Annotated in this window: 65 protein-coding genes and 1 tRNA gene (2 of these 66 only partly in view); 15 read left to right on the top strand and 51 right to left on the bottom strand. The window is 60.0% G+C overall.

Annotated elements, in window-relative coordinates; genetic code table 11:
* The 4 genes from parC to CUJ91_RS04905 form a co-directional block, all read right to left on the bottom strand.
* Positions 1–1189 carry the 5' portion of a DNA topoisomerase IV subunit A gene (gene parC / locus CUJ91_RS04920; protein WP_006048395.1) on the bottom strand. Its footprint begins 1136 nt before the window's first position, so 1189 of the gene's 2325 nt are visible here — the first part of the coding sequence; its start codon is at positions 1187–1189; its stop codon lies beyond the left edge, outside the window.
* Positions 1190–1247: 58 nt separating this feature from the next.
* Positions 1248–3233, bottom strand: a complete 1986-nt coding sequence (locus tag CUJ91_RS04915; RefSeq protein ID WP_006048396.1) for a DNA topoisomerase IV subunit B — start codon at positions 3231–3233, stop codon at positions 1248–1250.
* A gap of 394 nt (positions 3234–3627) precedes the next feature.
* The gene (locus CUJ91_RS04910; RefSeq protein WP_114155949.1) at positions 3628–5622 is read right to left on the bottom strand and encodes an ATP-binding cassette domain-containing protein; all 1995 of its coding nucleotides are present in this window, start codon (positions 5620–5622) and stop codon (positions 3628–3630) included.
* Positions 5623–5883: 261 nt separating this feature from the next.
* On the bottom strand, positions 5884–6285 hold the full coding sequence (locus CUJ91_RS04905) for a DUF4399 domain-containing protein (protein ID WP_114155948.1): 402 nt from the start codon (positions 6283–6285) through the stop codon (positions 5884–5886).
* Positions 6286–6502: 217 nt separating this feature from the next.
* On the opposite strand from CUJ91_RS04905, the gene CUJ91_RS04900 reads away from it, so the two are divergent.
* The 4 genes from CUJ91_RS04900 (at position 6503) to CUJ91_RS04880 (ending at position 9409) form a co-directional block, all read left to right on the top strand.
* The gene (locus CUJ91_RS04900) at positions 6503–6694 is read left to right on the top strand and encodes a rubredoxin (protein WP_114155947.1); all 192 of its coding nucleotides are present in this window, start codon (positions 6503–6505) and stop codon (positions 6692–6694) included.
* Between the two features lie 140 nt (positions 6695–6834).
* Positions 6835–6909 (top strand) — tRNA-Arg (locus CUJ91_RS04895).
* Between the two features lie 172 nt (positions 6910–7081).
* Positions 7082–8284: a tyrosine-type recombinase/integrase gene (locus CUJ91_RS04890; RefSeq protein WP_114155946.1), complete on the top strand. Its 1203-nt coding sequence runs from the start codon at positions 7082–7084 to the stop codon at positions 8282–8284.
* Between the two features lie 318 nt (positions 8285–8602).
* A complete protein-coding gene (locus CUJ91_RS04880) occupies positions 8603–9409 on the top strand; it encodes a hypothetical protein (RefSeq protein WP_114155944.1) in 807 nt (268 codons plus the stop codon).
* On the opposite strand, the gene CUJ91_RS04875 is transcribed toward CUJ91_RS04880, so the two are convergent.
* From CUJ91_RS04875 to CUJ91_RS04745, 28 genes are all read right to left on the bottom strand, one after another.
* Positions 9345–9854 carry a hypothetical protein gene (locus CUJ91_RS04875; protein ID WP_114155943.1) on the bottom strand — a complete coding sequence of 170 codons (510 nt, stop codon included), beginning with the start codon at positions 9852–9854 and terminating at the stop codon, positions 9345–9347. The two genes, CUJ91_RS04880 and CUJ91_RS04875, sit on opposite strands and share 65 nt — an antisense overlap.
* Positions 9855–9943: 89 nt before the next feature.
* Positions 9944–11287: a phosphoribosylglycinamide synthetase C domain-containing protein gene (locus CUJ91_RS04870; protein WP_114155942.1), complete on the bottom strand. Its 1344-nt coding sequence runs from the start codon at positions 11285–11287 to the stop codon at positions 9944–9946.
* Positions 11284–13251, bottom strand: a complete 1968-nt coding sequence (locus CUJ91_RS04865) for a hypothetical protein (RefSeq protein ID WP_114155941.1) — start codon at positions 13249–13251, stop codon at positions 11284–11286. The genes CUJ91_RS04870 and CUJ91_RS04865 overlap by 4 nt, the downstream gene beginning before the upstream one ends.
* On the bottom strand, positions 13252–14745 hold the full coding sequence (locus CUJ91_RS04860; RefSeq protein WP_208716149.1) for a hypothetical protein: 1494 nt from the start codon (positions 14743–14745) through the stop codon (positions 13252–13254).
* Between the two features lie 9 nt (positions 14746–14754).
* Positions 14755–15807, bottom strand: coding sequence for a hypothetical protein (locus tag CUJ91_RS04855; RefSeq protein WP_153067623.1), 1053 nt, complete (start codon positions 15805–15807; stop codon positions 14755–14757).
* A gap of 3 nt (positions 15808–15810) precedes the next feature.
* Positions 15811–16140, bottom strand: a complete 330-nt coding sequence (locus tag CUJ91_RS04850; RefSeq protein ID WP_153067622.1) for a hypothetical protein — start codon at positions 16138–16140, stop codon at positions 15811–15813.
* A gap of 8 nt (positions 16141–16148) precedes the next feature.
* Positions 16149–16712, bottom strand: coding sequence for an aspartyl/asparaginyl beta-hydroxylase domain-containing protein (locus CUJ91_RS04845; RefSeq protein ID WP_114155937.1), 564 nt, complete (start codon positions 16710–16712; stop codon positions 16149–16151).
* Positions 16709–17116 carry a 3TM-type holin gene (locus tag CUJ91_RS04840; RefSeq protein WP_114155936.1) on the bottom strand — a complete coding sequence of 136 codons (408 nt, stop codon included), beginning with the start codon at positions 17114–17116 and terminating at the stop codon, positions 16709–16711. Before CUJ91_RS04840 ends, CUJ91_RS04845 begins: the two co-directional genes overlap by 4 nt.
* Positions 17113–17595, bottom strand: a complete 483-nt coding sequence (locus tag CUJ91_RS04835) for a glycoside hydrolase family 108 protein (protein WP_114155935.1) — start codon at positions 17593–17595, stop codon at positions 17113–17115. The genes CUJ91_RS04840 and CUJ91_RS04835 overlap by 4 nt, the downstream gene beginning before the upstream one ends.
* A complete protein-coding gene (locus CUJ91_RS04830; protein ID WP_114155934.1) occupies positions 17592–17804 on the bottom strand; it encodes a hypothetical protein in 213 nt (70 codons plus the stop codon). Before CUJ91_RS04830 ends, CUJ91_RS04835 begins: the two co-directional genes overlap by 4 nt.
* Positions 17805–17815: 11 nt before the next feature.
* Complete coding sequence (locus CUJ91_RS04825) at positions 17816–18007, bottom strand: hypothetical protein (protein ID WP_114155933.1); 192 nt, start codon at positions 18005–18007, stop codon at positions 17816–17818.
* A 23-nt stretch (positions 18008–18030) separates the two neighbouring features.
* Complete coding sequence (locus tag CUJ91_RS04820) at positions 18031–18222, bottom strand: hypothetical protein (protein WP_114155932.1); 192 nt, start codon at positions 18220–18222, stop codon at positions 18031–18033.
* Positions 18200–18499 carry a hypothetical protein gene (locus CUJ91_RS04815; protein ID WP_114155931.1) on the bottom strand — a complete coding sequence of 100 codons (300 nt, stop codon included), beginning with the start codon at positions 18497–18499 and terminating at the stop codon, positions 18200–18202. Before CUJ91_RS04815 ends, CUJ91_RS04820 begins: the two co-directional genes overlap by 23 nt.
* Positions 18496–19026 carry a hypothetical protein gene (locus CUJ91_RS04810; RefSeq protein ID WP_153067621.1) on the bottom strand — a complete coding sequence of 177 codons (531 nt, stop codon included), beginning with the start codon at positions 19024–19026 and terminating at the stop codon, positions 18496–18498. Before CUJ91_RS04810 ends, CUJ91_RS04815 begins: the two co-directional genes overlap by 4 nt.
* 3 nt (positions 19027–19029) lie before the next feature.
* Complete coding sequence (locus tag CUJ91_RS04805) at positions 19030–20649, bottom strand: hypothetical protein (protein WP_114155929.1); 1620 nt, start codon at positions 20647–20649, stop codon at positions 19030–19032.
* Between the two features lie 8 nt (positions 20650–20657).
* Entirely contained in the window at positions 20658–21362 is a 705-nt protein-coding gene (locus tag CUJ91_RS04800; RefSeq protein ID WP_114155928.1) for a hypothetical protein, read from the bottom strand.
* Positions 21362–21754 (bottom strand): hypothetical protein, encoded by a 393-nt coding sequence (locus tag CUJ91_RS04795; protein ID WP_114155927.1) that lies wholly within the window; start codon positions 21752–21754, stop codon positions 21362–21364. Before CUJ91_RS04795 ends, CUJ91_RS04800 begins: the two co-directional genes overlap by 1 nt.
* A gap of 8 nt (positions 21755–21762) precedes the next feature.
* Positions 21763–22254 (bottom strand): hypothetical protein, encoded by a 492-nt coding sequence (locus tag CUJ91_RS04790; RefSeq protein ID WP_114155926.1) that lies wholly within the window; start codon positions 22252–22254, stop codon positions 21763–21765.
* Between the two features lie 10 nt (positions 22255–22264).
* Positions 22265–23674 carry a N4-gp56 family major capsid protein gene (locus tag CUJ91_RS04785; protein WP_114155925.1) on the bottom strand — a complete coding sequence of 470 codons (1410 nt, stop codon included), beginning with the start codon at positions 23672–23674 and terminating at the stop codon, positions 22265–22267.
* 20 nt (positions 23675–23694) lie between these two features.
* A complete protein-coding gene (locus tag CUJ91_RS04780) occupies positions 23695–24429 on the bottom strand; it encodes a hypothetical protein (protein ID WP_114155924.1) in 735 nt (244 codons plus the stop codon).
* Positions 24430–24438: 9 nt separating this feature from the next.
* Complete coding sequence (locus CUJ91_RS04775; protein ID WP_153067620.1) at positions 24439–24951, bottom strand: hypothetical protein; 513 nt, start codon at positions 24949–24951, stop codon at positions 24439–24441.
* Between the two features lie 59 nt (positions 24952–25010).
* Complete coding sequence (locus CUJ91_RS04770; RefSeq protein ID WP_114155922.1) at positions 25011–26600, bottom strand: beta strand repeat-containing protein; 1590 nt, start codon at positions 26598–26600, stop codon at positions 25011–25013.
* Positions 26593–26937 (bottom strand): M48 family metalloprotease, encoded by a 345-nt coding sequence (locus tag CUJ91_RS04765; RefSeq protein ID WP_114155921.1) that lies wholly within the window; start codon positions 26935–26937, stop codon positions 26593–26595. The genes CUJ91_RS04770 and CUJ91_RS04765 overlap by 8 nt, the downstream gene beginning before the upstream one ends.
* Complete coding sequence (locus CUJ91_RS04760; protein ID WP_114155920.1) at positions 26934–29117, bottom strand: collagen-like triple helix repeat-containing protein; 2184 nt, start codon at positions 29115–29117, stop codon at positions 26934–26936. Before CUJ91_RS04760 ends, CUJ91_RS04765 begins: the two co-directional genes overlap by 4 nt.
* Positions 29117–29305, bottom strand: a complete 189-nt coding sequence (locus CUJ91_RS04755; RefSeq protein WP_114155919.1) for a hypothetical protein — start codon at positions 29303–29305, stop codon at positions 29117–29119. The genes CUJ91_RS04760 and CUJ91_RS04755 overlap by 1 nt, the downstream gene beginning before the upstream one ends.
* A gap of 2 nt (positions 29306–29307) precedes the next feature.
* A complete protein-coding gene (locus CUJ91_RS34120) occupies positions 29308–29469 on the bottom strand; it encodes a hypothetical protein (protein ID WP_161966564.1) in 162 nt (53 codons plus the stop codon).
* A 2-nt stretch (positions 29470–29471) separates the two neighbouring features.
* A complete protein-coding gene (locus CUJ91_RS04750; protein ID WP_114155918.1) occupies positions 29472–31472 on the bottom strand; it encodes a hypothetical protein in 2001 nt (666 codons plus the stop codon).
* An 88-nt stretch (positions 31473–31560) separates the two neighbouring features.
* On the bottom strand, positions 31561–32103 hold the full coding sequence (locus tag CUJ91_RS04745) for a hypothetical protein (RefSeq protein ID WP_114155917.1): 543 nt from the start codon (positions 32101–32103) through the stop codon (positions 31561–31563).
* An 808-nt stretch (positions 32104–32911) separates the two neighbouring features.
* On the opposite strand from CUJ91_RS04745, the gene CUJ91_RS04740 reads away from it, so the two are divergent.
* The gene (locus tag CUJ91_RS04740; RefSeq protein WP_114155916.1) at positions 32912–33184 is read left to right on the top strand and encodes a hypothetical protein; all 273 of its coding nucleotides are present in this window, start codon (positions 32912–32914) and stop codon (positions 33182–33184) included.
* A gap of 15 nt (positions 33185–33199) precedes the next feature.
* Here CUJ91_RS04740 and CUJ91_RS04735 read toward each other — a convergent pair whose 3' ends face one another.
* Positions 33200–33382, bottom strand: a complete 183-nt coding sequence (locus tag CUJ91_RS04735) for a beta-lactoglobulin I (RefSeq protein ID WP_114155915.1) — start codon at positions 33380–33382, stop codon at positions 33200–33202.
* 578 nt (positions 33383–33960) lie between these two features.
* Between CUJ91_RS04735 and CUJ91_RS04730 the strand changes: the two genes are divergently transcribed.
* Both CUJ91_RS04730 and CUJ91_RS04725 read left to right on the top strand, forming a co-directional pair.
* Positions 33961–34155, top strand: a complete 195-nt coding sequence (locus tag CUJ91_RS04730) for a hypothetical protein (protein ID WP_153067619.1) — start codon at positions 33961–33963, stop codon at positions 34153–34155.
* 60 nt (positions 34156–34215) lie between these two features.
* A complete protein-coding gene (locus CUJ91_RS04725; protein ID WP_114155913.1) occupies positions 34216–34431 on the top strand; it encodes a hypothetical protein in 216 nt (71 codons plus the stop codon).
* A 365-nt stretch (positions 34432–34796) separates the two neighbouring features.
* On the opposite strand, the gene CUJ91_RS04720 is transcribed toward CUJ91_RS04725, so the two are convergent.
* The 9 genes from CUJ91_RS04720 to CUJ91_RS04675 form a co-directional block, all read right to left on the bottom strand.
* Positions 34797–35141, bottom strand: a complete 345-nt coding sequence (locus CUJ91_RS04720; RefSeq protein ID WP_114155912.1) for a hypothetical protein — start codon at positions 35139–35141, stop codon at positions 34797–34799.
* Complete coding sequence (locus CUJ91_RS04715) at positions 35138–35725, bottom strand: PDDEXK family nuclease (protein WP_153067618.1); 588 nt, start codon at positions 35723–35725, stop codon at positions 35138–35140. Before CUJ91_RS04715 ends, CUJ91_RS04720 begins: the two co-directional genes overlap by 4 nt.
* A complete protein-coding gene (locus tag CUJ91_RS04710; protein ID WP_114155910.1) occupies positions 35722–37458 on the bottom strand; it encodes a DnaB-like helicase C-terminal domain-containing protein in 1737 nt (578 codons plus the stop codon). The genes CUJ91_RS04715 and CUJ91_RS04710 overlap by 4 nt, the downstream gene beginning before the upstream one ends.
* A gap of 2 nt (positions 37459–37460) precedes the next feature.
* Positions 37461–38141 carry a helix-turn-helix domain-containing protein gene (locus tag CUJ91_RS04705; RefSeq protein WP_114155909.1) on the bottom strand — a complete coding sequence of 227 codons (681 nt, stop codon included), beginning with the start codon at positions 38139–38141 and terminating at the stop codon, positions 37461–37463.
* The gene (locus tag CUJ91_RS04700) at positions 38138–38422 is read right to left on the bottom strand and encodes a hypothetical protein (RefSeq protein WP_114155908.1); all 285 of its coding nucleotides are present in this window, start codon (positions 38420–38422) and stop codon (positions 38138–38140) included. The genes CUJ91_RS04705 and CUJ91_RS04700 overlap by 4 nt, the downstream gene beginning before the upstream one ends.
* Positions 38423–38430: 8 nt before the next feature.
* Positions 38431–38679 carry a helix-turn-helix transcriptional regulator gene (locus tag CUJ91_RS04695; protein WP_114155907.1) on the bottom strand — a complete coding sequence of 83 codons (249 nt, stop codon included), beginning with the start codon at positions 38677–38679 and terminating at the stop codon, positions 38431–38433.
* 100 nt (positions 38680–38779) lie between these two features.
* The gene (locus CUJ91_RS04690) at positions 38780–39676 is read right to left on the bottom strand and encodes a hypothetical protein (RefSeq protein ID WP_153067617.1); all 897 of its coding nucleotides are present in this window, start codon (positions 39674–39676) and stop codon (positions 38780–38782) included.
* A 338-nt stretch (positions 39677–40014) separates the two neighbouring features.
* Positions 40015–40281 carry a hypothetical protein gene (locus tag CUJ91_RS04680; RefSeq protein ID WP_153067616.1) on the bottom strand — a complete coding sequence of 89 codons (267 nt, stop codon included), beginning with the start codon at positions 40279–40281 and terminating at the stop codon, positions 40015–40017.
* Positions 40274–40783, bottom strand: coding sequence for a hypothetical protein (locus tag CUJ91_RS04675; RefSeq protein WP_114155903.1), 510 nt, complete (start codon positions 40781–40783; stop codon positions 40274–40276). Before CUJ91_RS04675 ends, CUJ91_RS04680 begins: the two co-directional genes overlap by 8 nt.
* Before the next feature lie 348 nt (positions 40784–41131).
* On the opposite strand from CUJ91_RS04675, the gene CUJ91_RS04670 reads away from it, so the two are divergent.
* Positions 41132–41473, top strand: a complete 342-nt coding sequence (locus CUJ91_RS04670; protein ID WP_244230970.1) for an excisionase family DNA-binding protein — start codon at positions 41132–41134, stop codon at positions 41471–41473.
* 60 nt (positions 41474–41533) lie between these two features.
* Here CUJ91_RS04670 and CUJ91_RS04665 read toward each other — a convergent pair whose 3' ends face one another.
* Positions 41534–41809 (bottom strand): pyocin activator PrtN family protein, encoded by a 276-nt coding sequence (locus CUJ91_RS04665; protein WP_114155902.1) that lies wholly within the window; start codon positions 41807–41809, stop codon positions 41534–41536.
* Between the two features lie 111 nt (positions 41810–41920).
* On the opposite strand from CUJ91_RS04665, the gene CUJ91_RS34310 reads away from it, so the two are divergent.
* Positions 41921–42265 (top strand): hypothetical protein, encoded by a 345-nt coding sequence (locus CUJ91_RS34310; RefSeq protein ID WP_114155901.1) that lies wholly within the window; start codon positions 41921–41923, stop codon positions 42263–42265.
* A gap of 244 nt (positions 42266–42509) precedes the next feature.
* On the top strand, positions 42510–42788 hold the full coding sequence (locus CUJ91_RS04655; RefSeq protein WP_114155900.1) for a hypothetical protein: 279 nt from the start codon (positions 42510–42512) through the stop codon (positions 42786–42788).
* 44 nt (positions 42789–42832) lie between these two features.
* Here the strand turns inward: CUJ91_RS04655 and CUJ91_RS33975 are convergent, their stop codons facing one another.
* Complete coding sequence (locus tag CUJ91_RS33975; protein ID WP_153067615.1) at positions 42833–43087, bottom strand: hypothetical protein; 255 nt, start codon at positions 43085–43087, stop codon at positions 42833–42835.
* A gap of 524 nt (positions 43088–43611) precedes the next feature.
* Between CUJ91_RS33975 and CUJ91_RS04645 the strand changes: the two genes are divergently transcribed.
* Entirely contained in the window at positions 43612–43875 is a 264-nt protein-coding gene (locus tag CUJ91_RS04645; protein ID WP_114155898.1) for a hypothetical protein, read from the top strand.
* Between the two features lie 29 nt (positions 43876–43904).
* On the opposite strand, the gene CUJ91_RS04640 is transcribed toward CUJ91_RS04645, so the two are convergent.
* On the bottom strand, positions 43905–44396 hold the full coding sequence (locus CUJ91_RS04640) for a hypothetical protein (protein ID WP_114155897.1): 492 nt from the start codon (positions 44394–44396) through the stop codon (positions 43905–43907).
* A gap of 250 nt (positions 44397–44646) precedes the next feature.
* Complete coding sequence (locus CUJ91_RS04635; protein ID WP_153067614.1) at positions 44647–45060, bottom strand: hypothetical protein; 414 nt, start codon at positions 45058–45060, stop codon at positions 44647–44649.
* 1025 nt (positions 45061–46085) lie between these two features.
* Between CUJ91_RS04635 and CUJ91_RS04630 the strand changes: the two genes are divergently transcribed.
* Positions 46086–46358 carry a hypothetical protein gene (locus CUJ91_RS04630; RefSeq protein ID WP_029970008.1) on the top strand — a complete coding sequence of 91 codons (273 nt, stop codon included), beginning with the start codon at positions 46086–46088 and terminating at the stop codon, positions 46356–46358.
* Between the two features lie 465 nt (positions 46359–46823).
* Here CUJ91_RS04630 and CUJ91_RS04620 read toward each other — a convergent pair whose 3' ends face one another.
* From CUJ91_RS04620 to CUJ91_RS04610, 3 genes are all read right to left on the bottom strand, one after another.
* Positions 46824–47528 carry a glutathione S-transferase N-terminal domain-containing protein gene (locus CUJ91_RS04620; protein WP_114155894.1) on the bottom strand — a complete coding sequence of 235 codons (705 nt, stop codon included), beginning with the start codon at positions 47526–47528 and terminating at the stop codon, positions 46824–46826.
* Positions 47529–47759: 231 nt separating this feature from the next.
* A complete protein-coding gene (locus tag CUJ91_RS04615; RefSeq protein ID WP_006048403.1) occupies positions 47760–47981 on the bottom strand; it encodes a hypothetical protein in 222 nt (73 codons plus the stop codon).
* A 155-nt stretch (positions 47982–48136) separates the two neighbouring features.
* Positions 48137–48337 (bottom strand): CsbD family protein, encoded by a 201-nt coding sequence (locus CUJ91_RS04610; RefSeq protein WP_006048404.1) that lies wholly within the window; start codon positions 48335–48337, stop codon positions 48137–48139.
* Positions 48338–48538: 201 nt separating this feature from the next.
* Here CUJ91_RS04610 and CUJ91_RS04605 point away from each other — a divergent pair, with 201 nt between their 5' ends.
* Together CUJ91_RS04605 and dcm are read left to right on the top strand one after the other, a co-directional pair.
* The gene (locus tag CUJ91_RS04605; protein ID WP_006048405.1) at positions 48539–48865 is read left to right on the top strand and encodes a hypothetical protein; all 327 of its coding nucleotides are present in this window, start codon (positions 48539–48541) and stop codon (positions 48863–48865) included.
* A gap of 311 nt (positions 48866–49176) precedes the next feature.
* A complete protein-coding gene (gene dcm / locus CUJ91_RS04600; RefSeq protein WP_114156680.1) occupies positions 49177–50463 on the top strand; it encodes a DNA (cytosine-5-)-methyltransferase in 1287 nt (428 codons plus the stop codon).
* 75 nt (positions 50464–50538) lie between these two features.
* Here the strand turns inward: dcm and CUJ91_RS04595 are convergent, their stop codons facing one another.
* Entirely contained in the window at positions 50539–51234 is a 696-nt protein-coding gene (locus CUJ91_RS04595) for an alpha/beta hydrolase (RefSeq protein WP_114155893.1), read from the bottom strand.
* Positions 51235–51382: 148 nt separating this feature from the next.
* Positions 51383–52309 (bottom strand): LysR substrate-binding domain-containing protein, encoded by a 927-nt coding sequence (locus CUJ91_RS04590; RefSeq protein WP_006048408.1) that lies wholly within the window; start codon positions 52307–52309, stop codon positions 51383–51385.
* Between the two features lie 165 nt (positions 52310–52474).
* Between CUJ91_RS04590 and CUJ91_RS04585 the strand changes: the two genes are divergently transcribed.
* Positions 52475–53311, top strand: the 5' portion of a protein-coding gene (locus tag CUJ91_RS04585; protein ID WP_208716147.1) for a hypothetical protein. It continues 486 nt past the right edge of the window; 837 of the gene's 1323 nt are visible here — the first part of the coding sequence; the start codon lies at positions 52475–52477; its stop codon lies off the right edge, out of view.

Here is a 53311-nt window from a genome sequence, read left to right as displayed (position 1 = left end):
TGCGGCGCGTGACGGTGGCGAAACGGAACGCGATCCACTCGTGCAGGATTTCGCTCAAGCCCTTCTGACGCGGCCGGCCGTCGCCGCCCACCATCACCATATTCAGCGACGCGTTCGACTCAAGACTCGTATGCGCGAGCAGCGTGTTGACGAACTCCGTCTGATCGATGCGGCTCGACTTCGGCTCGAATACGAGGCGCACGGGCGCGTCCTTGCCCGACTCGTCGCGCACGGCGTCGAGCAGGCCGAGCATGGTCTGTTTGCCCTGCAACTGTTCCGGCGTGAGCGCCTTCTTGCCGAGCTTGATCTTGGGATTGGTCTGCTCCTCGATTTCCTCGAGCACCTTCTGCGCGGCCGTGTTCGGCGGCAATTCGGTGATGACCAGTTGCCACTGGCCGCGCGCGAGGTCCTCGATCTTCCAGCGGGCGCGCACCTTCAGACTGCCGCGGCCGGTTTCATAGGCCGCCGAGATTTCTGCTTCGCTCGAAATGATCTGGCCGCCGCCTGGGAAGTCCGGCCCCGGCACATGCTCCATCAACTCCGCGTGCGTGATCTTCGGATTGCGGATCATCGCGACCGTGGCAGCCGCGACTTCGCGCAGATTGTGCGACGGAATTTCGGTCGCGAGACCGACCGCGATGCCCGACGCGCCGTTCAGCAAAACGAACGGCAGACGCGCGGGCAAGAGCCGCGGCTCGTCGAACTCGCCGTCGTAGTTCTTCATGAAGTCGACGGTGCCCTGGTCGATTTCGGCGAGCAGCAGCTTCGCGATCGGCGTCAGGCGCGCTTCCGTGTACCGCATCGCCGCCGCGCCGTCGCCGTCGCGAGAGCCGAAGTTGCCTTGGCCGTCGATCAGCGGATAGCGCATCGAAAAATCCTGCGCGAGACGCACGAGCGCGTCGTACGCCGACTGGTCGCCGTGCGGGTGATACTTACCGAGCACGTCGCCGACCACGCGCGCCGACTTCACCGGCTTGGCGTTGTCGGACAGACCCATGTCGTTCATCGCGAACAGGATGCGGCGCTGCACCGGCTTCTGGCCGTCGCAGACATCCGGCAGCGCGCGGCCCTTGACCACGCTCACCGCATAGTCGAGATACGCGCGCTCCGCGTAGTTGCCGAGCGTCAGGAAGTCGCCTTCGGGCGGCGGCGGCTCGGTGAAAAGGTCGAGAGTGTTATCGTCGTCCATCTAGAATCCGTATCGTGTTTGGCGTGAGGTTTCGTGCGGGAGCGCTGGCTTGCACCGCTCAGATATCCGCTTCGACTTCATTGCCCTTTTCTTCGAGCCAGTTGCGGCGCGACGCCGCTTCGCCCTTGCCCATCAGCATGGTCATGCGCGCGACCGTGGCGTCGTAGTCGAGCTCGCCGAGCGCCACCGGCGTGAGACGCCGCGTGTCCGGGTTCATCGTCGTATCCCATAGTTGTTCGGCGCTCATTTCACCCAGCCCCTTGAAGCGGCTGATCGACCATTGCGTGTCGCGCACGCCGTCCTTGCGCAGCTTGTCGAGAATCGCCTCGAGCTCGCCTTGGTCGAGTGCGTACAGCTTCTGCGCGGGCTTCTTGCCGCGCGCGGGTGCGTCAACGCGAAAGAGCGGCGGACGCGCGATGCACACATGACCGCGTTCGATCAGTTGCGGGAAGTGCTTGAAGAACAGCGTGAGCAGCAACACCTGGATGTGCGAGCCGTCCACGTCCGCGTCCGACAGAATGCAGATCTTGCCGTAGCGCAGATTCGACAGATCGATCTTGTCGTCGGGGCTGTGCGGATCGACGCCGATCGCCACCGAAATGTCGTGCACTTCGTTGTTCGCAAAGAGACGGTCGCGCTCGGTTTCCCACGTGTTCAGCACCTTGCCGCGCAGCGGCAGGATCGCCTGGAATTCCTTGTCGCGGCCCATTTTCGCGGAGCCGCCCGCCGAATCGCCCTCGACGAGGAACAACTCGTTGCGGCCGATTTCCGTCGATTCGCAATCGGTCAGCTTGCCGGGCAGCACGGCCACGCCCGAGCTCTTGCGCTTCTCGACCTTTTGCCCGGCACGCGTGCGCGCCTGCGCCTGCTTGATGACGAGGTCCGCGAGCTTCTTGCCGTGCTCGACGTGCTGGTTGAGCCACAATTCGAGCGCCGGACGCGCGAACGACGACACGAGCTTCACCGCGTCGCGGCTATTCAGGCGTTCCTTGATTTGCCCCTGGAACTGCGGGTCCAACACTTTCGCCGACAGCACGAACGACACGCGCGCGAACACGTCTTCGGCGAGCAGCTTCACGCCCTTCGGCTGCAGGTTGTGCAACTCGACGAAACTCTTGACCGCCTGGAACAAGCCTTCGCGCAAGCCGGATTCGTGCGTGCCGCCCGCGGGCGTCGGAATCAGATTGACGTACGACTCACGCGTGAGCGGCCCTTCCTCGCTCCACGCGACGACCCACGCCGCGCCCTCGCCTTCGGCAAACGTCTCTTCGTTCGCGCGCGAGTTTTCGGCGTAACGCTCGCCTTCGAAAAGCGGAATCAGCAGGTCGCTGCCGCTCATGCCTTCGAGCAGATAGCCGCGCAAGCCGTCTTCGTATTTCCAGCTTTGCTGTTCGCCGGTTCGCTCGTTGACGAGCGTGACTTCGACGCCCGGCAACAAGACCGCTTTCGAGCGCAGCAGACGCTGCAGTTCGCCGAGCGGCAGATTCGGCGAGTCGAAGTACTTCGGATTCGCCCATGCGGTCACGCGCGTGCCCGACTTCTTTTCGCCCCTGGCTGCGGCGCGCACTTCGAGCGGCTTGGCGACGTCGCCGTTGGCGAAGCTGAGCGCGGCGACCTTACCGTCACGCCATACGGTGACGTCGAGGCGCGTGGACAGCGCGTTCGTGACCGACACGCCGACGCCGTGCAGGCCGCCCGAAAACGTGTACGCGCCGCCAGCGGCTTTATCGAATTTGCCGCCCGCGTGCAGGCGCGTGAACACGATTTCGACGACCGGCACGCCTTCTTCCGGATGCAGGCCGAAGGGGATGCCGCGGCCGTCGTCTTCGACCGACACCGAATGATCCGCGTGCAGCGTGACCGTGATTTGCCGGCCGTAGCCGCCGAGGGCTTCGTCCGACGCGTTGTCGATGACTTCCTGAATGATGTGCAGCGGATTCTCGGTGCGGGTGTACATGCCGGGCCGTTGCTTGACCGGCTCGAGACCCTTCAACACCTTGATCGACGCTTCGCTATACGCGGCGTTTGGCTTTTTCGTGGACATGGTTGACTCGGGTGCGTCGGTTCATCGTTGTCCACAGGTCCGGTTGATAAGTCCGTGGACAATGCGTTGAGTTTTCAAAAAAAGCGAAACGAAACAACGTGGTTAGGTGGGATGCCCGCGATGCGGGCAAGCTGTTTGTCGCATGGGTTGCGCTCGTTCGCCGCGTGATGAGCGCGCGGCGTTCGTGCGCATTTACAGCATTCCCCTGATTGGGCGCTGCATCGCGGCCCAGCGCCACCGCTGGTGAAAACGCCGGGGATGCCTTGTTCGCGGGGTATTTTACTGATTTCGAACCTGGCGGCAATTCACGGCGCACACGATTGGCCATTCGGACAAGGCGCGGTCCACACGCAAGCGAAAGCGCCGACGACGAAAGACGCCGGCGCTTGCCGCCTCATTTGCGACGGTTTTCGAGTTCGTCCCAGCGCTCGAGCGCGGCCAGCAGTTCTTCGTCGATGGCGGCATAGCGTTCGGAAAGACGCGTGCCTTCCTGTGGGTCCTTCGCGAAGATCGAGCCTTCTTCAAGCTGGGCGCCGATGGTTTTCTGCTCGGCCTCCAGCGCGGCGATTTTCTGCGGCAATGCCTCGAGTTCGCGCTGCTCCTTGAACGACAGCTTGGCCGCGCGCTGCGGATTGCGGCCGGCTGTGTTGTCGTTGGCGGAGGCGTCTTTGGCTGTGTCTTTATTGGCGTCTTTCGCCGCGTCTTTCGTTGTGTCCTTAGTTGTGTCCTTAGCCGCGTCCCTGCTCGCCTCTTTCTGCGCTTCCTGCGCCAACTGCTGCGAGCGCTCGCTTTGCAACTGCCAGTCGGTGAAGCCGCCCACATACTCGCGCCACTTGCCGCCGCCCTCCGACGCGATCACCGACGTCGCGACGTTATCCAGAAACGCGCGGTCGTGGCTCACGAGCAGCACCGTGCCGTCGTAGTCCGTGAGCAGTTCTTCGAGCAGTTCGAGCGTGGGAATGTCCAGGTCGTTGGTCGGCTCGTCGAGCACCAGCACGTTGGCCGGCCGCGCGAAGAGACGCGCGAGCAGCAGCCGGTTGCGCTCGCCGCCCGACAGCGACTTGACCGGCGAACGCGCTCGCTCCGGCGCGAACAGAAAGTCGCCAAGATAGCTCATGACGTGCTTTTTCTGGCCGTTGACCTCGACCCATTCGCTGCCGGGGCTGATGGTGTCGGCGAGACTTTTGTCCAGGTCCAGTTGCGCGCGCATCTGGTCGAAATACGCGACTTGCAGATTGGTGCCGACGCGCACCGTGCCCTCGTCCGGCTTCAATTCGCCGAGGATGATCTTCAGCAGCGTGGTCTTGCCCGCGCCGTTCGGACCGACAAAGCCGATCTTGTCGCCGCGCATGACGGTCCCGGTGAAGCGGTCGATCACCGTGCGCGAGCCGTAGCGCTTCGTGACATCCGTCAGTTCCGCGACGATCTTGCCCGACTTCTCGCCCTGCCCGACGTCGAGCTTGACGTTGCCTTGGACGTTGCGGCGTTCCGCGCGCTGGTTGCGCATTTCGACGAGCCGCGCGATGCGGCCGACGCTGCGCGTGCGGCGCGCCTCGACGCCCTTGCGAATCCACACTTCTTCCTGTGCGAGCAGCTTGTCGGCCTTTTCGTTTTCGACGCGCTCGATTTCCAGTTGCTGCGCCTTGCGCGTCTGATAAGCCGAAAAGTTGCCCGGATACGACAGCAGACGCCCGCGATCCAGTTCGACGATGCGCGTGGCGACGCGGTCGAGAAACGCGCGGTCGTGGGTGATGAACAAAAGCGCCGCGCGCTGCGACACCAGCAGATCTTCCAACCAGCGGATGCCGTCGAAATCCAGGTGGTTGGTCGGCTCGTCGAGCAGCAGCACGTCCGGCTGCACGACCAGCGCGCGAGCCAGCGCGACGCGCTTTTGCATGCCGCCCGACAGCGAACCCACGCGCGCCTCGCCGTTCAGGCCGATCTGCTGCAGCGTGGTGGCGACGCGCGTGCTCCAGTTCCAGGCGTTCGAGGTGTCCAGCGACGATTGCAGCGTGTTCATGCGCGCCATCAGCGCGTCGTGCTGCGCGCCTTCCGGTTCATCCGCGAGCTGGTTGGCGACCGCGTCGTATTCGTCGAGCAGCGCGCGGGCGTGCGTGAGGCCGGCCGCGACGGCTTCGAAGACGGTGTCGTCGGTATCGAACTGCGGCTCCTGCGGCACGTACACCGTGGTCAGACTCTGCTGACGCGTGACGAGGCCGTCGTCGGGCTTGGCCAGATCGGCGACGATCTTCAGCAGCGACGACTTGCCCGCGCCGTTGCGGCCGATCAGACCGACCCGCTCGCCCGGTTCGAGAGAGAAGTCCGCGTGATCGAGCAACGCGACGTGACCGAACGCCAGTTGCGCTCCGGTAATGGTGTAAAGCGACATGGGAAATTGGAGAAGACAGCGAGGATTCGGAACTGCTCATTGTACCGGGCGCGCGAGCGGGTGCCTGTATGCCGGAAGATATAGGACGAACGCGCCGCGTCGCGATGCCCGGCGTCGACGGTCGGGTCGGGTGGCTTGCGTCGGCTTGCATCGGCTCGCTCTTGTCCGCTTTTATCCGCGTGCGAGCCGTGCGAACGCGAGCATGAAGCGGCTGCCGGGCGATGCCGATGCGCGCCCGGCCATTTGCGATCCGGCGGCGCGCTACTTCACATGCACAGTGATGGTCTTGCTGAGTCCGGGACCATAAGAGCGATGTGCGCCGTCGCCGAATTGCAGCGTCAGTGCATGGTCGCCCGGCGGCAGTGTCAGGTCCGTTTCCGTCTGACCCTTGCCGAAGTGCAGCGATTTGTCGTTGGCGGGAATCACCTCGCCTTTCGGCAGCGGCTTGCCATCCACCAGCAGATGATGATGGCCCGTGCCGTCCGTCATCGTGCCGGCCGGGGCGATCTTCATGCCGTCGACGGCGAATACCACGTGGACGGGATTGCTGACGGTCGCGCCGTCCGTCGGCTGCACGAAGGACACGCTTGCCGCCTGCGCCGCGCCGGACGCCGCCAGCAATCCAGCCAGTGCCGCGCCGGTCAACCATCTGGTTTTGAACATCGTTTTCTCCTTGTTAGAAACGTGAGCCACGCACGATGCGCAGCGCCGCTGCGAGTCAGCAGCATACACGCGGTGCGTGATGGAGCTTGTGCGTGCCTGCGTCAAATCCGATTGCCGATGCCGTTGACGAATTCCGGTAATATTGCGGCTCTCCGCGGATGCCCGAAAAAGGGGCAGACTGCGCGGGATCATTGCATTGAAGAGAGAAGAGTACGTCGTGAGCGAAGTAACGGAAGTGACTGAGTACAAGAGCTGGGTTTGCCTGATTTGCGGCTGGATCTATAACGAAGAAGAAGGTTTGCCCGACGAAGGCATCGCCCCCGGCACCCGCTTTGCCGCGATTCCCGAGGACTGGCGCTGCCCGCTGTGCGACGTCGGCAAGGCGGAGTTCGCGGTGGTGGAGTTTTGAGGTTGGGCGTGACGTCGTTTCCGACGGTTTTGCTATACTCTTGCCCTCGCTTGCATGGCTGAAAACGCAAGCGCTTGCGGCGTCATTTCGGCGCGGCAATCACAGATCAGGGGTCCGGTCCGCCCCGTTGTAGCTATCCGCTCCCTGTAGTTCAATGGATAGAACAAGTGCCTCCTAAGCGCTAGATGCAGGTTCGATTCCTGCCAGGGGGACCAAGCACCTTCCCAGCATTTCCCAAGTTTGCCCAAAAAGCCCCGTCACGCCTTGCGCTGCGGGGCTTTTTGCTGCCATCATTGCCCACAAGCACCCAATACAAACCACATTTCTTGGGGGTATCGACGGGGTATCTGAAATATCCCCCAAAACTCGATACCCCCACTCCGGACCATGCCTAAACAGATCGTACCGCTGACCGAGCTGCAAGTCCGACGAGCCAAAGGTTCTGACCGTCCGTACAAGCTTGCCGACGGCAAGGGCCTCTATCTCCAGGTCATGCCGAACGGGGCACGCTACTGGCGGATGAAGTACCGATTTGACGGCAAAGAGAAAGTCGCCTCATTCGGCGTCTATCCCGAGGTGACTCTGGCCGAGGCTCGTGACGCCTGTCTCGCCGCGCGCAAGCAGTTAAGCACCGGCATCGATCCGTCGGCATACAAACACGAAGCCAAGCGCGTGCGTGCTCTGGTGGCGGCATCAACGTTCGAAATTGTTGCGCGCGAGTGGTACCAGTCGCAGAAGGGAGGCTGGACTGACGTCTATGCCGACAAGGTGATCAAATCACTGGAGGTGGACGCCTTCCCACGAATTGGGGCCAAACCGATCGCGGACATCGAGGCGCCCCACATGTTGGAAATCATCCGTGCGATCGAGGCGCGCGGTGTACGGGAGACGGCCAAGCGGGTCCTGCAACGATCCCGAGCAGTTTTCCAGTACGGAATCATGACTGGACGCTGCTCGCGCAATCCGGCCGCCGACATCGACGTTGAAACAGTTCTCAAGAAAGGTCCTGGCGTGCGGCACATGGCGCGTGTCAAACCGGTCGAGATACCGCAACTCATGCGGGACATCGCAGGCTATCAGGGCGATCTGGTGACCCGGCTGGCTCTTCGCTTCATGGCTCTGACATTCGTGCGCACCACCGAAATGATCAACGCGGAATGGACCGAGATCGATGAAAAAGCGGCCGAATGGCGGATTCCGGCGGAGCGGATGAAGATGCGAGACCCGCACATCGTGCCTCTTTCCAGACAGGCGCTCGAAGTCCTCGGCGAACTGAAAAAGCTGAATGGCGCAGAGAAGCACGTGTTTTTCAGCATTCAGGGTCGAACTCGCGGCCCAATCTCGAACAACACCATGCTGTTTGCCCTATACCGCATGGGATACAAGTCACGCATGACCGGCCACGGCTTCCGCGGACTGGCCGCAACGGTCCTGCGCGAACTCGGCTACAGCCGCGACGTCGTCGATCGACAACTGGCGCATGCCGAGCGCAATCAGGTGACCGCGGCTTATGTGCATGCAGAGTATCTGCCGGAGCGCAGGAAAATGATGCAGCATTGGGCCGATTATCTGACCGCAGCTAGTGCGTAAGGCCACCTAAGGCATATCGATCAGACCGCGCTTCCAATAAATACCCAACCGTTATGAAGGACTACTATGAAAATGATTGCGGTTATCTCGATCTGCCTTTCCCTATCTGCATGTGGAGGAGGTTCAGGAGATGCGTCTACACCTCCCAAGTTCACCACGTCTACCGGACCTCAATTGCGCCCGTGCGAAACGACGGGACCAGGCGCACCGCCGTGCCCAAGCTCCCAGACTACGGGAGGTGCGCTGTGATTTGCCACTTCGACCTGACCATTTTCGCGCTCGCCTGTTTTTTCGTCGCCATCGTGGGTCCCTAATCTGTTGAAGCTCTACGCCACTAGCGACATAGCCTCTTCAATACGCCGCGCGCACCAGGATTTCACGCATGTCCTGGTGAACCGCGGCTACACCACCATCAAGCCCGTGTATTTCCGCAGCAGCAAAATAGCTGATCTGCCGGTCTACCAATGGGCGTGGTGGGATAAGGCGACTGACGGTCAACTGCACCGCTGGCGAGAGCTAGGCGGCATCCTGATTGACCGTTACACGTTCTCCGACAAGGCAGGCGCGGCCGATGTCGTCGTTTTCGTAGAGTGCCCGCTGACAATGAAGCGCATCGAGCGGTCCATCATCAACACCGCAGAATATGCGGTGATCCCCCGGCCGCACACGTGGCGCGTGCACGAGGAATGCATCGAACTGCGCACACCGCCCGCGGATCGCCTGCTTGACCTGTGGAAGATCTGCCGCGGCGCGCGCCTGACAGACGCCGAACTGGCCCAATCCTCGGGCATACCGAAGCAGCACGTCATGTACATGCGCAAGAGTCTGAAGCCGGCGGAAGAGTGGGCCATCAAGCCTCGCCTCGCGCCGGAATTCGCCGGCTTCCTGGACGCGTGGGAATGGATCGGCGCCGGTCGCGTTGTGAGCAGGAAAGACGCGCGCGCCCACAAGGCGGCTATACGGGAAATGGCGCGCCTCGGCCACATAGCGCTTGAGAAGATTCAGCAATACCCGACGGATGAACCGGACTGGCAGAAGCTGGAAAAGAAGCGGGCCGCCGCTATTGCGGATCTGGCCGCAGTTCGATCACTGGTTGAGACACTTCCCGACCATCTTCAAACGTGATCGTCGTCTGACGGACCTGTTTAATGCGCGGCGCGTTCAGGTGATACAGCTGGTTCAGTTCGCTCAACGCGTTTTCTATCTCACGATCGCCAGCAGCAGCCGGCGCGCCGCCGCGCAGCGAGATCGCAGCCTGAAGCTTGACCTTCGCCATCGCGGCGCTTTCCTTCGGGTCCATCGTTGCCAGGCTGTGCAACTCCTCCAGACCAACTACCCGATACGCTCGCGTGAGGTCCGCCAGTTCGCTCTCGAACTGCTCGTTGCTCATGCGTGAGTACGCAGGATCGACCTTGACCTTCTCGACCGCCGCGGCGAATCCCTGAAGCTCAGCGGATGCACGGATATATCGGTCCAGTTCCTGAGCCGTGCAATCGAGCGTGGAGGATGCCAAGAAAATGTCGCCCTTCGCTTCGATGAGCGCTTCCTTGATACTGGCTTCGGAGATCATCCCGGCACGTAAAGAGCGTCGCATCGTCTTTCCTTATGTCACTCCAGCAGTCAAAACAAACTTCACGACCACACAAGCCGCACGCCATGTCAGTACCCCAAGCCTTTCGCGTAGCCCATGCGCTGGAGCTCGGGCAATTGCTTCTGTAGCCGGCCAATGCCGATGTCCGTCCGGTAAAACGGGCTATTGGGAATTTTGATCTTCTTGATGGCGCTGTAGGCGCTGCGGCGAGCGCCCGTGATCGTCTCGCCTGTACCCGTGCAGATCAGCACATAGTCGCCGGCCGTCACCGGGCCCGGCAGTTCCACGACCTTTCCGTTCACCTCGCGCGGCGCTACTCCCATCATCACTTCCGAGTAGTGAATATGATTCATGTCCTCAGCGCCATAGATCGGGATACCGCACAGTTCCTTGTTCGTGATCTTCGAATATGGGAAGTCAGGCAACGCCATCAGCACCGAAACGCAGACCTCATCCATGCGCATTTTCAGCGTGTCGCGGCCGTTCAGCTTGTCCACCATCCATTGAGCAGGGTCACCCTCAATCAGGGCGGTCAGGTTGTGGCGGATCGGCCATCCGTCGCGCATGGTCCACTCAAGCGGAAAGGGGCCCTTGCCGTCGGTCGGAATCATGCAGTTCACGTCCACGTAGCCGACATAGCCGATGCGGTGCAGATGCTCGGTCGCGGGCTTCAGCACCTCCTCGGCCAGCTTGGACTGCTTTACGACCCGTACTGTCGTTCCCATCTCGCCGGTGTTCACGCCGAGATCGCCGTTCATCAGCTTCTTGTTTTCCCAATTCTCGATCCAGCCTTTCGACCAGCCGCCAGGGCCAAAATAGCCACCCACGGCCATCTCAATGCCGTCGATCTTCTCCTGCATGATGAAGCCATCCGCGCGCGCCGCCGCACGGTACTTGTCGATCTTCTTCCAGCGCTGCAGCATGTACACCATATCGGCCGCGCTGCTCGACACGTAGGACATCGCGCGCTCACCGTCGCCGGACGGCTTGGACACGAACGGCTTGCATTCCTTCTTCACATAGGCGATCGCGGAATCGTAGTCGTGGAACGTCTTGCCCGGGATGATGCGCATACCGCACTCTTCCATCACCTTCTGCCCTACTTCCCGATCCAGTTCCCACTCGACGGCCGCGAGGTTGCACCCGAAGATCGGATAGCCGATGCGGCGATACGGCTCGAGCATGTCGAGATAGTGCGTGTTGTCGGGCGTGTAGATCAGGTCGGCCCAGCCGATCCATTTGCGCCGCAGTTCATCGTAATTGCGGATTTTCCGCACGATGCCCTCGCCCGCGTGACGGTCCGAACCGTCCGCACGAGGCTGGTCGTACCACATGACTTCATGGCCCCACTCTTGGCAGCGCATCAACCAGTCGAGGCAGTTAGAGCCGACGTCGATCGCGAGAATTCTCATTGTTGTGGCCCCTGGCTCTGTGCAAACCGGGAGCGCAGCGCGCCGATGGCGGCGTTACGTGCAGCCGGCGTACTGGCAGCGTAAGCGTTTCTCAACAGTTCCCTGCCGGGCTCCGTTAGAAGCGCCCGCGACGCGATGTAGGGCGTAATGACGGAAGCCGCAGCAGCCACCGGATGAGCGAGCGCGATCGCCGCGGTGCCGAGCATATGCCCGGCTGCCGTGGTGCCCGACGGATTGGCGCCGGTTCGATCTCCTGCTCTCGCCATCGTGTCGGTGGCGTCAGCGATCTGTCTTATCTCGCGCGGAGTGAATCCCATCTCCCGCAGCTTCGGCTGCACCTTGTCGAGTTCGCGCCGGAACTTCGCGAACGATATGGGCGCGGCACCTGGCACATCGTTTCGTGCCGACTCCAGACCATTCAGGAGTACAAACGCCTTGGACTGCTGCAGGACATCCGGCGCGTGCCGTCGCAGGATTGTCGTGACGCTCCGCGCTTCGCTGGGCGTCATGTTCAGATAACGTTTAGCGATCGCCTCAGGCGCCTTCGTCGATGCTGTTTGACCGCTGAATGCAGCGTCTGTCACGTCCTCGCCAAGCAGTTTTCCAAGCGCGGAACGCTCGATATAGCTGATCGATTGCGACGCGTTGGCGTAGTTCTGGTTAGCGCGGCGCAGCGCCTGTGAGATCGGCGTGTTGGCGTTGCTTGCCGCGTCGAAATCCTGATTGATTGCACCGAACAGACGGCGGGCCAGCAACTGATTCGCGTTCGGATCGATGTCGGAAAAGACGTTACCCGTTCGGCGCGCGGCATTGCCCCATGCGCGGCGGGTTCTCATCGCGTCATCGACGGTTGCCGTTCCCTGTCCGGCCAGAGCTTCGCGCATCTGCCGAGCCTGCGCAGCTATCCGCGTCGCATCGCCTGCGGGAACGTTCTGGTTTTCCGCGATGATCCGGTCGAGCGTGTTCAGCGTGTTGCTGTAACGGATGACCGGCTGGTTTCCGGCGATGCGCCTGACTTCACCATAATCACGTGCTGCCTGCGCATCACGGGCCGTGTCGATCCGTTGCACGGCATCGTTGTAGGCGGAGCGTAGACGCATGCCGGCCTGCTCCGCGTTCCCCGATGCGCCCTGCACCTGGCCTGCCAATTCGTTCACACGGTTCACAGCGGCCTGTGCCTGCGCAAGTTCGTCGGCGTTAGCCGTGCCGCGGGACGGGAAAAGTTCGCGCAGGCGATTCTCGATCGACGTCAGCGACTTGCTGCCGGTTTCCTGTCCGAGCGTGAGAGGGATTCCAGACGCTTGTGAAGCGCGGCCTGCCTCGCTGGGCGGAGGCGGAATGCTTCGCTCCGCGCCGCCGATCATGCCACCCGCGGCGCCGCCCAGCATTGAGCCCGCAATCTGCCCCAGATAGCCGCCACCCATTTCACGCGCCGCCTGACCGCCGAGACCTGATCCGATGGCGGAACCAATACGCGGCAGCACGCTGGACGTGCCGCCCGGAAGCACAGCCGACGGGCCTGCTTCCAGGCCGGCCGCTGCATAACGCTGAGCGGTTGTGCGGGGCTCAGCACTAGGCCCAATCGATCCAATCTGAGCGAGTTTCTGCTTGATCCAGTCCGACCCGCCAACAGGGGAATCGGTCTGCTTCAGGTGCGCGCCGAACAGATTGGCGATGCCCTTGGTGCCTTCAATCGCGGAGTGAGCCAGATCGACCGGAAGTCCCGCCACGTCAGCCACGCCTTTACTCAGGTTGCCGCCGATGAATCCTGCAATGCTTTGCGGCGGCTCAGCAGGCTTTGATGCAGGCGCAGCAGTGCCGCCCGGCGCTGGAGATGGAGCGCCAGCACCATTCGGTCCGAGGCGCTGTTGCAGGATCAAAAATGCCTGTTCTTTCGTGGCGCCATCGGGACCCTCTACATCGTATGTCTTGCCTTCGGGCGAGGTGAACGTGAACTTGGGCATTTAATGCTCCGTCACGGACCAGCCGGAAGGGATGCCGCCGGCAGACTCGCCGCCCTTTCCTGCCATGCGATCGCGCTGCGATTTTCGAACGTCTTTCGGCGCCTGGAGAGCCGCGTCCATTTCCTTCTGAAGCACCGACATAACCGAACGGTACTGCTCCTGAGTCTGCGCGGTCGAGAGAACCTCCCGAGCATGTTCCTTGTCGTGGACGGTCGGAGTTCCTGTCGGGCTGATCGCGCGCGCATAGGTGTTGATGAACGTATTGTTCGCAGCACCGAATGCCACGATGTTCGGGTCGCCCGTGTTCGTCTGAGCCGCCTGCAATGCCTTGTTGACGGGGACGAACTGCGTGCGCGGAATCTTCTCGGACAGATCGAGCGCAATCTGGCTCGTCTTCTTCGCTTCGTTTGCAGCGAGTTCGACGTTAGCCGCGCGGGTGCCGGCCGTGCGTGCAGCCGCCTTGTCGCCCTGGAACTGGGCGTTGCCGGCAGCGATGTCCGCACCGCCCTCGCCGCGTTCCTTAGCCATACGCGCGACTTCCTTGCGGATCGCAACGATGTTCTGTGCACCCTGAACGCCGCGGCCCAGGTTCTGATAAACAGAGGTGTCCCCTGCCAGCGCCTGTTCGGCCAGAACGCGAACGGTGTCGGGGTCAAGTTTCGCATCAGGGTCGCCAGCGTGCTTCATCTTCGCTTCCTGAACCCGGAAGGCGAACATCTCGCGCTGGAGAGCGACGGAATCCTGATGCGCCTGCATGCGCTCCTGGATGCCGAGCCGGCGATCTTCGGATGCCTGTTTCGCCGCATCGATGCGCGCCTGGAGCGATTCTCTCTGCACGCCGAGTTGCTGCAACTTCATTTCATTGTTGAATTGGGCCTGCAGATGCGCAGCCTGCTGCTTTGCCTGACTGTCGAGCACCGGCTGTAGCTGCTGCAATCCCGCCATCAGATCAGCGCCGCTCAATCCCTGATCCTGCAACACCTTAACCGCGCCCTCAAGCGTGAGAGGACCACCGCCGCCCTGTTGCTGAGGAGCAGGAGACGGCGGAGCCGGAATCGATGCTGGGGACGCCGCCTGCGCAGGAGATGCGCCGGTCGGCATCGGGCGGAACGGCGGGATCCCTTGCTGAGGAATTGATCCGGAGGGAGCGCCAGAAGGCAACGGCGGAATACCGGTTGGTCCAGACATCGGGCTCGACGGCATGGGCGAGCCTTGCGGCTGCATGCCCTGCGGGCTCTGCATAGGCTGAGTCGGTTGCGCCGGCTGCGATGCCTGCCCAGGCGGCGGCGGAATCTGCTGCGATTGCTGTTGGCCTGCAAGCAGACCAGGAAGCGCGTTACCTGCCGCAGCTAGTGCCGCCTGCTGGCGCTGACGGTCCTGTTGCTGCTGCTGGAACGCGGCCATCTGCATCGCCGCCTGCTGCCGCTGGATGGTCTGCTGCTGGGCCTGCTGTTCGTATTGAAGGAAGTAAGGTAGTCCTGAGATTCCTGCCATGTCGGCTCCTTACATGGTGAAGCCGTAGCTATTGCCGCCGCCCGAGTAATACGGGCTGGACGTGAACGCGCCGCTAAAGTCGCCTCCACCGAAGGAACCCGTGGTTCCGCTGCCAAACATGCTGCTCCATCCACCGTTGTTCTGAACGGCGTTCCCGATGCCCTGAATGCCTTGCGACACCAGGCTTCCAGCAGCGCCAGCACCTTGCGCCTGCGTCTGGTACGGGACGGACTGCGCTCCCTGACCGTAATTCATATAAGGGATCGTCTGCGCCTGAATCGACTCTGCGGGCCCGTACACATTCGAATTCAGGTACGAACCGTAAGTGTTGGCGAGTTGCCCCGGGGTTGCCGCGATGGTCTGCGCGGTCTGATACGGAAGTTGCCCCGCCATCAGCTGATAGCCCGGTGCCGCAGCTGCTGCCGCTTGTCCTGATTGTCCGTACTGACCAGCAACGCCGGCCGCCTGGCCGTAGCCCTGCAGTCCCTGTAAAGCACGGGAAAGCTGGTTGTTCTGCCAGTCAATATTGAAGTTCGACATCGCCTGATTAGCGACACCAGCGCCCGCGGCCGAAGAGCCGAGACCGTACATGGAATTCGTCGCGCCGGTCTGATCTTGAAGCTGTTGCGCGGTCCGGTTGTACAGCGCATTCTGAGGATCAAGCCCGAGGTTATAGACGTTCTGACCGGCCGCCAGCAGGGAATTTTGAATACCGAAGTCCTGATTTGCCTGACCGTTGAACAGCCCTACGAGATTTCCATAGCCATTCGCCGCAGCGTTGGCGGCGTTCTGGTACTGAGGACCATACTGGTTCGCAGCATTGATGCCGGCCGTTTCGGAGCCGAGAGCGATCTGATTCTGCGGATTGGCGTTGTCGTAATACGTGCCTTGCAGGCTCTGCAGCAAGCCCTGCCACGTTTTATCCGCGTCTTGCAGCCCCGTCGGGACGTAATAGCTGCTCGGGCCACCGCCGGATCCGCCGGAAGTCGACGGTGACATTGCACTCGACACCGCGGCGCCCGCAACCGATGCTCCAACAGCAGCAGCGACACTCCACGGCATAGGTCACCTCTTGATCAGTACTTCATCGATTTTCTCGGGATTAGCGACTTCAGTCGCATGGACACAAAACCAGACAATGTCCGTAAGTGCCCTGATGCTATGTTTTTTTCCCGCCTTGATCTCGATGACGCACGGCCCGTGATGGACCGACATTTCACCGTCAAGGTCGACGACTACCGATCCCGCTCCGAGGATGCCAAAATGATCGTAGATGTGTTCATGCGTCTCGACTTCCTGCCCCCTGCAAAGGGGGGCTTCGCGCACATAGACGCCCGCCGAGAAGTGGTGTTTGATCGCCGTGGCGGACACGTATGGAGCAAGGGCCTGGATCATAAAGACGCTCACCGCTCGCAACGCAAACAGATAATCAACGTCATCCGGTCGTCTGGTCCGTCGTTCACGACCTCATGCTCCTTCGTGTTATCGAAGTACCAGACCTCGCCCGGCGCCATAGCTACGCGCTCATCCTCAACCCGGTTCACGCATTGCGGGTTCGACTGCAACACGACATAGAGTTTCGTGTTGTAGTAGTTCGCATGCCAGCCGTCATCAACGTGTGGCTCGATTTTCCCGCCCGGCGGAATCTTCGTAATCATCACGCCGCCGAGACGCACGGCGCAGACCCGCGCCATCATCGCGTAGACGATGGGCCGCACGCTGGGTAGAAGGTGCCACTCCGGGTAAAAGATCGCGTCGTGCTCATCGTTAAACCCGGTGTAGTCGCCCTTCTCCTTGAACGGCTTCTCGTCGTTGTACCGAAGCCAGATGTCGGACATTTCCGCGTGAGGGGTTCCGGGCGCTTCCTTGCGCGCGCGATGGCGATTCCAGAGTTTCGGCTGGCGGGCTATTTCGAGCAGGACCGGAGCCGTATCGATGCCAGCAGCAATCTTGACGAGGTGCTTCATTTCGCGGCGCCCTTGATGCGTTCAGCCACATGCAGACCGCCAAGGCCGAGCATGCCGAGCGTGAGCGTGGACAGTTCGCTCATGTCCATTTTCGACAGTACGACAGGATGGCTCATGAACACGGCCGCCGCGCTCAGGATCGGCTCAAGCACGTAGTTCCAGAAGTAGCCGGCGACGCAGACCCATCCGAGGCCGCCACGCCAGTGCTGGAGCGGATCGCTGCTTTGCGCTTCCACCTGGTTGATTTGCATCTGGCCGGTGATCTGCGCGAGTTCGCCGGTCTGCTGAAGCTGGAGAAGCTGGAGCTTCGCAGCGTTCGCCTGAGCCGGGTCCGGCCACAGACGATCGATGATGCCGCCGACGACGTTTGACACTGCGGTGATTGGATCAAGGGCTGCCATCATGCGGCTCCTTTAATGAGGTTCCCGGCAATGCGGTTCACCCAGCCATGACCGAACGATGGCCACGTGGGAAGATTGCCGAGGTATTTGAGTCGATACGCAAGGAAACGCATCACAATCTGTCGCGCGTCCGCCTTGTTCACTGCCGCGATGGTCACTGGACCGATATGCCCGTCTGCGTCGACACCAGCCGCAATCTGCAACCACGTCGCCGGCTTGCCGCCGTTGTACGCTGCATCGAACACCTGGAACGCGACGCGCGGGTCGAACTGGTCGCAGTAGTACGGATCCCAATAGACCATCTTCGCGATCTGCTTCGCGACCGACTGCGGCAATAAGCGCATGTCGCCCATATAGCCGTTCGCGCGCGCCACGCGGGACGTGATGCCCCACATGGTTTCGCCGCCGGGATCAGCGGGATTATTCGAATAGCCGCCTTCGTTACCCATCAAGGCGACGAAGGCGTCATCGAACGAACTCACAACTTGCCCACCGCCTGCAGGATCGCAGTGACCTTTTCGTCGGTGACCTTGGTTGTGTCTTCGATGATTGTCATGATGGTCGTCTCGATGCCTGCCAAGCCCTGAGCCTTACCGTGCAGATCGACGAGCGCGGCGAGCTTCTCAGGTACCGAGCGCGCGTCCGCGACGATCGCATTGAATTCACTTTCGATTGCTGACCAGATGCTCATCACCCATCTCCTTACAGGAATTTTTTGAAGCCACCGCCCGCGCCGTATGCCGCGAGTCCGATAAGCGTGTAGAGAATCACCCTCCAGACGAGACCGAGAACACCGCGGCCCACGTTAAGCTGGAACTTCTGCGTGATTCCCTTCTCGATCTGCTCCGCGATGGCCCTTACATCGGCCTCGGTCAAAGTGCGCTTATCGTCCATTTTTTTCCCCGTGTTTGAAGTCTTCAGATTGGCATTGGCGGAGGCGCTGGCGGCGCAATGAAATCCGTGCCGTCGAACGTGTATCCGGGGCCGCACGAGACCCCGTCCGCGATCTCGACGACAGTTGCGCCGGCTGGCGGCGTCCACTGCGCTGACCCGTCCCACAGGATCACGTTCGCGACTACCCCGTTTTCAATGATCGCGTAGCTGCTCATGTTTCACGTCCTCGATGGGTGGCCGCTGTGCCGGCCGCACTGCTGAATTCAGAACGTCCTGACGTTGCGTGATCTCGTTGCGCGCTGATTCGACGGCTGCCTGAACGCCGCGCGCGTGGCGCGAATTCTCGACAAGCAGCAAAGGAAGCCACGTAACCGCACAGCCCCACTGATCGACCGGATTGCCGGTCTGCGGATGCATGCCGAGCATGTGCGTCCAGAACGTGCACCCGGATTCGATGCACGGCTTTTTAATGAGTGGGCATTTTTGATTCATGATTTCACCGCGATCATCATCGTGATGTACTGGAATTTCGTCGTGATGTTGTGGTTGTGTCCACCCCCGCCTCCGGTCCCTGCATCGGTGCCCACTGAGCCGCCGCTAAAGTTACCGGCCGAGGCAGCGCCCGACTGAACTCCGCTGCCGGTTATCGCAGCGACGTTGTGCGTGTGGCCCGGTATTTCTGAGACGGTCAGGACGTGAAGGTCGGTGAACCAGCCGCTCGACACGAACGACGAATAGCCGGCGCCGGTGCTGACGATGCCGCCGCCAGTCGCGCCATACAGACACGTGTGGTTCGTGATGGTCGTATCGATCGTCCAGCCAGTTGGCGCCGCCGCCTGGTGAAACGCCATACGGGTTCCTGCGGGCGCTGCGAGCGTCCCAGTCGTCACATATGATCCCGCCGGCTGGGCGTTGGAGTTCACCTGGTTGACGATGAAATTCAGGTCCGCCATGACCTGAGAGGCATCGGCAGTCGTACCGTTTGCCAGGGTATTAGGTAGAGAACCGATGATTGACATGATTTACCCTTGATTCATATAACCGGTGTCCTGATACCGGGCAAAGAAGGTGCCGATCGAAACGGAATTAACCGGCGTCACGGTCACGTCTATGGACATCTTCTGGAACACAAGCGCGGCGGGCCACGGGATCGTGTAGACGTGAGGGATGCTGACGTTGGACGACCAGTTAGCCGCCCCCCAGTTGAACGCTCCCCACTTGGATCCCGACGACGGCGTCTGGATGAACGTCGTTTGAAGCGTCGTTCCCTGATCGTCCGTCGCCGTGATGTTGAAGTTCACCGGATTGCCCGTCGACGCGAGTTCAATCGTCGACTCCACAACCTGAACTTCGGCCATGTGTCCCGTCTTCGGGAAATTCGATGAGCGCAGATGACTCACCATCGCCGTGCCAGCGTCAAGATAGGTGCTATTCGACGTTGGAATCGTCGTGCTCACGAAGAGCGCGGCACCCTGCGCGGGAGACGACAGAACGAAGGAGTTTCCGAACTGCGCGGCACAGTCATACGGAAATGAATGCGGGCCTGTCCAGCGCTTCCTGCGGATGTCGTACCAGTAATCGTTGGTCTGCGTCTGTCCCAGGATCAGGGTAGGCACGCAGACCCGATAGATGTTGCCAGCGAACGCGGCGGATACTCGAGTCGGCTCCGTGCAGTTCTGAAACGGCACCTGAAGATCCGCGGGGAAGTCGGTTCCCGGTCTGCTTGAGAGTGGAACGAGCGTGCCGAGGAAGTTCAGGATGTACGGCGCGTCCAGCCCTGCGAAGAAGATGCCGAACGGTCCCTGAACGACACTGCGCGGCGAAGAGCATCCCGTCGTGAGCGTGATGTAATTCAGCGCGAGATTGTTCGTAGTCGTGTCGCCAGTCAACTGCCAGATCTGCGACGCCTTGAAGATCACAAGCGCACCGATCACGCCGGCCGACGTCGTCTGCACCGGTAATCCAGAGAATGCGGTAATTGGCGTGGTGTCGCCAACTGTCACCGACTGCGTTGCGTTGGTCCGCGTCGTCGGCACCAGAACATCGCTGAAATAGTCAACGTTGCCCACCGCGAAGTGAGCGCGGTTGTTGTAATTGGCGACAGCCGTCGGGACGCCAGGGAGCCCATTCGTCGCCGTATTCGCCGACGACCACGCCGGCGCGGCCGGGTTGCTGATGTCGATCACACCGAAGAAGTTAGTCCCGGTCCCGCTGAATCCCGGATGCGTGACGATAATCTTCGTGCTGATCACCGCCATTGTGGGCGGCGTCCATGGTCCACTGGTTGCAGGCGAGGTCGGCGTATTAGCTGACGTCACGCCGGAAATCGTGATGAATGTGTTCGTGACGATGTTGTAGGCGAACGGCTCGTCATGCCCGGCATTACGCCCACTCGACACCATGCCGTAGGCAACATTGCCGACGACGATAAACACGGACACATAGGTCGGCGTAGTGAATCCGGAAAAGGTGGTGTCGGCCGCTCCTACACCTGGCCGCGACACGACAAGTTCAGGATTGCCTTGGTCAAACACCAGATTCGAGAGCAGTTCGCAAGCACCCGGAAAGGCATCCGTCGCGTCGAATGCATCACAGATACCTTTCGGCGTAAAGCGAACCGGCTTGCCGTTCCGAATAGCCATGTCCGCTCCTAGTCTGTGATCTTCGTAGGCTTGAGCGTCCGGTTTGAATGGAAGCGCCGCGGGTCGAGCCGCACAGATTTAACGACCGCCTGCTCATCACCTTCCATGATCAGATGCGTGCGCAGCATGTCCATGCACTGAGCACGGAGCGATTCCTGCCGTGTGTCATCCGACTCCGTCATCAACTCCACTGCGGTCGCCTTGATCAGGTACTGCTGATCAGGAAACCACGGGATGACAGTTGACGTCTCTGGAGTGGCGATGTCCGGCTGCTTCACCATGTATCGATGGGTCAGCGTGATCAGGCCGGAAGACTGCGGATAGATGTACAGGTCGCCGGCTGAGTTGGCCGCCTGCGCGCTCGTTTCGTCGAGCAGCGTCGTCATGAACTCATACGGATAGTTCGCGATCGACGGATCCTTGAATTCCTGGTCCCACTCTTCGATGGAAATCGGATGCAGGAAATACGGCAGGTTGTTCTGTTGAAAGAACAGGTCATACGTGCGCAGGTAGTTCAACGGGAGCGTGATCGGCCCGTAATTGTTCGCCTGCACCGTGAGGAATTCGGTTACGCGGTTGATCTTCAGGTCGCGATGCAACCAGAGATCCTCCAGGACCATGTTCAGATAGATGCCGCCCTGCTGGATGAAGCCGGGACACTTGGCAATCGCGCAAGCACGCGCGACTATCTGCTGGGCCTGGAGGTATGCCATCAGGCCGCCTTGCGTGCTTCGTCGATCTTCGTACGAGCCTTTTCCAGTTCCTTCTCAATCGTCTTGATCTGAGTCGGATAGTTGCTCATGCTCGCAGTCTCCTGACTCGTCAGGGAACTTTTCTTCTTCCTGCGCTCAAGCAGATCAACATACGCGGCTTCGATGTCGGCTTTCGTCTGCGCGAGCATCTTCATTTTCTCTTCGAGAACCGGAATTTCGAGGATGCGCTGTTGACGTGCCAGCGATTCACGGCAGATGTCCATACGATCATCGAGCGATTCTTTCGACTCGTTGCCGTACAGATAGCCGCTCACCGACAGTTGCGCGCCATTGGGCGCCGGCAGCGTGATCGAAAAATTACCGATTACCGGCGTTTCCAGTTTTTCTGTCATGGTTCCTCTTATGCGCGGCGATCGCCACCGCGCAGGACCTTATCCTGCGCGCGGCGGAACATGTTTTCATTGGCCCCCATGATGTTGTTCTCATGGTCCCAGGTGCGAGCAACGATCTCCTTCACGGAGCGCAGCAGATCAGTGCCCAGCTTGTACGTCTGACCGTGGTAGTACGGGAATCCGTTGATCTTGATTTCCGTTCCACCGGACGGCGACAAGTCGATCCGGTACCACCAGAGGTCATCGCCGTCTTCATTCTTACCGGCCGGACGTTCGACGACGCCGGTCGTGAAGATCGCCGATTGAGCCTGCGCGGAAAGACGTGCCGATTCTTCTTCGGCGAGATCCTTCGCGGCGGTCGATTTCGCCAGCTCCGCCTCAAGCTCCGCGATACGGGCTTTTAGCGAACCTTCCGAATCCGCCTTGAGCAGATCGTCGCCGTTCGAAGAGCCCCCCTCGGGGAGGGGCTTGTTTTCTTCTGTCGGATTACGCGGTGGCATCAACTACTCCTTAAGCCTGCGTGCCGGCGCTGTAACCTGCGCTGAATGCCGATCCGCATTCGACCCGCGCGAGGAACGCCTGGTTGAGAATGATCGAGCCGTAGAAGACCTTCCACGACACGACGCGGGTCTGGTTCAGCGGATCCGATTTGTCGGCGCCCGTCAGGTAGTGGAACTCGGGGTTTTCGAGCAGAACCTGACCGTAGCTGTGATTGCCGATGTAGATCACCGGGTACACCGACACGCCCGTTGCCGGAGCGGCCGGAGGCGTTTGCGTGGCGCCAACACCCGTCACCGTTACCGTCTGGTTCGGCTGAAGTTGGGTCGCCTGGCCAGCGTAGACACCGGTCACCGGCACGCCATTACCGACAGCAGTGGCGAGGTTCGACGGGTTGGCCGTAGTGCCGATGTAGATGTTGAACACGTAGCCAGCAAGCTGCGGCAACACGACCGAGATGGAACCCGTCGGGCCCGTAACTGCGATCGAGTTGGACACCTGGTAGATCTGCTGCTCCACCGACGTCTGAGCCGGTGCTGCGGTGACCTGGACGAAATAGTTGCCGGTCGCAAGCTGGCCGCCCGATGCAGACGCCGTGCCTTGGATGGCTGCGACGCCAGTCCAGAAGGGAATCATGTTCGATTCGACGAAGCGCGTACCGCCGAATGCGCCGAGTTCGTTGTTGTACAGGCGATTGATGTCGCTGTAAGACCATGCCGTCGCGACGGTGCTGTTCTCGCGCATGTCTTGCGCCGACAGCGGATGAATCAGACCGACATAGTGCTGCATGACGGCCGGCGTCCTCGAAGGATCGCGGTATGCGCCCGCTTCGATCATCATGTCTTCGCGCTCGTCGCCCTGGAAGCGCGGCACGCCGTAGGTCAGGAACGAACCGACGACGCGGTTGTTCTCGTGCGGCGTCATGACGTCGGTGTTCAGGAGGTTCGCGCGGCTAGTCTTGCCGTTCGCGTAGTTCACCTGAGTCGTCGACAACAGCGTGTTCATCGTGTTGCGTTCGAGCGTTTCAGGAAGCTGCAACCCGACGAGTTCGCACGCTTGCTGGAAAAGCGGATGCTTGATGGTGAGGTTCGCCACGTCGGTGATGATGACGCGGTCGCCCCACTGCTGCGCGGTCGCGGTGACCTGTTGCAGCGTCATCGCTTCGCCCGGAGGCGCTACGCCTTCCTGAAGTGGTGCATACGGCAACGGCAAGCGCAGATAGCGTGAAGCCGTGTACGTAGTGCCGCGGTTCGTGTCGAGCTTGAGCGGCTTACCGAACTGGTACGCGACAAGTTGCTTGCGCGCGAGCGGCTCAACTTCTTCCTGAATGTACGCTTCGACGTCGGCGGTGAAGCTAGACGACTGATTCGTCACACCCGGGAACAGGAGGCCCAGCAGAAGGGCCAGTTGGGTTGTCATCATGGTTTCCTCTTGCTGGTTGGTCAGATGTTCATGTTTTCAAGACGAGCACGACGCTTGTCCTGTTCGGTATTGCCGCGGCGGCTCGACACGTCGGACCGCGCGTTCGGCGCGCGCCCCCGTGGAACTTCTGCGGCCGGAACCTTCGCTTTCGCCTTCGGCTTGAGCTTGCCGTCGGCGATGTCCTTGCCGAGCATGTAGTAATAGACCGACTCGCGCGAAGCGCTTCTACCTTGCGCGCGCTCCTGTGCAATCGCTTCCTCTACCCGGTCCGCGTACTTGGCGCGCCGCGGGTCGCTGTTGAACTTCGATTCGAAGCGCGTGCGGTCCATCAGGTCGGACGCTTCCATGCGTGCACGCTGGGCTTCCAGCTGCGTCTGACGGAGCGCCCGGTTCGCCTGGATCTGCCAGCGCTCCATTTCTGACGTATCCGCTGCGCGGAGCCGTTCCTCTTCGCGCTGAAACTCGGGATCGACAGGCGGCGCCGTCTGCGATACGCGGCGCATTTCCTCGTCACGCAGGCGGCCACGTCGCTCAACCTCTGCTTCGAGACGTGCGAGTCGATCGGCTTCGTTGCCGCGAGCACTGGCCGCTGGCGTGTCTTCGACGAGGTCGAATTCCAGATCCGCGAGACCGCTGTCGTCTGCGCTTTCGTCAATCAGTGCGCCAGTGTCGCCAGCATCGTCGCTCGCCGCACCGTCATCGTCGCCGACACCCGGAAACAGAAGACCGAGAAGGCGCTTGAGGAGTTTGTTCATTCCGCTTCCTTACGCGTTACCTGCGCCGACGGCTTGAATCGTCGCCGTTGTCGCGCTGGTGATAGTGACGACGAAGTCGCGCCACACCGTAGTGGCGATCGTTGCCGTACCGCTGACGGTCCAGCCCGTGTTCGTCGTGACAGTGATGGTTTGGGTCGTGGCAACGTTGATGATTCGAAGCTGCCAGGAAAGTCCGACCGGCGAAGACTGAACGGTGGCCGGAAGAGCGGCGATCAGGTTCGCGACTGTCGGCAGAGTTGCGGCAACGCCTGCGCCGGCCGTGCCCGTGAACGCCAGATAGACTTGCGCAGCACCGCAGATTTCGGTGGCGGCAAGAGTTTTCGAGGCGGTCGCGGCATCTGCGTTATAGATCACTTCCTGAAACGGATTGATGCCGAGGATCGCGTTGTTCAGGCCGACCTGATCCGGCAGAGCGCCGTTCATTGTCAGGTTGGGATTCTGGCCGGGACCGATCGCCGGAAAGACGAGTCCCATCAATACGGCAATACGGTTTTTGCGCACAATGTTCTCCTGAACAGGGTTGCGAGTGTTTTACAAATATTTCCTGCGCGCAGCAACGACTATGCGTACTCCAAAACAATAATCAGACCGGCTGCGCCGTTACCGCCAGCTTGAGCAGCGCCGCCATTTACAGAAATCGCACCGCTACCACCTGCTCCTTTTGTCGTGGCGGCTTGTCCCGCTGCAGTGGTCGACACCTGACCCTGTCCGCCCGCACCGAACGAACTCGACGCGCCATATCCGGAGACCGAATCGCCAATACCAAAGTTAAAGGCCAAGCCGCCAGCGGCTCCTGTCGCATTCAAAATGGAACCGCCGGTCGCTATGCTGCTCGGCCCCTGGTTGCCGATTACTGCCGGTGACGTCGCCGAGCCGGCCGCCTGCCCACCTATCCCTCCAGGGCAACTGATCGTTGCGCCGAATGATGTCGTGCCGCCGTTTGAGCCATTGTTTATTCCCGCTGCGCCACCATTCCCACCAGCGCCGATCGTGATGGTTGCGCCAGAGAAACCGCTGGTAAGACGACCCTCGGCATATGCACCAGCACCGCCGCCTTGCCCAACTGCTACCTGACTGGCTGAGGATGCTCCTGCGCCGCCGCCACCGCCCCCACCGCCTTGCGCTCGGACAACTACGCTGTTGGTTCCAGTCGTCGGCGTATAGGTGCCGCTCGACGTGAAAACCTGAACGTTGATCAGTGCGCCGGTCGGAAAACCGAATACCGGATCAGCTGCAGCACCGGCGCTGATCAAAGCCTGTCCAGCCGTAGCTGGTGCGGCGAACGCAACGTTAGACGTACCCTCTCCCAGCATCACAGCATGCGCAGTGAGAGTTGCAAGTCCGGTACCACCGCCGTTGACGCCGGTGATACCGAAAGCGGGATCAGCGCTCGCACCGCCGCTCACCAGTGCCTGCCCTGCTGTGCCTGCGGTTGTCTGGTTGACTGCCGCAGTTCCCTCGCCGATCAGCACGCCATGTGCGGTCAGAGTCGCGCGGCCGGTACCGCCTGACGCGACGCCGATTGCTGTCGACACTGTGAAGCTCGTCGCACTGAATGCGCCGGTATGCGCCCACGCACCCGATCCACTATTGGAGGTGATACCGCTGATGCCGGTCGCCTGACCGCCGGTAATCGCCAGCGCGTTAGTGAATGAGGTGAAAGCATCGTTCGCAAAGCCGATCGCGAGAACCGTCGATCCCCACGTCATGAACGCGTTTTTGTTGTTTGCACTGCGGATAGAGTCGATGAACTGCACAGTCGGGTTAGGACTGTTGTAAAGTTGGGTGCCGGTCGCGGCGACACCTGGCACCGCGCCACCGCTTGCGAAAGCGCTGGTGAACGATCCAGTTGATCCGCTGATCGGCGTGTTCGAGATCGATCCGCCAGTGATCGCGACGGCGTTAGCATTCTGATTCGCCATCGTGCCGGCCGCGACGCCGTTGACCTTCGAGACCGTCGGGTTCGGATATGTACCACTCAGATCGCCGCCCGCCGGACCGGTAGGCGGCTCCGGCTCTCCGACAAGAGTGTTCAGGGCGATGGTTACCTGCTGAGCGATTGAATTCAGCGCAGCCTGGATCTGCTCAGGAGGAACGTCTGTTCCCGCGGCGCGAACCTGCGGCGGGATGATCAGGAACTGGTCAGACATCTAGTGCCTCCAGGCGTTGCCGTGTGCTGGGATAGAGAGGACCAGAGGTCTGCGGGAAGCGTCTCAGGAACGAACGGAGGCCTGCGCCGTGACCGCGTGCGCGGGCGTAATCATCGGCGGCGAATTCCTGTTCACGGCAACGCTCGAACACCCATTGCGAACGGAACACGATCTGCAACGACAGAACCCACCAGAGGCGGCGCAGCGCGTCCCGGTTAGCAAGGTGTCCACGCTCGTGCATGAGCACGGCGGACTTCTCCGCGTCGCTCAGGCGTGCGAAGAAATCTCCGGTCTGGATCGTTCCCCACGGCGTGCACCGCGCAACGAAGCGTTTCATCGCGGCTCCGCTGTCGGTGACTGGAGTTGGTCCGGGTGGATCATGCCGGCCGGACCTTGCGGGCGAGGCAATCCAGGCTGCGCGCCGGGCCGTGGTGTACCTGCGACTCCTGGAGCCGCACCACCCGGCACGCCCGGTTGCCCCTGCGGCTTCGGCATGGATGCCTGCAACTTCGCCTGCATGGCCTGCTGATGCTGCTGGATGTGCGCGCGGAAAAGTCCTGCCTGATCACCGGTCATCTGCGCCGCCATCAGGTGCGACTGAATGTGCCGGCGGTCATCGTCCGCCTGATGGATCTCAGCCATGAGGCCGTTGTGCATCATCAGGTTTTCATCGTCGGGCTCGACGTGGAAGAGATTGCGTTCGTCGATCAGGATCCGAGGCGCTACCTCGGGACCAAAAATCTGTTCCGTGCCGAATTCGAGAATTGGCCCGATATTGAGGCGCCGGCCGTCGAGCTGCTGCGGCGGAATTCCCCGCAACACGTTCATCCAGGCAATCATCTGCTGCATGCGCTGCATGTTGTTCTGGTACGACGTGCCGCACCAGCGGAAGAAGAAGCGTTCGCCGAACGCCTGAACAGGGATCTCCTGCAGGTTCGCGCGCGCGCCGACTTCGCCCAGTACTTCGACCGTGATTTCCTTCGTGCGGAACTGCCGGTCAAGCTCGAACATCCATTCAAGCAACGGATTGAGAATGACGTCCTCATACCGCTTCGCATGATCGATGATGTTCGACTCCTGCGCCTGCGCCATGGCGGCCATCATTGCCTGATTCTTTCTTCCCTGCGGTGCCTTGCCGAGCATGGCGTCATTGACGTCCATAGACTCGTTGATTTCCTGCTTGATCGCCTGGCAGAGCGCTACGGCATCCTTATAGATCGCCGGGAACTGGGAGAACCGCGTCTTCGCTGGGTCGGTAAGCCAGACTGCTGCGAGACCCATCACCATGCTCTGATAGTTGGGGTTGGACAGAGGGTCGGTCATCACGATAGGCAGAAGCGCATATTGCGCGCTGTCCTGACCCATGTTCCAGTAGTCGTTCAGGTTCCATTGCAGGAACTTGACCGCTTCAACCATCGAAACGCCAAACGCCGAACCCTGAATACGCTCGATCGGCGCCGAGAGAATCGGCCGTTTTCCAGACCAAAATGGATTGCGGATAATGCCAAGAATTTCTTCCGCGCCCGCGTAATAGACGAAGCACGGTTCTTTTCCGTTGCCCAGGTCGAGATTCGTGTGAACTTCATAGATCAGCGCGTATTTGTAGGTGCCTTCGGTGCGGATGCCCGCGTCGCCTGTCCGCTTCTTCGGCGAGACGTACTTTTCGCGTCTCTTGCTGGGCTGCGCCATCCGTTCGATGATGTCTTTTGCGGTGTGACCGACGAACACGCCTTCATCGACGAATTGCTGGATGGCGTCGCTCGACATGCGCAGTTTGATCGCCGTGGCGGTCGCTTTCTGGATGTCGTTGCATGTCGGCGGATACACGGCCAGATCCTCGGTCGCAAACGGCACAACGTCCGGACCTTCCTCTATCACCTCTTTCGGGTCTTTCTCCCACTCCCATTCGTCCTTGTCGATCGTAACGTCCTCGACCGTGACGCCCAGCTGGTCGTCCTCAAGGATGGGCGGCTTCTGCACGAGTTCCGTGACCTTGCGGTACGTCTTCGTCCAGTCAATGTACAAATTCCATTGCCCTGTCACGTCACCGGCAATCAGGTCGGCGCGCACCACGTCGCGAAGATTCGCGCTGCGGATGTAATGTTCGAGCAGACTGACCTGGGCAAAAGGGATATTGCCATCGGGGCCAGTGGCGCCGACGTGCTTGTGATTGACCGGGAACAGTTGCGCGAGCGTGCGCTTCATGCGCGCCTTGATGGCGTTGCGCACTGCGGGGATGTAGCACTGACTGTTGCCCGAGTACTGCGCGTTCTCGTCGGGCTGCGCATTGAAGATCGACCAGTACTCCTCGATCCGGTCCATCTGTTCCTGCTTGTTCTCGAAGCACTTCGCGATCTTCGTGTAGAGCTTCGCGGCTTCTGCATATACATCGGAGTCGGGCTGGTCGGCCCAGTTCTCCAACTCTTCGCCGGTCTTTTCAGCGTCGAGAGCCCGCGAGTCCAGTGTTTCGACTGCGGGCTTTTCTTCCTGCTTTTTCTCTCTTTTCGCGCGGGCCATCAGCCGATAACCTTGCCTGCGAGCTTCTTCCGGAGAGATGAGCCGGTGTTGCGATCGCGCGGCGTGCGCGCCGGCTTATCGTCCGGCTCGGGCTTCTTCGGCGTCTTGCCGTAGAAGCTGCGCATATCGCGGGACTCTGAGCGGGTCTCGCCCTTGCCTGCGTCGCCTTTCCCGAATCGCTTTTTCATGATCAAAGCCCACTCTTGCCCATCTTTTCACGCATCGGGCCGCCCTTCAGGCGTTCACCGACTTTCTCCGGCTTGCCATGCGCGCCGCCTTGCTGCTTGCCCTGGTAGAAGCTGGTCGGACTTTGGGACGGTGCTTTGGGCGTGTTCGATTTCGAGATAGCCATGTTCATTTCCTCGGCAGAGACGTTAGATAGGAAGCGCCCTGCGGGTTGACCGCGGTGTGAACGCCGTCGGGAATGACGTCGTTGCGCTGCGAACTGATCACGTAGGTGGCCGATTCCAGACCTTCCATCAAGGTGCGGTGTGGACCAGTCTCAGGGAGGCTATCTTTATTTCCTGTGCGATTCACCGGGTAGTTGTAGCCACCCGCCAGTGCGTTCAGCGTGTGCGTTGCTCCGGAGTCCACAAGAAACAGTCTCTTTCCGCGCGACTCGGTGCGGATCATCGGCGACAGCGCGCCACGTGAGACGTTGACGTAGCCGCCGCGCATCGGATGAAGTTTCGACGCGCGCAATGCGGGGACGATCTGCATGCGGTCGGACTGGTCCAGAATGTCGCCCGGCAGCCATGCGGTCACACGCGCACGCGGAAACGCAGCGCGCACAAGCTGAGCAATATCGGGCACAGCCTGGGCAGGCGGAACAGGCGAGATCCAGTCCGCGACGACGACCATGCGCTCACCTTCGATGCAGATCAGAGCCGCGGTCGTTTCGGCGCCGGCCGCATTGAACGCGAGCGCCATCGCGTGATGCGCGGAAGGCTCGTAACCGTCGATCAGGTTCCACACACCGAATTCTTCGTACACAGCCGCCCCCGAGAAAACACGCTGGAAGTAAGCGAGCGCGTTCAGGATGTCGCGCTTGCCAGATGGGAAGTTCAGGATTTCGGCGACAAGCTTCGGGTGTGCGCCCTTCCCGCCGACGAGCACGATGTCACCCGCGTCGAAAAACGGCTGAAGACCCATGATGAATTGCTCTTTGTCGCGGTCCTGCGGAGCGGAAAGAGGTTTCAGCGCCAACGTCACACCGCGGCGAAGCATTTCCGCGCGCATCGGCTGAAGCAGCCACTCGTCGAGTGAGTTTTTCTCGATCGCCACTGCGGCGTTATTGAATCGCCGGGAGGTCGTGAACACGTCTTCGATGATCTCGTTCGGCTTCCAGAACTCGCCCGATGACGCATGCACATAGATCGTGGTACCAATCCGGCTGAGCACCACGCGGCCGGTGCGGTCGCTTTTCTTCACATCGACCGTTCGCGCCGGATCGGTGATCACCACCTTGGGCATCCATGGAGCAGGATCAAGCGGCGTTTCCCGAATCTGGTCCGACTCGAACGGCTTATCCTGCGAGCCTATCGCCATCAGCATGTATTCCTGCATGAAGCCGCGCAGCTGGCCGGCGCGCTCCATCTCGTCGCGCTTCTGGCGAATCCATTCCATCGGATAGCGGTCGGGCCACGTCGCATCAGTCGCCGGGTCGTCAATGTCACCGTTGCAGATCGGGTAGCGGCGAGACGTCCAGTCCGGGTTGTCACGAAGACGAGTGATCATGCAGTCTTCGGCCAGAGGGGTTCCGGTGATCCGAACCTTGCCCTTGACCTTGTCCATCGCCGGGATCAGTTCGAGGTAGATCTTCCGCATCGACGCATCGACTGCGGCTTTATCCTTCACCCGCTCCTTGTTTTCGATGTCGTCGAGATAGGCCCGATCCGGCCGGGCATCGCGCCACTTGAAGCCGCGGAACTCTTCTTCCCAGCCGTGAGCCTCCAGCAGAACCCCGTTGGAGAGTTCCATCTGGTGCTCATTCCACACCCTGCCCGCCTGCTTCAGACGTCCGAACAGCCCCTGCAACTTCATGTTGCGCGTGGCTTCGAACTTGATAGCCTCCAGACGCTGGCAAGCCTTCGTGTAGGTCTCGCCGATGATCAGGCAGTACCCGAAGTTTCCAAAGCACGCTTCGATCAGAAGATGCTCCTCCGAGAGCGTGGACTTAGCCCCTTCCCGGAATGCCTCGATCAGCACCCACTCGTCGGCGCATCTCCACAGGTCCATCACCTCGACGTGGAACCTGGGCGATGCCTGCGGATGCCGATGCGGAAACAGCATCGCCGAGCCTAGCGCGCGGTCGTCCGAGATCGTTTTGAGCAGTGCTGCGTTCGTCAGGGCCATGCCATCCTCCATTGCGGAGGATCATCGGTATTTTTCCTGAATACGGACGAAAAAAAACCCGCCGGAGCGGGGTTCTTAGAAGGAGGCTCTAGGCCGGTGACTGGATCAAGTCCTCGCGCAGATCCATAACCTGCGCAAAGCAGCGCTGCCACCATCGGATTTTCGCCATGTCTTTCGCTGAATATCCTTCAGACCGCATTTGCTCGTTGTGGCACAGACAGTCAAGTACTCGCAGGACCGGCGGTTCATCGGCCTCGATCACAAGCCGTTTTTCCGCGCTGCTCTTGAGAGCTTCCTCTGTTGGCTGACCGAGCATTTGACTTTCCAGCTCAGTAAACTTTCGCGCCAAGTCGTGATGCGCGCGAGCGCGCTGCGCCGATCCAAATACAAGATTAACCGCGGACAGCACTGTCACGAGCCCGGAGGACACGAGCGCCAACGCGTGATAGTCCTTGTCAAGTACGCCGTAAATTGCCGCCGAGCCAAAGATCAACGAAACCACGTTGCCAAGTTGGTCGCATCGGTCAAAAAAGCCACGCCGCCGCTGGTGATAGCGGATAGATCGTCGGATGCCGAAAAGCAGATGGTACCAACGATCATCTAAGCTCGAAACATCGGACATATCGCTCATTTGGTGGGCTTCTTGCCGCGATCGGGTGGGGAAAGAGTATCACGGATAATCGGACGCTCGATTTCTCGGCGATACCTTTCCGAAATTGACTCGTGCGCCGGAACCCAGCGCTTCATGGAGTCGCCGTCACGTGTGGGGGTGGGCTTAATCGAGCCCTTTCTACTCTTGTCGTTCATTTGCGCGGGGTCTAAGTTGCAGTTTTTTGTTAATTATCCGACGGGGCCACATCGCGAGGTCTACTGCGGAAGCGGCCTGTTGCCCTAGTGCGCCGGTAATGTCCAGGCGCCATGATAGCAATCACCCGACGTTTTTTGGGTGCACGGATTAGAGAGTGGGTCTCCGAAAATTGGTTACCCCCGTCCGTGGGTCCCCGGGTGGTCCCAGAGTTGAGAATTGTTCTTATTATCCGGTGAAATCGGCCTCGTATCGCAGCGAAAAAGTGATCATATCCATTATGTCAAATTGGTGTGCACCGCACCAAGCGTTAATAATCAATGACTTATACGATTCGACGCGTCTGATAATCTCCGTTTCGCCCTGATCGCACTGCAACATCGATGCAATGTTGTGAGTCTGTAATGTGACGTCAGAGCTGTGAAAACAGCGATTTTGGCGTCGAAATGGATGTTTCGGAGGCGCGGGCGACACCCGAAACCGCCACCTTTCCCTCCTTTCTTTATCCTCGTCTGAGCCTTTCCTCGCGCGTGCGTGCGCGTGAGCTTGCAGCAGTTGGATTGTTCACTGCTGTGGCGTACATTGCGGTTCGCGATCGGCTGATCGTTTTATCCACTACTCCGGAGATCCTGCAATGGACGAGAACTATGAGAGATTGAAAGCCCGCGTTGATGCGCTCGAACTGGCCGTTCTGGCAATTAGCGAAACGCATCGCGATCTGCTGCCAAACCTCGGAATGGTCTTTCATCGGGAGTACAACGAGGCAGTCCGCCAGGAATCAGTACCGCACGTAGTCGACCTGACGAGAATTCAATCGCAGCCACGGCCGCCCCGCAACAGATTGGCCGAGAAAATTCGAGTTGAAGTGTTTCGACGTTTCGCGCGTTTGTTCGAAGCCGACGTCTGAACTACTGACTCTGCATCAATGCACCGGCGCGAATCCGAGCAGATTGACGCGGTTCTCAATGATCCAGTCGTCTCGGGTTTCGTAGCCGGTGACGCTGGCCATGTGATCGGCCAGCTGCTCGATTGTTGGATTGGTCGGGGATCGCATGTATCCCCACGGCTCTTCACGTTCGGGTGAGACGATAGCGTAGGTGATCATTATGTCTCCGAGGGGGCTTCGATTGAGGTGTGACCTTCTGCTGAGGGTGTGACTTCCCACCCGCTAAAAAAAGCGGTGCTTAAGTCGCGGGCGGTATATCCGGATTCGTCGACCTGCTGCGCCTTTGTGCGTTCAGCCATTCCGGTCGGTCGTGACGGGGCTTCTCCGCCATTCATCCACGTTTATTGAGCCGGCGCGACACCGGTGAGTCTCAGGGCTGGGCTAATGGCCCCCGCTCGGCGTTTTTTACTTGAGCGCTTTGCCTATTCGCGCTGGCCTTGTCCGGATAGCGTCTGATCGCCTCGACAAGCCTTTCGTCCGCCTTCTTCACGCACGCGTCACACCACAACGGCTCGCGCCGCCGCACCATGGCGATCGTGGTTATTTGCCATTCGTTCTGGCAGTACGGGCAGATGACGGAATCAGGTCTCATCGAAAAAGAGCCCGAACTGGTCGGGCTAAAACCACACGCCGCAGGACAAAACAGAATCAATCTAAGAGTTTTTCCTGATTAACTGTTGGCGCACGGCCTGTATTCTCTGCCTCAACTTTTTTCTTCGACGGCCGTTAGCCTGATCATGGACAAGATCGCCGCTCAGAAACTCATGGCGTCGGCCGATGCTACGGCTGACGCGATCATCACAGCCCGTCACGGGTATTTCGACATCCTCGATCCCGCGTTGGGGGCTGAGTACGACCGCATCGTGTACGGCATCCTCGCGGAAGAGATTCCTGACATGATCCTGGCGGATTTCATGGCGTTGCTCTGGTAACAAGATCGCGCGCTCATCTCAGACACTCAGGCTGCCGTCGTTGCGGCCGTAGGGCTTTTCATGGCCTCAAATACCGTCGCCCAGGCCAAGGCATTCTTCGACTCGGCGAGCATCGCAGCTGAGACCAGCGTTATCGCGCGATACGGGCATTTCGATGTCTTTAAAGACAAGCACTGCGCCGCCTACGATACCGCGCTGTTCCCGTTGCTGGCCGAGTACTTCGGCGAAATGAGCTTGACCGAGATCCTGGACATTGTCACCACGCTCTGCGGATGATCTGGTTCATGATGTCGCAGAGTTCCTTCGCGCTGGGCGCCTCGGGAAGGGCCGTTCTCGCCGATGGAAGCGGCTTCCCTGTTGTGACGTATGTCCAGGGTCGCGGACCGAGTGAGTTCCGCTGACGGCTCATTGCCCGTGGTCCGCGCTTTACATAGCCTTCGTCGATAAGCAGCTTCAGACATTTGCAGGCGCAACTGACCGTTACCGACGCCCGCATCGATAGCTGGTCCTGTGTCATCGGTCCCGCCAGCGTCAGCATCTCGCAAATCAAACGGCTGCTTGACCCCTCGCGATGCAGTTCTCTCTGGATTGGCATGTCATGTCCCCGGCAGAGTCTTATCGTTTGACCTGTTTCATGTGCTTCAGAATGGGCAGTCATCCGACACCGCTGACTGACAGGCGGCGTAGCGCTCGATCTCTTCCTGAGTAGGCAGCGGAATGGCACACCAACTTCCGTATCCGTAAGGTTCGACATACCAGCCTCGTCGATGAAGCCACGCGGCGAATCCGGAATGCACGCCGTCGTCGTGCGTTTCAACTCCTGCGTAGTCATCGAAAATTGGAAGTCCGTCCGGCATCGTGGTCGATGGATCGGCTCTCATAGCGACACCAACTAACTCGGTAGAGAACGGATAGTCGAATTCGACATTGAGTTTGGGAAACGTTGCTCGCAGATCTCGGATCAGTTGCTGCTCGTTCATGGTCATGCCCTCGCACCGGCGGCAATCAGCGCGTGCCGCACTTCCTGGATCGTTCCCGCAAGCGTCTCGGCGTGATAGCGCGCTCGGTAGTGGTCATCGACCTCACCCGTCCGCTCACGTACGTCCGCGGGAGATTCCATGACGCGGGTGCACTGCGCGGCCGTTGCCCGGAACACGCGCCAACCCATTTGCTTTAGCCAGTGATCAACGCGTAGCGAGTCCTCATCGTCGCCGCATTGAAGTGCGACCTTGGCTTGCGGATTGCCGAAGCTAACGACGAAATTTCCAACCGGAAGCCGGGGCCACAGCGGCAATCCCGCAGAGCGAATGTCCTGCCATGCGCCGAACTCCACCGGTGTCAGAACGGATGCCCAGTCCGCAATCTCGTACGGATCGTTGCGTGACCAGTCGCCGACGCCGTCGTCTACCTGGTCCTGAACCGTCGCATAGTTGCGCGCGATCAGTTCATTCTGGACGTCGAGTGCCATATCGCCCGATACACGAAAGAACTCGTATTCAAAGAGCTTCATAACATCCAGCCAGTTGATCGATACAACGCCGTTCACCGGTTCGATTCGCTTCTCCATCATTCATCTCCTGTCTCATGGTGAGGTTTTGCGGGAGCCGTTCGTGGCATCCGCGGAATGTTGTTGTGTTCGCATACGTACCGCCCAACGACCGGGCTATAGCGCAACTCGACCATGCCGATTCGGCCGTTCTGTTTCTTCCGGACCTTCTGGACGTGGATCTGCACAAGCGCGCCGTTGTCTGGCTGATCGCGGTGGACGGTGATGCAGTTGTCGGCCTTGTTGCGCCAGTGCGCCGAGCCGGCCACGTCGTATGGCGTCGGAATCGGATACACGCCTTCTTCTTTCCGTAGGATTCGTGGGTGCGCCACGATCCAGACGTGCACGCCGTTCTCGCGCGCAAACTTCCGAATGCGAGACAGAGACTGCGAGATGTATTCGGTTTCAGTAAGTGCAGCCGGACGCATGTGATCGACCTCGTTCCACGGATCGATGATCAGCCCGCGGATACCTTTGCTTTTGACGAGCGACTGCCCGATCGACAACAGACTTTCGATCGTCGGGCTTTCCGGCAGCACGAACGTGAAATGCTCTGCGATCCAGTCCATCGCCTGTTCGTGCTCCGCCGCTGTCATCCGCTCGGTCGGCCCCTGCTCTGCCGGCTTGCCGATGTACTTTTCCGCCAGCTTGTCCGCGTGGTATTCGAGTGGCTGGTTTTCGGGAGAGAACACGCCGAAAGTCCAACCGTGCTCGCGCGCGAGGTTCACTGCCAGCGCATCGAGCCATTCGCTTTTCCCCGCGCCGGGAATGCCCGTCACCAGCGTCCATTCACCAGTCATCACGCGGTAATGCGAATCAACGCTAGTCCAACCGGTGGAAATGCCGCGAGGCGCTCCGTGCTCAAACCGGTCCCGCATCGATTGCCGGAAATCGTCGACCGTGTACGTGCCTTCGACAGGCAGTGGGCGAGCGTTGCTGATGCAATCTCCGACGACCTCGGGGCCGTGCTTTAGAAGAACTTCGTTCGCGTCCTTGCAACCGGCAGGCCATTGCACGACCAGGCATTTCTCGCGGCCCAGCCTACGCACCAACTCTTCCTGCAGACGCACGCCGGGCGCGTCTGAATCAACGGCGATCACGTGTGCCTGCACAGCATCGATCACAGGATCGAGCAGAAAGTCGAACTTGCGGGCGTACTCGCGTGAGTCGGGCGCCGGCGCGCCGTCAGGCACAGACACACAGCTCGTCACGCCTGCCATCTCAAGCGAGAGCTTGTCGACTTCGCCCTCCACCCAGACCAGACATCCGGGGTTAATGTCGTTCAGTCCGTACAGTATCCGTTCGGCGCCTCCCGCGAGGCGGAACAACTTGTCCTTGGTCCGGTACTTGACGTTGACGACCTCGTCGCCGCGGTAGTACGGAAACAGGATGCAATCCCGCTCTTCCTCAACCTGTGGGAAATAGGCCGTGCCCTTCGCGATGTGATTGCGCGCAACGACTTCGGCGCTAATGCCGCGCGTTGCAAACCAACCGAGCGTGCCATCAGGAACTTGCTCAGGTGCAACAAACGCCGGCTTGGAGTAGGCCTTCCGGATCTCGGGTTTCTGCCACTCGCCGCCCTTCAACGTGCCACTCCAGCCGCAATGCCAGCAGTTCCATACGCCCTTGTCGGTATTCACGTTGAGGCACGGATAAGCCTTTTTCTTCCGATGTGGTGAACACTGCGGGCATGTCACCTTCACCTCGATGCCAGATTTCGTTCCAAGGTCGATGCCAAAGTCGCCGAATGTTTTCATGATCACCACGCGAGTTCTGTTGTCTTCGCGCGCTGATCGCGACCGAGCTTCGCCCAGTCATCGCGGACCGCGTTTTCGAACGCCGAGTCCCAATCCACGTACTTGTACCCTTTCGCTTTCGCCGTTCCGACGAAGTGCTCGAAGCGCTCTTCGAGGCGGCCATGTCCCTTTTCCGCCGCCCATTCGCGTACCCGTTCGCTGATGGCGAAATTTTCAGGAAGGGGGACCTTTATAGATTTAGGTTTACTTCCTGGTTTAACTTCCTGGTTTGTAGTGCTGTCAGCACCCACCCCTCCCTGCTGTGAGCACCCACCCTCAGTGGTGTCAGCACCTACCCCTGGGTGCTGTGAGCACCTACCGTGGGTGCTGTCAGCATCCACCCCCTGGGTGCTATCAGCACCTACTACCCCTACCGATGACCCCACCTTGAGCGTGTACTGATTGGGCAGGTTGACGCCGTTGCTCGACTGACGACGCACCTCAATTAAGCCTTTCTCGGCGAGTTCGGCGATTGCCCGTTTCACGGAATCTTTGCTCATGCCGCATTCCTTGGCGAGCCGATCGTGAGACGGGTCGCAACGTCGTGTGTGCTGGTTGGTGCAGTTGGCCAGCATCAGCAGAACGAGCTTCTGCAAGGCGGGTAGTTCCTGCTCGACGGCCCATGTCATTGCCTGGAAGCTCATCGCATGGACTCCTGCAACGCGAGTTCCATCGCGAGCCGCTGGTTGGGGCTACGTGCATGGATTTCCTGCCGCATCGCGTGGCAACAGACGCGCCGCCAGAGGGGCGTGGCGCCGTCGGCACACATGAGATTGCCAAGCGCGGAAATGCGTAACTCACGTTCGTAGTCGGCGCGAGCTTGCCCGGTGATCTCGACAGACTCAGCCTGTCGGACAGACCACACGTCGAGACGCGGCCGAGCGACTGCGAGGGGCGCGCGCACGCGTTCCTGAAGGGTCGTCATATCGGACCTCAGGCGGCGTCTTGCTTGTAGTTCAGCGGGTCGGCGAGGAATCGATGGACGTCCTCGTTACGGTACGCCGCGCAGGTCTTAGAGAAGTACGTCGGCTGCGGCGCCTTGCCGGCACGAACAAGTTTGCGCCAGGTCTCGCGGCCCATCGGAACGAAAGGAGCAATCTGAGTCCACCGGGAGAAGCCAATTGATGGCAGGACCGGGACAGCCGGAACATCACCCGGCTTGGAATGGGGGAAGTTTTTCATTCGACTCACACCTTGGTGTTGTTTGGTGAGTCGATGCTATGGGTTGTGAGGAGGGTTAGAGCAACACCCTAAGGGCTCAGGGTACCCTGAGGGTGGATGCCTATTTGACGCTCCGGTCAACAGGACAGGCGACCTTTTCGACGGCGCTCGCGTTCGCGCCGGATATCCCAGGTTGGCGCTCACGTATCCACTCAAGAATGATGTCTTGAGACGTCCAAGTGGCCCTGTCGGTCGGATCGAAGTTGTTTGACCAGAAACGCTTCTGCACCTCCACTGCGAGCGCCATGAGGTGGCCTAGCGGTTGCACCGGATCGATTACCCCTGAGGACGGCTCATCGTCGGCCGCTTTCGTTGACGACTCGGCCGGATCTACGTGAAATCCTCGACTCTCAACCCACTGGAGCCAATCTGGCTGAAAACCTTTTGAAGCGAGCCATTTGACAAAAAAACGCCAGTTCTCCCTTGTTGGACGATCTGCACTGTTCCACATACGTATCAGCCGTTTCAACGCGCGCCGCGCATCCTGGAGCATCATCAATCGGTAGTAAGTCCAGTGCTCCGTCAGATCTTCGAATGTCGAGGACATGTCCAGCCCGTCCAAACGAGTTCCTAACTCAAAGTTATCCCCTTCGTTGAGCACCTCGGGCACTCCAACCGGTGGTTGAAACCCGACAAGAAGGTACAGGGCTTGGCTGGGCGTCCAATTGTCCATGCCAAGCCAGTCGAGGATAAGATACGGCTCCGCCTCTCCGTTGATCCACCGCTCCAATCGGAGCGCTTTACGCATCACGGACCGCTCGACGAAACCAAGCTCCATATCTCGTCGCCTGCGTGCTTCTCGAACCTTGAACTTAAAGGTCTCTAAATGGGATGCATATCGATTGTTGATGACTTGCTTTTTGTTCTCAATCAACTTCGATGCATCAATCGCAAATCGGCGTCCTGAGCTCCCGCTTGGCGGATGCTCCGGCACACTGACTACCTCTCCGTTATCCATGGTTGCGGCCCCACACACCCTTGATTGTGAACCGCTCCAGCAGGGTAAGGGAACCCTGCCTTCGCCCCGTGGGGCTAGGCGCGGTGAAATTATTATGCCACTCGGTGGTAAGCGGAAATCACCGGAGGCGAGACGTTATCACCCTGACCGTCATTAGTAGGTGATGCGCCATTTCGTCGAACATAGCCTGAACTTCTTCGCGCGAACTTGGCAAGTCGATGTGCCCCGGAGGTTGCGGCGGCCGATAATCGTCCAGTTGATGGACCTCGGCGCGCGGCTGCACGAATGCAGGACCGCGCCTCTTTGCCCTTTTCGCAACGGGAAGGACGTGGACATTGTCATCCATGACCGTTCTCCAAAAGTGAGCGGCAAGCATACAAGGCGTCCCGTGCGGTTTCAATCTGGCCGCGGAGCATCGGCAGAAGATTGTCTAGGAGCGTCTGAAAAGGCTCGATATCTTCTTTGTTCTGCGCGGCATCCTTTGCCCATTGCAACGCATTTACCAGCAGCAAAGCCTCTTCAGAGGCCATCGTCCCTTCGAAAGGATTTGGCGTGGAAGCGACCTGCCGCAAAGGCGAGGCCGGAATATTGACAGGCTTATTCATGACGCGACCTCTCGGCAGCATCCGCGAGATCCCTCAGACTCATTGCCAGTTGCTCCATCTCGTCGCGCACATCCACAAGCGTACAACGCGTGGGAAGCGCGCCGGCTGCATCGTCCGGCAACGCTTCGACCATGAAGGCGACCACGTTGTGAACCTTCCACGTAGCGCGCGATTTCTGCTCCAGTACCTTCCCGAATCGTTCCAGAGAAGCGCGGTCGCTCGCAGAAGCGACAAACTCGCGCACGCCCGCCTCGAACTGCCTCATCATTGAATCAAGGAGCTGTCCGAATTCCTCCTCCGACTGACTGCACGCGTTCGGGATATTTTCGTTCATCCATCCGGTCCAGAGGCTTAGGAGCACTTCAGAAACGGCGTCGGAGTCGAGAAGGATCCCACGGCCGGCAGCATGCGCGCGGTCAAGCGCTTCGTCTCGCGGAAGGGATGCCAGATTTACAAGTGGTTGTTTGCTTTGCTCAGAACGAACTGATGCTGTAGAGGACATGACTTGGACTCCTACGTTTAGTAAGAGCCTGCCACTCCGTTTCCAGGCGGGGTGGGCAGGCACATGGCGGGGCTGGAAAACCGGAACGTAGGAACCGGCGAGCGCGAGCGCTCCCCCACCATGGCCCGCCCATAGAAGGGCGCGAGCGATGATACTACGGACGAAAAAATACCGCCATGTGGCGGTCGTCCGCCTACGCTATTCCGGGTTTCCAGGCCCGATCGCTATTGTCTCAGCGACGCCTAAAGATTAGTTGTACGGGGCACCTTCGTCAAGCGACATTTCCGGAAATCGTGCACTGTTGCAAGATGCGAGCAATTCCCCTGGGAGAACGCTATGGCCGCCTCAATGCAGCAACTTCTGGACATCGCGAATCGGATCAAGCGTGAAAGCGAAGAGTTAGTGCGAGAGATTGAAGCACTGTCTCGATCGCAGAACGTCGATATGGTTGCCACGCGTACCGAAGAGGAAATCCTGACAATGGCCGGGCGCGCGGTGGACCTGTACGAAGCCCAGAGCCCACGTCCCGTACATTTGACAATCAAGCAAGCGGCCACAATGCTCAACGTCAGTTCGCCAACGGTGAGCAAGATGCTGAAGTCAGGTCAGTTGCGGTTTAATCGCTGCGGCAGGATTCCCATCGAACAGATAGACCTCGCAATCGCTTTATCGCGAAAGAAGTACGAATGAACGGCCGATGAAGCATTCACTCCGCCTTTCGCTGCCAAGTCGGACTTGGCTCGACATTAATCATTCATGCTCCGCCAATTTCGAAAGATGGGCCAGTTCGAGGACAGCTGCCGAACGACGCGCTTCGAGATAGGCGGCGAGATCTTCGACATACACGAACATAGCTGACTTCTGCGATCGATCAGCTCGAATGATCGGAAAATCGAAATCGCTTGCCCGTGCGCGACGATTGAAAGTGTCCTCGGAGAGGTGGGGAAAGAAGTGCACTCGCACCGTCTCAATTGGCAAAAGTGGGGCGTTAAACTGCGCTTCAAGCCGCTTAGTGAGGTATGTCATCAACGATCCTTGCCTGTCGCATATTTCGGATCTAGATTGTGCACCTAGAGGATCTTCCAGCGCCCATATGGGCGGCGTTCGCCAGGCCAGTATTCATTGAGGTTTTAACCGATGCGACCAAACCTTGACGACGAATCCCGCGCCGAACTGCTCTGCGATCTCGTGGTAGCGCAACTTGTCGCTCGCGCCCGCACGGGAGGCTGGTTGCGCAGTGACCACTTCGTCGAGTCCCTGAACATCTGGTTGAATGCGAACAGCGCACAGGCCGACTGGCTGGAGCGGATGTACGTGAAATTCCTGTCGGAAACGCTGGCTTTAGACCATGCCAACTCACCGCATCTCGCGGACGAAAGCCAACTCGCCCGACTGTTCACAGACGGCTGGCGCCTAGATTACACGTCGCAAGTCGTCGAGGGTATTCATAAGCTATGCGCCGACGCCCTGCGTTACAGGTAGCGCGTTCCGCGCTCTGCAGAGATCCAGTGTTCGCTGACCGATGACGAGGCCGCGATCCTACAAAGCTATTTGTTGAAGCGAGCGGCGGCCAGCATGCTTGCCAGCATGGTCTGATGCGGATGCCGGCGGCACGGCGCCGGCGATGTCTTCTCTATCTACGCATAGACGTGCAAGTTTGCGGCGCATCGAACGCTTGCGGTCGGCAACCCATCGCTGCACAATCCGGCAGTCAAAGGGAACACTAATGAAAATCAAAATAGCCTTGGCAGCACTGACCATGCTCGCCGCATGCACCACCATATCCGACGTCACGCCGGCCGGGGACGGCCGTTTTACCGTCACTACCCAGGTCCGAGGCGGCATGACGCCATGGGGCGAAATCAAAGCGACGAGCCTGAAGCGCGCTGACGAGTACTGCAGCCATCAAGGCAAGCAGATGCACCAAGTCGATATGCAGACGCATGGCGTCCGCGGGTGGACGCCGCAGGAAGCGGAATTAGTATTTTCCTGCGTTGCTTCCTGAGGTCAGGCTGCCGGAAAACCGCCTTGCAGCAGGGGCTTTTAATGTCAAGGCTTGGTTCCCCCGGGCACGAAAGCGCTAGCCATCGCCGCAGCTCCCTGACAGGTCTTCATTACTCGGTCAAAGCTGGAGCCGTCAGAATATGGGTTTCGCTGCATATCTAGCGCGGCCTTCATGGCCTCGCTTTCGCACCGTTGTTCTGCTGGCAGAATCACGCCGAACAAGGTCCCGGCGTAAAAGAGCGTGGCCATCTGATACACCACATAAGTTGCAGCAACCGCACCGCCAATCGCCTTCCACATGTCACTCTCCGAGTTAGAGACATCGACTGGGTTAACGGCCTCACCGTGCCAAACTTGACGGTAGCCAGGGAAGAAATTCGGGACGTAAATGAACAGAGCCCCGACCTCCGCAAGCGGCCTCGAAGATGAAGCGCGCACGGAACCGCTCGGTTGCATCACGCTACGTTTTTAGCGAAAGACACGAATGCGTAAGTCGGAATCCGGGTAGCGACCGTCGCCTGAGTGGAAGCGCTGATGGGAGCCGGGTCAGGCCCAGCGCATGCGCTATATACTGTACATCCATACAGTATCTTGACCATGCCTCATCTCGACCCATACGGGAAGCCGCGCCCTTGCGTCGGGTGCGAACACTTCGCGGAGTTTCGCTCAGGCGGCTCGATCGTTCTTTGTGTGCGCGGCGGTCGCGAGCAGGTTAATGCGCAGCCGGCGCAAGGTTGCGTCTATTGGGTTCGTGCGACAGGCGCCGACGACGAAGCTACCACCTCGCACTGGGGTGCGATAATCGACCCTAGACAGGGGCGATCATGAAGCGGCTCTACCAGTACAAGGGTTTTCAAATCGACGTCGAAACGGAGCCCGTCTGGAAGCCGAACGACGGGGCTTCGTTGACCGGGCCAGACGGTTATCTGGCCGTCGTGCGCATCAGCACGCAGACCGCGGGCGTCCCACTGTTCGCACCGCTGCGCCTTACGGCAGAACGTTCGAATCCGTTTCCAACGGAAGCTGAAGCACTGATGGCCGGGTATAGCGCCGGCCAGAGGGTGATCGACAACACGGCCACTGCCTGAGGACGACAAATTCCTCTTTGCCCCAAACACTAGCGAATGTGGGCGTCTTGGAATGTAACCGTCGACAATCGCAGAACGTCGTCCAAGACCGTCAGAACGAATGACGATCTGGTCTTGTCCGCAATTTCCTGAAGAGTTTGTCCCGCCAGGACCCCTGTCCGGTAGAGCGTCACGAGCTCGTCCCATTCGACTTCATCGAGCGAAGGTCGGCTAGGCAGAGCGGCGCTGCCACTCGATCTGACAAGTCCCACTGCTTTTTCCGCCAACTCTGCAATTGCACGCGTTTTCGCCAGTTGGAACACAAAGCTCGCACCGCCGGCCGACATATGCTGCTGTACGTAGGTCCGTCGACCGATGGAGTCCGATATGCCGTTGGTCGAAAAAATGAAGAACTCCCCGAAATACTGCGGAAATGTTCCATCCCGATATTCCCCTGCGGATACTGCCACGAAGACTTCGCCCAACGTCGGGAAATACGGCGATGTGAGACGAAACAGCTTCGCAAATTCGTTGTTATTCATGTGGTCTCCTTGGTTGGAGACCACAATATACAGACGAAACTGAAGCTATTGTTCGATCGCGTCGATTCGACCTGCGACACGCTCTGGTGATCCCGCGTCCGATACCAAGCGCATGAAAAAGCCCGCTCGGGGCGGGCATGATGACGCTGTGTGAATCGGTGAGGCCGCCGTTGGTGTCGTACTTCACACCCTGCGAAGGCGAGATAGTTTGAATGTCCGGCGTCCAGCACCGATCCTGGGAATATCCAGGTCAAGGAGAATAATGATGATCGGCCAAGAGTCGAACGCCAGGCTCTGGCTTATATCCAGTGGGCACCGACCCCAATCCCCCGCGCAATTTGACGCCAGAAGTGTACTTCCCATCGAACGAATGGTCGATTGCCCATACGTCCTGCTGGTTAAGCGCATCGTATAACGCCATCTGGCCAGCCACGACTCGCTGGACGGTATCTGGACGCAAGGACACTGCAACGTACCGGACGATGCGATCTCTCATATCAACGGTCGACTCATAAACGAGAAATTGGTCATGAGGTCCGCGGACGGTGAACAGCTTGGGCGCATCGTCCTCCTGAAGGATATCGTCAGCCTCCAAAGTCCCGAACATCCCGGGCTCCGCGAGCACACCATCAGCCGGCCATAACATGATCATCTCCAGTTTCACTTGAACAACGCCGCGCGATCCACACCATCGAAAGGCCACCAAGTGTGATGAGAGTCGGGAGCTCGCCCGTTCGGCGTCGGCTGTACGACCCCATCTGTATCATTAAGTGTGGCTGTTGCAATGTGCGTTCCACCACCCGGATATAATTTTGCGCGGTTTTCAGCGTCCAATCGGTCAGTATATAAGCTCAATCCGTGCGCCAGACATTCCCGGGCCGCGCCCACCTTCCGCCCCATTTCAATGTAGGACAGGAAGTCTTGAGCCGCAGGAGGTGGCCCGGAAGTGGTTCGGTATACCACCAGACCATTCGGAATGTCCGCCCCTAAGGGCGGGCAGCTCGGCGGATAACCCGCAAACGTTGTCATTATTATCGGCCCGTCGTTAGTTTTCTGCAGTATACGAGTTCAAAACGATGTCAAGTGCAGGGTTTTTACTAGGTGTCTCGGAAAACAAACATCTGCTCTTTGACTGCTACGTCCCGCCGCCCCCGCCAAATAGTGACCCCACCAGTGCATCATATTGTGGCGATCTTTCAGGTACTCAGCATGGTTGTATGCCGCCTGTAGCTCGTTGAAACGGTACCGCCGGTACTACACCGCGAGGTTGAGCGCTTGCTCCGGCTCGGATATATTGGTGCCGTGGTCGGCAATGCCGGTCGCCGAGGGCTCCTTTCCCCCGGGCTTAGTTCCCCGGACCGGTTGGGAGCCTTTTGTTTAGGTGATGGTCGTCAACTAGGACGACTCACGGTGACGCGTTCCCGCAACACCAGAATCGCACCCGTACATCCTCAGGAGACAGCTTTTTGGGGTATGGTTGGGGGCATAAAATCATGAAAAACCCAGCAAACGCCCCTCCGAGCTTGACGTATGAATTCTGCCAGGGGACCAACTACCCTTCCAATATTTCCGTCGCCGCGTTCGCCTTCGGTCGGACTGTGCCGGCGAACCTCCGGCACGATCCGGGGATGTTGCCCCAGCACGCTATTGGTTGCACGATTGCAGCCCACGGGGATGACGACAATGAAAATGAAGACCGCCTTGGCAGCGTTGACCATGCTTGCCGCGTGCACCACCATATCCGACGTTACGCCGGCCGGCAACGGTCGCTACATCGTCACTACGCAGGTTCGCGGCGGCATGACGCCGTGGGGCGAAGTAAAGGCATCGAGCCTCAAGCGCGCCGACGAATATTGCCGCCAGCAGGGTCAGCAGATGCATCAGGTCGATATGCAGACGCATGGCGTCCGCGGATGGACACCGCAGGAAGCGGAACTAACGTTTTCCTGCACGTCTAGCTAACGTCGTTTGTGATCGGATGGACCGTGACCAAACATGGGCATCGCTGCGCCACTCACCGCTCACCTGGCTGACGATCCGGATGAACTTCGGCGGATCAACCTCTGACCGACGCGCAACTCACTCGTTATCGAATCTGAGCGTCTTCGAATGTAACCGTCGACATTCGCAGTATGTCGCTCAAGGCATTCATTACGAAGTGAGACCTGGTCTTGTCCGCAACGTCCTGGGGCGCCTTACGGGGTAGAACACCTGCCCGGTAAAGCGCTTCCAACTCCTCCCAATTGACTTCATCAATCGCAGGTCCGCTCCGCAAAGCATTGCTGCCGTTTGATCCCAGACAGTCCGCCGCTTTTTTTGCCAACTCTGCTATCGCACGGGTCTTGGCCAGTCCAAGCGCCTCGTCGCGGAGAATCCTGGCATCGACCAAAAACCGCAGCCCGCAGCGCCACGTCGCCCCGCTCCCCGCTAACCCCGCTTCGGACTATCCAGCCCGCGAACCACCGCCGGCCGGGCGACGAACGCCGCCAGCGCGCGCTGAACGTTGGGAAAATCCTGAATCGCGACGAGCTCGCCGGCTTCATAGAAACCGATCAGATTGCGCACCCACGGAAACGTCGCAATATCCGCAATCGAGTACTGATCGCCGAGAATCCACTCGCGTCCTTCCAGACGCTGCTCCAGCACGCCGAGCAGGCGCTTCGATTCGGCGACGTAGCGATCGCGCGGACGCTTGTCCTCGTACTCCTTGCCCGCGAATTTGTGGAAGAAGCCGAGCTGGCCGAACATCGGACCGATGCCGCCCATCTGGAACATGACCCACTGAATGGCCTCGTAACGGCCGGCGGCGTCCTGCGGAATCAACTGCCCGGTTTTGTCCGCGAGATAGATCAGGATCGCGCCGGATTCGAAGAGCGGCAGCGGCTTGCCGTCCGGCCCGTTCGGATCGATGATCGCCGGAATCTTGTTGTTCGGGTTGAGCGACATGAACTCGGGCGTCAACTGATCGTTGGTGTCGAAGCGCACCGGATGCGGCTCATACGGCAAGCCGGTTTCCTCGAGCATGATCGACACTTTCACGCCGTTGGGCGTCGGCAGCGAATAGAGCTGCAGGCGCTCGGGATGCGCGGCGGGCCATTTCTTCGTGATCGGGAATGCGGACAGATCTGTCATGTGATGGTGTAGCCCTGTGCGGGAATGGCGGATGAAAACGGTATCGGGACGATCGACAGAGCCAGTTCAGCGGCATGGCGGCACGGCCGGCGCTGATACGGCGCTCAGCACGCAATGCGCAATGCGTAATGTGCGGCCTCAATGCATCGTCCCGATCCGGCGACGGCCAAATATAAACCGAGTCGCCGCAACGTGTGCGGAAGCCGGCAGGCCCCCGACGTCAGCCGACGCTCACCACAAATCTTTCGTCGCGCTGCCCGCGCGCACGTTATAGCCCTCGCGCCACAGCGCGGCGCCCACCGTCACCAGCAGCGACCTGTGCCCGGCGTCGAGCTGCTCCCACGTCGACGCGAGCCAGGCCGCGAAATTCGCGCAGGTTTCCTCGAGGTCGACGGGCGCTTTGCCCTCCAGATACTGGCGTTCGAACATCGAAAGGACTTTTTCCGGTGTCATTGGCGCGGCCTCCATGTTGGATGCATTCAGTCTAAAGGCGACGCAGCCTGCGCGGCGCGCTCGGCGCGCCAAAGCCGGGTTACTCCCAGGCCGGACCTGCGCTGCAACGAGAAAAGGCGCCGAGGCGCCCTTTCGTCAAACCGCATCACACGCGATTACGGGTTGTTGCGCTTGGCTTCGTCCCTGGCGTCCTTGGCGTCTTCCTTTGCGTCGCCGTAGCTCTGCTGAACCTTGCCCGCGCCCTGCTGGAGATCGCCCTTGAGTTCCTTGCCGGGGTTATCGGTTGCCTTGCCCACGGCTTCGTTGATCTTGCCCTTCACCTGTTCGCCTACCCCTTTTACCTGGTCCTTGTTCATCTTCGACTCCGGTTGAAAGCAATGCCGACGCGATATTGCGCCAGTAACCGGATCGAGCAACGGCCATGCCCGCCATTCTTCGGACCGAAACGGCCACGCATAAGCGGGCGGAATGCCGCGCGCCGCGAACCGCAGGAATATTTTTCGCGGAAGCCCTAAAGTTTCCCTTCAGCCGGCCGTAATAGCGGCCATGGAGGAGCCATGGACCGCACACCCATCAACCTGTCGGCATCGTCGAAAGCCGCGCTGATCGACGGCGACATCACGCACATCGCGCGTGTCATGCGACTGTCGCTGCAAGGCGACCTTGCCGGACCGATCCTGGCGCCGGCCTACTGGCGCGAGCGCCTCTACAAGCTGCTCGACACGGGCAGCCTCACGCACCCGCAGCTCTGCGCAGTCGACAGCCTCCTGCTCCAACTCGACCAGTTCGAGGCCGAGCCGCCCGTCCCGTGGGACGAACTCGCGCCCGCGACCGCGGCGCTCTTTCCGCCGACGCACGAATCCGGCGCGGGGCACCCCGTCTAGCCGCCGCTTCATCGCGCTTGCCTCACGCGGCCCGGCCTAGCGCAGCCGGCCTGACGCGGCCCGCCGCGCGAACGACGGCGATGCGCCGTCGTCGACGACCTTGTCGCCCTAAAAAAACGGCCGCGAACCATGCCGCGGCCTGAACACGTCGCAACGCAGGGACTTCGCGTCACGCTGCTAGCGTACACATCCAACCGTGACAAGCGCATTTCGCCGCCGACGTTCCGGCGCGCCACATCGCGCCCCAAAATTCCTGGACAGGCGGTTATCGAACGGTCAAAATGTCCGCCAAAATTCCCAGCGAAGAACACATGACACGCGACATGACCCTGGCGACGAGCCACGACCTGCTTACCCAAGCGTTGCAGGTCTATAGCCAGGCCGAAATCGCGGCACGCTGCGGAAAAAACGTTCGAACCATTCGCCGCTGGAAGACCGATCAGAGTTGCCCGCGGATTGCGCAAGCGGCGTTGCGTGAAATGCTGCGAACGAAATCACGCAGCGGGCTCGCGCAAGGCGCGCCGGCTTTTCGCTTCATCGATCTCTTTGCCGGCATCGGCGGGATTCGGCGCGGCTTTGAAGCACATGGCGGTCAATGCGTCTTCACGAGCGAGTGGAACGAGTTCTCGAAGAAGACGTATCAGCAGAATCATCGCGACGCCGACGACTCGCATCAGTTCGTCGGCGACATCGTTTCGTTCGCGGAAGATGAGATTCCGCCGCACGACGTGCTGCTCGCCGGCTTTCCATGCCAGCCGTTCAGCATCGCGGGCGTGAGCAAGAAGAATTCGCTCGGCCGCCCGCATGGTTTCGAATGCACGACGCAAGGCACGCTCTTCTATGACGTCGCGCGCATCATCGATGCAAAACGTCCGGCCGCGTTCGTGCTCGAGAACGTCAAGAACCTCATGTCGCACGATAAGGGCAATACGTTTCGAACGATTCTCCAAGTATTGCGCGACGAGTTGAAATACGACGTGCACTATAAGGTCATCGACGGGCAGCATTTCACGCCGCAGCATCGCGAGCGAATCGTGATTATCGGGTTTCGTTCGGATACCGAATTTTCTTTCGACGATCTGCGCTTGCCCGCAACCGGGCCGCGCCTCGCGTCAATCCTGCACAAGACCGACGGCAGCGAGCCGCTGCTGCCGCATGACGGCGAGCGTTTCTTCGATCACGTTCAGCGCAAAGTTCAGCCGAAGTACACGTTGACGCCGAATCTGTGGGCGTACTTGCAGGCCTACGCCGACAAACATCGCGCCGCCGGCAACGGCTTCGGCTTCGGGCTCGTGACACCAGCGAGCGTCACACGCACGTTGTCGGCCCGCTATCACAAGGACGGCTCCGAGATTCTTCTCGCGCAAGGCCAGGGCGAGCGGCCGCGCCGCTTGACGCCGCGCGAGTGCGCCCGTCTGATGGGTTTTCCCGACGACTTCGTGATTCCCGTGAGCGACACGCAGGCGTATCGGCAGTTCGGCAACAGCGTGGTGGTGCCGGTCATGCACGAAGTGGCGCGCATCATGGCGCCGCATATCGGTGCGCTGCTCGGGCAAGACTTTCAATCGCAGCGCGCAAAAGTAGCACTGCGCGCATAGTCGCTTGCACACACGCGGTCCTGTCGCGTAGTCGGCGTGGACAGAACCGCGTGCCCGCAAGACTCGTCCGTAAACTCAGTTTGCCGGCTGCGTCGCGGCCTCGTGAATCAGCGCCGCGACCTCCGTGGGCCGCGACGCGAGCGACGCGTGACTAGCCGCGAGCGTCACGATCTTTCTTGCGTTGAGCCGCGCGGACATCATCTTCTGGTTCTCCGGATGAATCATTCGGTCGTCGCTCGAGATCTGATACCACGACGGTTTCTGCGCCCATGCCGCCGAAGTGATTGGGTCTCCGAACGTTCCCGCTAACGGCGCCTTCTGCGTGACGGCCATGACAAGCGCCTCATCGGCGCTCAGGTCCTGACAGAAGCTTTGATGGAATTTCTCCGGCTTGATCCACAGGTAACCGTCGCTGTCCGGCTCGAGATTGGCGGCCGCCTCTGGCGGACGCTGCTGCGTGATGCCGCCGGGACTCTCCCCCGTATCCGGCGCGAACGCCGCGATATACACGAGCCCCGTCACATTCGGATGATTGCCCGCCTGCGTGATGACCGCGCCTCCATACGAATGACCGACCAGCAAAACCGGTCCGCCGATCTGCGCGATCATCTTGCTGGTTCGTTCGACGTCGTCAGCAAGCGAGGTCAGCGGCAATTCAACGGCGCGAATCGATTCGTGACCTTGACGCGCAAGCTCGACGATGACTTTGCTCCAATGGGCGGCTCCTCCCCAAAAACCGTGGACCAGCAAGATCGCAGGCTGATTGCTCATGACAGCACTCCTGTTGTTCGATTCGTAATGGCTCTGCGCTCACCACGGCATTGATCGTCTCCGAAGTTTGCACGCGACGTGTCAACCGCTGTCGCAAAGACAGCGGTGAAAACATCATAGGTCCAATGAAACGGAACAACGAGAAAGTTTATCGGCGTGCGGAGACGTCGAGCGCGGACCCGGCGATCGTGTCCAGATGCGCCCGCAGAACATCGATGAAATGCCGGCTCAGCAACGATGGCGCAGTGTGCGCGGGCATCGCCATGCGCACCGGCACATCGATCGTCGGCTCGAACGGTTTCACCAGCAACTGACCAGCATAGGTGCTCGCCACATACGGATTGACGATTGCCACGCCAATGCCCGCGCTCACGAGCGCGCAAATGGTGATGGACGACGTGGTCTGGATCGCAAAGTCCACCGGCATATCGTGCGCAGCCAGCACGGCCTTGATCGCGATGGTCAGATCGTCCATCTCTCCAAGCGAGAGCAAGGGCTCGCCGCGCAGCGCCTCCACATGAACCGTGGACTGATCTTTCAACCGATGGCCAGGCGGCAGCACGCATACGGCCGGCACCGTTTTGATGATCTCGGTCTCGAAGTCGAGTTCGTCGAGCTTGCCGGTTGTCAGTATCAGATCGAACAGATCCTGACGCAGCAGGTCGGTCAATTGCGGCGTAGCGGCCGTCTGCAAGTTCAGATACGTTTGCGGAAAACGCGAGCGGAACTCGCGGATGACCTGCGGCAAAAGGCCGCTGCCGAGCGTCGGCGTGCAGCCGATATGCAGTGCGCCCGTACCCGAATTGCGCAGAATCGAGACCACGGACTCGATGTTCTCCAGACCGTTGAAATGCTTCTGCACCGTCTTGTACAGCAGTTGTCCTTCGCTTGTCGGTCTCAACCTGCCGTGGTGCATCTCGAACAGTTTCAGGCCCGAAGAGCTTTGCAGTTCAGCGAGGCGGCGACTGACGGACGGCTGAGTCGTATTGAGCGCCGCAGCGGCGCCGGTCGTCGTACCCATCTGCATGACGGCGCGGAACGCCTGAATCTGCTGGAAGTTCAATGGCCGCGTCATGTAGAGGAAATCCAATCGACTAGGACGGCTGACTATACCAAACGCGAATAGCCGTACCGCAAAAATGAATTGTCCGGCGTCGCCGAGCGGCGATATTCTTCTGCCACTCTTCGCGCCGGCATGAACCGTCGGCGCTTTGCCTGCACTCTTTAGCCCTGGCCGCTCATGATCGCCTCGCCGCTTTGCATTGCCGACCGCCCTGGCCACCGCGCACGAACCCTTCGGCGCACCTGTCCTATCCAGCGGCTACGCGGCGGCGAGCAGCATCATTTCTTCGGCTATTACAACAAGAGCGCGTGGGATCGCACGGGCCGCTATCTGCTCGGCAATGAGGTCGCAATGATGGATGCGCCGCTTACGCCGGACTTGCGGGCCAACGTCGGGTACTTCGACCTTAAGGATGGCGAAATTTTTCATGCGATCGACACAACCACCGCCTGGAACTGGCAAATGGGCTGCCAGTTGCAGTGGCTCGACGGCGAGCCCGGCCGCAAATTAATTTACAACACACGTACCGACGATATGTCGGCGCGTTACCCAGGTTTCGGCGCGAATGTTTTCGACATCGACAGCGGGAAAAAGACGGCGCTTTCAATGCCCGTTTATGTATGCGCACCCGATAGCCGCTATGCGCTTTGCGTCGATTACCGGCGCCTCTATGTGACGCACGAAACGATAGGCTACGCGGAGCATGGCGGTCCATTCACGTTAGAGCTGGCGCCCGCAGACGACGGCATCCATCGCCTCGATCTCGCAACCGGCGAGACTGCATTGATTGTCAGCTATGACGACTTGCGCGAGTTCCACCCGCTTGCGTCGATGGAGCGCGCGATCCACTGGGTAAGCCACATCGAGATCAATCCTGCGTCGTCGCGCATGCTGTTTTTGCACCGCTGGACGGAGCGCACCGCCGACGAAACCTGCTTCCTGCACCGGCTGATTACGATGAACGCCGACGGCTCCGACATGCGTCTGCTCGAATGCTCGGACCATCCGCTGCCG

This window comes from Paraburkholderia graminis (assembly GCF_003330785.1).
GTDB classification, from domain to species: Bacteria; Pseudomonadota; Gammaproteobacteria; order Burkholderiales; family Burkholderiaceae; genus Paraburkholderia; species Paraburkholderia graminis.
Note: the sequence above shows the minus strand (reverse complement) of the source record. Positions and strands in the feature narration are given on the sequence as shown.

What these genes read in the sequence shown, in the direction of transcription:
- CUJ91_RS04915 (WP_006048396.1), bottom strand. Translation starts at nt 3,233, where the DNA reads ATGTCCACGAAAAAGCCAAACGCCGCGTATAGCGAAGCGTCGATCAAG.
- CUJ91_RS04910 (WP_114155949.1), bottom strand. Translation starts at nt 5,622, where the DNA reads ATGTCGCTTTACACCATTACCGGAGCGCAACTGGCGTTCGGTCACGTC.
- CUJ91_RS04905 (WP_114155948.1), bottom strand. Translation starts at nt 6,285, where the DNA reads ATGTTCAAAACCAGATGGTTGACCGGCGCGGCACTGGCTGGATTGCTG.
- CUJ91_RS04890 (WP_114155946.1), top strand. Translation starts at nt 7,082, where the DNA reads ATGCCTAAACAGATCGTACCGCTGACCGAGCTGCAAGTCCGACGAGCC.
- CUJ91_RS04875 (WP_114155943.1), bottom strand. Translation starts at nt 9,854, where the DNA reads ATGATCTCCGAAGCCAGTATCAAGGAAGCGCTCATCGAAGCGAAGGGC.
- CUJ91_RS04870 (WP_114155942.1), bottom strand. Translation starts at nt 11,287, where the DNA reads ATGAGAATTCTCGCGATCGACGTCGGCTCTAACTGCCTCGACTGGTTG.
- CUJ91_RS04865 (WP_114155941.1), bottom strand. Translation starts at nt 13,251, where the DNA reads ATGCCCAAGTTCACGTTCACCTCGCCCGAAGGCAAGACATACGATGTA.
- CUJ91_RS04860 (WP_208716149.1), bottom strand. Translation starts at nt 14,745, where the DNA reads ATGGCAGGAATCTCAGGACTACCTTACTTCCTTCAATACGAACAGCAG.
- CUJ91_RS04855 (WP_153067623.1), bottom strand. Translation starts at nt 15,807, where the DNA reads ATGCCGTGGAGTGTCGCTGCTGCTGTTGGAGCATCGGTTGCGGGCGCC.
- CUJ91_RS04850 (WP_153067622.1), bottom strand. Translation starts at nt 16,140, where the DNA reads ATGATCCAGGCCCTTGCTCCATACGTGTCCGCCACGGCGATCAAACAC.
- CUJ91_RS04845 (WP_114155937.1), bottom strand. Translation starts at nt 16,712, where the DNA reads ATGAAGCACCTCGTCAAGATTGCTGCTGGCATCGATACGGCTCCGGTC.
- CUJ91_RS04840 (WP_114155936.1), bottom strand. Translation starts at nt 17,116, where the DNA reads ATGATGGCAGCCCTTGATCCAATCACCGCAGTGTCAAACGTCGTCGGC.
- CUJ91_RS04830 (WP_114155934.1), bottom strand. Translation starts at nt 17,804, where the DNA reads ATGAGCATCTGGTCAGCAATCGAAAGTGAATTCAATGCGATCGTCGCG.
- CUJ91_RS04825 (WP_114155933.1), bottom strand. Translation starts at nt 18,007, where the DNA reads ATGGACGATAAGCGCACTTTGACCGAGGCCGATGTAAGGGCCATCGCG.
- CUJ91_RS04820 (WP_114155932.1), bottom strand. Translation starts at nt 18,222, where the DNA reads ATGAGCAGCTACGCGATCATTGAAAACGGGGTAGTCGCGAACGTGATC.
- CUJ91_RS04815 (WP_114155931.1), bottom strand. Translation starts at nt 18,499, where the DNA reads ATGAATCAAAAATGCCCACTCATTAAAAAGCCGTGCATCGAATCCGGG.
- CUJ91_RS04810 (WP_153067621.1), bottom strand. Translation starts at nt 19,026, where the DNA reads ATGTCAATCATCGGTTCTCTACCTAATACCCTGGCAAACGGTACGACT.
- CUJ91_RS04805 (WP_114155929.1), bottom strand. Translation starts at nt 20,649, where the DNA reads ATGGCTATTCGGAACGGCAAGCCGGTTCGCTTTACGCCGAAAGGTATC.
- CUJ91_RS04800 (WP_114155928.1), bottom strand. Translation starts at nt 21,362, where the DNA reads ATGGCATACCTCCAGGCCCAGCAGATAGTCGCGCGTGCTTGCGCGATT.
- CUJ91_RS04795 (WP_114155927.1), bottom strand. Translation starts at nt 21,754, where the DNA reads ATGACAGAAAAACTGGAAACGCCGGTAATCGGTAATTTTTCGATCACG.
- CUJ91_RS04790 (WP_114155926.1), bottom strand. Translation starts at nt 22,254, where the DNA reads ATGCCACCGCGTAATCCGACAGAAGAAAACAAGCCCCTCCCCGAGGGG.
- CUJ91_RS04785 (WP_114155925.1), bottom strand. Translation starts at nt 23,674, where the DNA reads ATGATGACAACCCAACTGGCCCTTCTGCTGGGCCTCCTGTTCCCGGGT.
- CUJ91_RS04780 (WP_114155924.1), bottom strand. Translation starts at nt 24,429, where the DNA reads ATGAACAAACTCCTCAAGCGCCTTCTCGGTCTTCTGTTTCCGGGTGTC.
- CUJ91_RS04770 (WP_114155922.1), bottom strand. Translation starts at nt 26,600, where the DNA reads ATGTCTGACCAGTTCCTGATCATCCCGCCGCAGGTTCGCGCCGCGGGA.
- CUJ91_RS04765 (WP_114155921.1), bottom strand. Translation starts at nt 26,937, where the DNA reads ATGAAACGCTTCGTTGCGCGGTGCACGCCGTGGGGAACGATCCAGACC.
- CUJ91_RS04760 (WP_114155920.1), bottom strand. Translation starts at nt 29,117, where the DNA reads ATGGCCCGCGCGAAAAGAGAGAAAAAGCAGGAAGAAAAGCCCGCAGTC.
- CUJ91_RS04755 (WP_114155919.1), bottom strand. Translation starts at nt 29,305, where the DNA reads ATGAAAAAGCGATTCGGGAAAGGCGACGCAGGCAAGGGCGAGACCCGC.
- CUJ91_RS34120 (WP_161966564.1), bottom strand. Translation starts at nt 29,469, where the DNA reads ATGGCTATCTCGAAATCGAACACGCCCAAAGCACCGTCCCAAAGTCCG.
- CUJ91_RS04750 (WP_114155918.1), bottom strand. Translation starts at nt 31,472, where the DNA reads ATGGCCCTGACGAACGCAGCACTGCTCAAAACGATCTCGGACGACCGC.
- CUJ91_RS04745 (WP_114155917.1), bottom strand. Translation starts at nt 32,103, where the DNA reads ATGAGCGATATGTCCGATGTTTCGAGCTTAGATGATCGTTGGTACCAT.
- CUJ91_RS04740 (WP_114155916.1), top strand. Translation starts at nt 32,912, where the DNA reads ATGGACGAGAACTATGAGAGATTGAAAGCCCGCGTTGATGCGCTCGAA.
- CUJ91_RS04735 (WP_114155915.1), bottom strand. Translation starts at nt 33,382, where the DNA reads ATGATCACCTACGCTATCGTCTCACCCGAACGTGAAGAGCCGTGGGGA.
- CUJ91_RS04730 (WP_153067619.1), top strand. Translation starts at nt 33,961, where the DNA reads ATGGACAAGATCGCCGCTCAGAAACTCATGGCGTCGGCCGATGCTACG.
- CUJ91_RS04725 (WP_114155913.1), top strand. Translation starts at nt 34,216, where the DNA reads ATGGCCTCAAATACCGTCGCCCAGGCCAAGGCATTCTTCGACTCGGCG.
- CUJ91_RS04720 (WP_114155912.1), bottom strand. Translation starts at nt 35,141, where the DNA reads ATGACCATGAACGAGCAGCAACTGATCCGAGATCTGCGAGCAACGTTT.
- CUJ91_RS04715 (WP_153067618.1), bottom strand. Translation starts at nt 35,725, where the DNA reads ATGATGGAGAAGCGAATCGAACCGGTGAACGGCGTTGTATCGATCAAC.
- CUJ91_RS04710 (WP_114155910.1), bottom strand. Translation starts at nt 37,458, where the DNA reads ATGAAAACATTCGGCGACTTTGGCATCGACCTTGGAACGAAATCTGGC.
- CUJ91_RS04705 (WP_114155909.1), bottom strand. Translation starts at nt 38,141, where the DNA reads ATGAGCTTCCAGGCAATGACATGGGCCGTCGAGCAGGAACTACCCGCC.
- CUJ91_RS04700 (WP_114155908.1), bottom strand. Translation starts at nt 38,422, where the DNA reads ATGACGACCCTTCAGGAACGCGTGCGCGCGCCCCTCGCAGTCGCTCGG.
- CUJ91_RS04695 (WP_114155907.1), bottom strand. Translation starts at nt 38,679, where the DNA reads ATGAAAAACTTCCCCCATTCCAAGCCGGGTGATGTTCCGGCTGTCCCG.
- CUJ91_RS04690 (WP_153067617.1), bottom strand. Translation starts at nt 39,676, where the DNA reads ATGGATAACGGAGAGGTAGTCAGTGTGCCGGAGCATCCGCCAAGCGGG.
- CUJ91_RS04680 (WP_153067616.1), bottom strand. Translation starts at nt 40,281, where the DNA reads ATGAATAAGCCTGTCAATATTCCGGCCTCGCCTTTGCGGCAGGTCGCT.
- CUJ91_RS04675 (WP_114155903.1), bottom strand. Translation starts at nt 40,783, where the DNA reads ATGTCCTCTACAGCATCAGTTCGTTCTGAGCAAAGCAAACAACCACTT.
- CUJ91_RS04670 (WP_244230970.1), top strand. Translation starts at nt 41,132, where the DNA reads ATGCAGCAACTTCTGGACATCGCGAATCGGATCAAGCGTGAAAGCGAA.
- CUJ91_RS04665 (WP_114155902.1), bottom strand. Translation starts at nt 41,809, where the DNA reads ATGACATACCTCACTAAGCGGCTTGAAGCGCAGTTTAACGCCCCACTT.
- CUJ91_RS34310 (WP_114155901.1), top strand. Translation starts at nt 41,921, where the DNA reads ATGCGACCAAACCTTGACGACGAATCCCGCGCCGAACTGCTCTGCGAT.
- CUJ91_RS04655 (WP_114155900.1), top strand. Translation starts at nt 42,510, where the DNA reads ATGAAAATCAAAATAGCCTTGGCAGCACTGACCATGCTCGCCGCATGC.
- CUJ91_RS33975 (WP_153067615.1), bottom strand. Translation starts at nt 43,087, where the DNA reads ATGTGGAAGGCGATTGGCGGTGCGGTTGCTGCAACTTATGTGGTGTAT.
- CUJ91_RS04645 (WP_114155898.1), top strand. Translation starts at nt 43,612, where the DNA reads ATGAAGCGGCTCTACCAGTACAAGGGTTTTCAAATCGACGTCGAAACG.
- CUJ91_RS04640 (WP_114155897.1), bottom strand. Translation starts at nt 44,396, where the DNA reads ATGAATAACAACGAATTTGCGAAGCTGTTTCGTCTCACATCGCCGTAT.
- CUJ91_RS04630 (WP_029970008.1), top strand. Translation starts at nt 46,086, where the DNA reads ATGAAGACCGCCTTGGCAGCGTTGACCATGCTTGCCGCGTGCACCACC.
- CUJ91_RS04620 (WP_114155894.1), bottom strand. Translation starts at nt 47,528, where the DNA reads ATGACAGATCTGTCCGCATTCCCGATCACGAAGAAATGGCCCGCCGCG.
- CUJ91_RS04615 (WP_006048403.1), bottom strand. Translation starts at nt 47,981, where the DNA reads ATGACACCGGAAAAAGTCCTTTCGATGTTCGAACGCCAGTATCTGGAG.
- CUJ91_RS04610 (WP_006048404.1), bottom strand. Translation starts at nt 48,337, where the DNA reads ATGAACAAGGACCAGGTAAAAGGGGTAGGCGAACAGGTGAAGGGCAAG.
- CUJ91_RS04605 (WP_006048405.1), top strand. Translation starts at nt 48,539, where the DNA reads ATGGACCGCACACCCATCAACCTGTCGGCATCGTCGAAAGCCGCGCTG.
- dcm (WP_114156680.1), top strand. Translation starts at nt 49,177, where the DNA reads ATGACACGCGACATGACCCTGGCGACGAGCCACGACCTGCTTACCCAA.
- CUJ91_RS04595 (WP_114155893.1), bottom strand. Translation starts at nt 51,234, where the DNA reads ATGAGCAATCAGCCTGCGATCTTGCTGGTCCACGGTTTTTGGGGAGGA.
- CUJ91_RS04590 (WP_006048408.1), bottom strand. Translation starts at nt 52,309, where the DNA reads ATGACGCGGCCATTGAACTTCCAGCAGATTCAGGCGTTCCGCGCCGTC.